Origin of the sequence: Pseudomonas sp. GXM4 (assembly GCF_008923895.1) — a bacterium.
In the GTDB taxonomy this organism is placed as follows: Bacteria; Pseudomonadota; Gammaproteobacteria; order Pseudomonadales; family Pseudomonadaceae; genus Aquipseudomonas; species Aquipseudomonas atacamensis.
Genome location: NZ_WBRZ01000009.1, coordinates 1 through 56,172, shown reverse-complemented (window position 1 = coordinate 56,172; position 56,172 = coordinate 1). Strand labels below are relative to the sequence as shown.

Sequence of the window (56,172 nt, the reverse complement as noted above, 5' to 3'; positions counted from 1 at the left end):
CAGCAATCCTTGTCGCAACCCAAATCCCCTGTGGGAGCGGGCTTGCCCGCGAAGGCGTCGGCACGTTCAACCTCATCACCGCCTGACCCACCGCTTTCGCGAGCAGGCTCGCTCCCACAATAGTCCGGGGCAAGGCCACAATCTTCAGCCCAACCCAAATCCCTGTGGGAGCGGGCTTGCCCGCGAAGGCGCCAGATCAGATACATCCACATTGAATGACACACCGCTTTCGCGAGCAGGCTCGCTCCCACAATGGTCCGGTGCAAGGCCACAATCTTCAGCGCAACCAAAATCCCTGTGGAAGCGGGCTTGCCCGCGAAGGCGCCGGCACATTCAACATCATCATCGCCTGTCACACCGCTTTCGCGAGCAGGCTCACTCCTACAAAGATCCGGGGGCAGATCAGCAATCTTTTTCGCAACCCAAATCCCTGTGGGAGCGAGCCTGCTCGCGAAGGCGCCAGATCGGATACATTCGCGTTGAATGACACAACGTTTTTACACGCTGGCTCACCACAGCGGCACACCGAATGACCGCCGCACATCGACAAGGGAGGCCCATTGCAGGCCTCCCTTGTTTTTCACCATCAAGAAGTACCCAACCCCTGTGACAAATCGGAAGACGAAGGCCGCGCCGTTTCCGGCTTGGTCTCCACTTCGGTTTGTTCAGTGGTCCGAGTCACCGTGTCACGCACGGCCTCGTAACCTTCCTGAGCTTTCTGCTTGGCCTTGTCGACCATGCCAGCGCTGGTACGGCCCATGTAGCGCTGTTCAGTGGACGTAGTTGGCAACGCCGCGCCGAGCAATGCACCGAGCGCAACCCCAGCGGCAGCCACCATCAGCGGTTGCTCCTTGAGCAGGTGACTGAACTGCTGGCCGAGCACTTGCGAATTGCGTGACAAGCGATCACTGGCGTCATGCATCGCATGAGTCAGATTTTCCTTCGCCGCGCCGACGTTTTCCCCGAGGTGGCTGGCCTTGCCTTTCAGCGACTGGTAGCCGTCCTTCAGCGAGTCAGTGGTCGAATGCAAATGCGCGCGGGCGCTGTCGATGCCGTCGGCCAAACCGTCGGCCCACTCGCCGGCCTTGTCCTGATCCGGCCCGCTGCGATAGGTCGGTTGCTGCACGGGCGGGCGATTCTGGCTGATTATCAGCCAGAGCAGCCCCACCGAAGTCAGCACCGCTGGCACCGGGTTATTGCGCACGCTGGTGCCGAGATTGGTGAAGAACGTCGAGCCGTTGCTCTGCATCATTCCCCAGGCCTGATCGATCATCTGTCCGGGGGTGAATTTGCTCTCGAGTTGATCGACGATGTTGCCGATGCTCGCGCGTTGCGCATCGATTTCGCGCTCGATCTGCTCCGGGCTTTTTTCCGCTTCGATATCCAGTTCGCTTTTCATGAGACTTTCCTCCGCAGCGCTTCCTGATCCTTGTTCAAGGCGTCGAGGGTGCGATCAGGTTTGAAGTGAGACGGCTCGAATTGTTTTTTCCCGGATTGCAGCATGGCGAAGCCGATGATCATCACCACCACGCCAACGATCAGCGCGGCCAACCATGGCGCCATGAACATGCTCAGGCCGTACACCGCCGACATCAGCAGAATGATGAAGCCAGCAAGAAACACAATCGCACCACCGGCCACCGCACCGATGCCAGCCTTCAGCGTGCTGAGGCTGTTGTGCAGTTCGGCTTTGGCCAGTGCCAGTTCCTTGGTGAACAACGCTGGAACTTCACGGGACAGTTGCCGCAACAGGCCGACCACCGAAGCGTCATCCGTTTGACCGAGGGGCCTTGCTCCGCTCAGATCAGATTCATCTCTGTTCATCACAGTTCTCCTTTGGCGTCGGGTGCGTGCGGTACGGAAGCCGCGGCAAAATCAGCGGGGTGATCGCTGTCACTGGGCGAGGTCGGGGTGATGCCGGTGGCCAGTCCCGGATTGGCGTGGGCCGATGACGGCACTGACGATTCATAGGGTCGCTGCGCACCGTAATCGGCTGGCGGTGGCGTCGATGTCGTGCCCGCCGCCGGATCGTGCTCGGCGCTGACCGTCGCTGCTGCGGCCGTGCCGGCTTTGAGAAACCGCGACAGGCCGAAACCGATGGCAATGCTGCCGGCGATGAATAGCCCCGGATTGCTGCGCGCCAGATCCGCCGCATCGTGCAGCAATTGCTCGGCACTCTTGCCGCGCAAGTTGCCCGCCAGCCCGGTCATGGAGTCCGCCATATCCGTCAGGTAGTCGGACATGCCCAGCGTGTCCTTGTCCTGCAACCCCGAGACGAAGCTCTTTGCCCCTTGGGCCAGTGCTTCTATCTGTTCGGCTGCGGTGTCGCGGTACTGTCCGAATTGCGCGTCGGCCTGTTGCCGCGCACCGCCAATTGCTTCGTTGACGTCGTCCTTCAAATGTTCAAAAGCCTGTCCAGGCTTGCTGTTCGGATCAGCTGATTCAAAGCCTGCCCTGCTGTCTTGAGTATTCATGTGGCCCCTCGCGTTCTGACTTGAAAACGGAAAAACGGGACTACACGGCAACATTGCCTCGAGCCCCCACATAGAAGATGACGGAGCAGCTTGCGCGAGAGTTCAAAGAGGTTGATGAGCGTGCCGTGTCAGGTCTGGATCAGCGACGAAAGGTTGCGCTTGGCACGATTGCGTTGAGCTTCTGCGCCTGGCTGCGGTCAAGACAAGGCACAAGCATTTATCTGCAACACGACGCTGAAACCCGCAACAACGCCGATAGATGGCAGAATCCCCACACCCTGATCACTTCGGAGACCGCAATGCTTCGCCTGTTTGAAGAAAGGCTCGACCCCTTCCCGCCCGACGAGGCGCCGCCACCGCCAGTCGGCCTGATGCGCTTCTTGTGGGCCTGCACCCGGGGGGCGCGCGGTTACATCCTGGCCTTCGCTCTGCTCAGCGCCAGCGTGTCGATCTACGAGGCGTGGCTGTTTTCTTTCCTTGGGCAAGTGGTGGATCTGCTCTCGACCTGGCAATCCGGCGGCGCCGCCGGTGATGAGGAAAGCCGCGTGTTGTGGGGCATCGGCATCGTGCTGGTGGTCAGCATCGGCCTGGTGGCGCTGCGCACGATGGTCCAGCACCAGATCCTCGCGATCAATCTGCCGCTGCGCCTGCGCTGGGACTTTCACCGGTTGATGCTGCGGCAAAGTCTGTCGTTCTTCTCCGATGAGTTTTCCGGCCGGGTCACGACCAAGGTCATGCAGACTGCGTTGTCGGTGCGCGAGGTGCTGTTCACCCTGATCGAAATTCTCCCCGGCATCGGCGTGTACTTCATTGCGATCATTGCGCTGGCCGGTGGCTTTGCGCTGAAGCTGATGCTGCCGTTTCTGGCGTGGATCGTTCTGTTCGGGCTGGCGATGGTGTATTTCGTGCCGCGTCTGGGCAAAGTCGGCCAGGAACAGGCCGATGCACGCTCGTCGATGACCGGGCGGATTGCCGACGCCTACACCAACATCACCACGGTCAAACTGTTCTCGCACTCCAAGCGTGAAGCGCACTTTGCCCGCGCGGCGATGGAAGATTTCAAGCTCACCGGATTCCGCCAGATGCGGCTGGTCAGCCAGTTCGAAATCGTCAATCAGGCGCTGGTGGTGGCTTTGATTCTCGGCGCCGGCGGTTATGCATTGTGGCTGTGGCATCAGGGCGAAGTCGGCACCGGCGCCGTCGCGGCGATCACCGCCATGGCGTTGCGCATCAATGGCATGTCGCACTGGATCATGTGGCAGATGACGTCGCTGTTCGAAAACATCGGCACCGTCCAGGACGGGATGGCCACCCTGACCAGCGGCCCGAAAGTCCAGGACGCGCCGGATGCCAAAGTGCTGGAGCCGGCCGGCGGCGAAGTGGTTTTCGACAATGTCAGCTTCAACTACAACGGCGAACGCCAGGTGCTCGACGGCTTGACCCTGCATATTCGCCCCGGCGAAAAAATCGGCCTGGTCGGCCGCTCCGGTGCAGGCAAGTCGACGCTGATCAACCTGCTGCTGCGCTTCTATGACGTTGATCGCGGCGAGATCCGCATCGATGGGCAGAACATCGCCGAGGTCACCCAGGACAGCCTGCGCAGCGTGATCGGCATGGTCACCCAGGACACGTCGCTGTTGCACCGTTCGATCCGCGACAACATCGCCTACGGACGCCCGGACGCCACCGACGAAGACATCCATCGCGCGGCAGTGAACGCCCAGGCCGATGGTTTTATCAGCCAGTTGAGCGACAAGCAGGGCCACAGCGGCTACGACACGCTGGTCGGCGAACGCGGTATCAAGCTTTCGGGCGGGCAGCGCCAACGCATCGCCATCGCCCGGGTGATGCTGAAGAACGCACCGATCCTGCTGCTCGACGAAGCCACCAGCGCGCTGGATTCCGAGGTTGAAGTCGCGATTCAGGAAAGCCTCGATGAAATGATGCAGGGCAAAACCGTGATCGCCATCGCCCACCGCTTGTCGACCATTGCAGCGATGGACCGGCTGATCGTCATGGACGAAGGCCGCATCATCGAACAAGGCACCCACGCGCAATTGCTCGAGAAGAACGGTACCTACGCGCGGCTGTGGCAGCACCAGAGCGGCGGGTTCCTCGGTGAGGACCGGGGTTTGGTTGAGGTGATGGAGGAGTGATCAGGCTGGAGGGCCGGGGCCGGCCCTCCATCGATTGGCCTAGATGGAGACGGGGCTTTCGGCATCCACCGGAAGCTTTACGCGAAACACGGTTCCGCCCTTCAGGTCAGAGCTGACCTCGATCGACCCGGCATGCGAGGCGACGATTTCCGAAGCGATAAACAGGCCCAGACCGAGCCCGGCAACCGGCCCGTGATCAACCACGGAGCGCTGTGAGAACCGCCCCATCGGGTTGAAGATGAACGGCAACACGTCTTCTGGAATCGGCTCGCCGCCGTTGTGCACTGTGAACACCGCGCAATCCTCGCGGACCTGCAACTCGACCGTTACCGGAAAATTATTGTCGCCGTGGGTCACCGCATTGCTGATGATGTTGGAAAAGACCTGTTCCATCCTCGCGCCATCGAACGCTCCCATTACCGCTTCCGTCGCATCGAACCGCACGTTGGCCTGCGGATGAAAGGCGCGGATTTCCTCGATCACCCGTTCGCACACAGGGCTGAGATCGATCAGGGATTTTTTCACCGGAATCCCCGGCCCCATCTGGCAGCGCGTCAGATCCAGCAGGTCGCCCACGATCTGGCTGGCGCGCTGCACGCTGGCGTAGATCTGCCTGGCCACTTTGCTGGTGCGCGGGTCGGTAGCTTCGGTACGACGCAACATATCCGCACCGAGCAGAATCGCCCCCAGCGGCGTGCGCAAGTCATGGCCGAGAATCCCCAGAAACACATTGCGCGACGCCTCGACGGCGCGCGAGTAGCTGGCAATCGACTCGGCCAGCGCCTGATCGATGGCTTCGTGGAAGCGCGTCATGTCGTCGACATTCACTGATTTGCCATCCTTGACCTGACGCAGCCATTGGGTCAGCACACTGGTGCGCAGCGCGCGGTATTCCGACACCATCTGATCGATGGTAAAACCGGCCATCAGCCGCGTCACCGCGTGGGTTTCCGCAGCTGTTTCTTCATCGTCGCGCGGCGCCTGGCCCTGGGCTTTGGCGATTTGTTCGCTCATGGTCTGCTTGGTCCGCAGATCGATGACGATGGCGCGCAACATCTGCTCGGCGTGATCGCGCAGCGCGACGTTATCCAGCTCCACCCCCGGCGTCTCGATGGTGCGGGCGAAATCTTCCCAGGCCTGCAGGATCGGCTCTAGGTTTTCGAGAATGAAATCTGGCAGGCGCATGGCTGTAGTCCATAGAGGAAATCCATCTGCGCCGACAGGCGCGCCGGCGCAGACAGTAAAAGAACAAACTCAGGAGTACAGAAGGTACGGCTGACCTCGTGCAGCCTACCATCATTGCAGTGGTTCAACGCGGGAGGAAAATCGGCAGCAGCCGCTTGTGACGAAAGCCATCAGAACACTCAACTCCCTGTGCTTGAGCTGCTGCCCGCAATGCTCAAGTCGCCACCCGGAAAAGCACCACCCTCAATGTGATACACGCTCGGCTCTGCGGAAAAATAATCCTCCAGCCCCAGCATGAAGCGCTGGTGGTCTTCGCTTTCTTCAAACCCCGGCGAGTGATCCTCAAGCGATTGCCAGCGCACGATCAAATTGAATTGCTCGGGGGTTTCGATACCTTGCGCCAGCAAGTGGCCGCCATATCCCTTGGCGCGGGTGAGCAACGGTTCGACTTCGGCAAATGCCCGTCGAAAGGCTTCAGTCTGATGCGGGTGAACGGGCAGCACAGCGATTTCGTAAACCATGATGTATCTCCAAAATCAGTGAGCGGATTCAGACGATGAGTGAAGGCTCGACGGCGATGGCGATTTTTCCCAGCAGACCGTTGTTGGCACTCTCCAGTCGGGCATGGGCGAGCGAGATGTCGGCGAGGGAATAGACCGCGCCAACATGGGGCCGCAACTGGCCGCGCTCGACCAACGCGCTCAGTTCATCGAGCTTGCCGCGATTCTGCCGGGTGAAGACGAAGTGGTAGCTGGCGTTCTTGCCCCAGGCCTGAACGAGGTTTTGTGGCTGCGCGATGTCGACGATCGAGACCACGCGGCCAAGCTGGGCGAGCGCGTCGGCACTGCGAGACAGGGTATCGCCACCGATGGTGTCGAACACCACATCAACGCCATGCCCGGCGGTTTCGCGCATGATTGCTTCGACGTAATCCTCTTGGGTGTAATCGATCACCACGTCAGCGCCCAGACTGCGGACGAACTCGGCGTTGGCCTCGCGCACGGTGGTGAACACTCTGGCGCCCATGGCTTTGGCCACCTGAATCGCCACATGACCGACACCGCCCGCGCCGCCGTGAATCAGAATGCTTTCGCCTACGCGGAGCACGGCGCGAACGGTCAGCGCTTCCCAAACCGTACCGCCGACCAGACTCAGACTGGCCGCCTCAAGGTGGCTCAGCGAGGCAGGCTTTCTGGCGATGATGCTTTCGGCTGCGACGTGGTACTCGGCATAACTGCCCTGCCCGTCGAATATCTGCGGGGTGTACCAGACTTCGTCGCCCGGCGCGAAAGCGCTGACGCCCGGCCCGATGGCTTCAACCACGCCCGACACGTCGTGACCGGTAATGGCTGGCAGCGGCACCAGATCGGGATAGTCACCGCGCCGAACCTGATAATCCAGCGGATTGATGGAAGTGGCGTGCACTCGGACCAGCACTTGGCCCGCTTGCGGAACCGGTTTTGGAACGTCGCTGAGTTCGAACGAATCAGGACCGCCGAAGGATTTCAAAATCATCGCTTTCATGGCAAAACCTCGTATCGATAAAGAGGGATATCGAGAATTCTCGATATCCTAAAGTAAAAAAATTTACAGCTCTTTCCCTATGATCTCTGCAAGCGCGCTGATAGCAGCCTCATTGCGTTTGTAGTAGGTCCATTGACCGATGCGTCGCACTTCAACCAGCCCCACCCGCTGCAACGTGGCCAGGTAACTCGACACCGTCGACTGCGACAAGCCGATACCTTCCTGGATGCTGCTGACGCAGACACCCTCGACGAGAACGTCACCCTCATCCTGCGGGGGGAAGTTCTTGACGGGATCCTTCAGGCCTTCAAGGATCTTGAGGCGCGTCGGGTTCGAGAGGGCTTTGAAGATTTCGATCAGTTCCATGCGCCGAGGATATCGAGATTTTTCGATATGTCAATGCGCGATATTAATCTGATCGGCAGTCGGCGACAGGCGGCAACGGGATCCGATTTGCCACCCTGCCGTGCGGCTCAGCCTTGGGGCGCATCCAGCAACACCCACAACCGCACGATTTTCCCCGCTTTGATTTCCGCCACGTCAACACCGCGGACAACAGTTGGCCCAGCGCTCGGGCCCGCATGCCAGCGCAGGTAACCCAAGCCATGGTGCCCAACCGCCGGCCCCTCCGGAACAAAAGCGAAGTCCGCCCCGAACTGATCCAGCAACGCACCGGCCACCTCTGAAATCGCCGCCCGCCCGGTGACGATACCAGTCGGTTCGTACATCGTCGGTGTGTCTGCAAAAAGCTCCTGCACCGCCGCAATGCGCTTCTGTGCATCGCGCTCGTTGAACACGCGCTGCAGGTTGGCCCGCAGCAAGGCGTCGTAGTTTTCCACCTCATTGATATTTCGCGAATCTGAGCCAGACATTTTTGAATCCTCGATTGGTATGTGAAGCCCGGTTGCCCGGGCTCAGCGGTCAACCATGTTTGACCAGGTTCAAGGCTGGCAGCGGTCCGCCCGGAAACTGCGCAAGCATTCCCTGCTGCACACCGCCCAGGTCGATGCCGTAAAAACCCAGTTGAGTAATCAGCTCTGCAACTTTGGTTTTGCTCGCGGCATCTTCACCGGAATAAAACAGCACCCGCTTGCCGCCCTCGGCGGAGGGATCGCTCAGCAGAGCCGCGAGCAAATGGTTGAAGGCCTTGACCACGTGCGCACCGGGCAGCATCTGCGCCACCACTTGCGAAGACGGCTGGCCGCCCAGATCGAACGGTTTGAACAGTGGCGCCTCGATCGGGTTGTTGGCGTCGATCACGATACGTCCATCCCAAGGCCCGAGATCGCGTACCGCGTCGGGGATCTTCGACCAGTTCACCGCCAGAAAAACAATGTCCGCCTGACTGGCTTGCTGAGCCGTCACCGCTTGTGCGAGTGGACCCAATTCGTCGACCAAACCGGCAAGGCTCTGCGGCCCACGGCTGTTGGCCAGACTGACCGGCAGGCCTGCGTTGACGAGCAACCGAGCGATGGCGGTGCCGATGGAGCCTGTACCAATGATGCTGATAGTCATGATGCTCTCCTTACGCTGTGAAGCCGCCGTCGACGATTAATTCTGCACCGGTGACAAACCCGGCGTCCGCACTGGCCAGGTACGCCACCGCACTGGCGACATCCTTGCCCTCTCCGTACCGCCCCATGGCGATGTTCGGGCGTAGGAAGTCCGCAATAGGCCCGTCGGCCGGGTTCATGTCGCTGTCGGTCGGGCCGGGATGGACGGTGTTCACAGTGATGCCGCGCGGCCCCAGATCGCGCACCAGTCCACGACTGAAACCGGTCAGCGCACCTTTGCTCAGGGTGTAGACGGAGGCGGTAGCGAACGCCGCGTATTGCACCATTGAGCTGCCGATGTGAATGATGCGGCCGCCCTGCCCCATGTGTTTGAGCGCTTGCTGAGTGGCGACGAAGACGCCGGTCACGTTCACCGCAAGGATGCGTTGAAAGTCCTCGAAGGCGATGTCCTCCGGGGCGCCAAGCAGGCTGATACCAGCGTTGTTGACCAGAATGTCGATCTTGCCAAAACGCTGTGCAACCTCGGCAATCGCTGCACGTACAGCCTCGGGATTGCCCGCATCGGCCGCCAGCGCCACAGCCAGGCCGCCCGCCGCAACGATTTCCTGCACGACCGCTTCGGCGCGATCTGGCGATGCGTTGTAGGTGATAGCGACGGTGGCGCCATCTGCCGCGAGCCGCTTGGCGATTGCTGCGCCGATGCTGCGTGAGCCTCCGGTCACGATGGCGATTTTGCCGGTCAGTGGAAGCGTAGAAGTGTTCATGGTCGAGCCTCTGGGTGGTTGGAGTTGATGAGGCTATGAGACGCCTTTTGATCTTCCACCAGTAGTCGAAGCCTACTAGAATCACTTTCAATCATTCGTTGAAGGTGCGCAGATGGAAACCTTAGGCAATTTGCTCTCATTCGTGCGCAGCGCCGAGGCGGGAAGCTTCTCTGCCGCCGCGCGGCGCCTGGGCCTGACACCCGCGGCGGTCAGCCGCAATGTCGCGCAGCTGGAGGCAAACCTCGGCGTACGCTTGTTTCAGCGCAGCACGCGCAAACTCACGCTGACCGAAGCGGGAGAGCGCTTTCTGGCCAACGTCGGTTCGGGATTGGAAAGTGTTCAAGCGGCGATTGCCGACGTGGCCGGCAATGCCGGAGAGCCTTCAGGGCTTTTGCGTCTGAGCGCAGCACCCGGTTTCGCCAGGGATTTTCTGTTGCCGCTGATGCCCGAGTTTCTCAAGCAATACCCCGCCGTGACCCCTGAATGGCACGTCGACAATCGCCAGGTCGATCTCATCGCGGACGGGTTTGATGCGGCTATCGGCGGCGGCATCGAACTCGCGCAAGGTGTGGTCGCCAGAGCCATCGCCCCGGCGCATCTGATTCTGGTGGCATCGAAGGAATACCTCTCGGCACACAAGCGCATCCGGCACATCGAAGAGCTGGCGACGCTGGATCATCTGGCCATGCGCTCGGTACAGACCGGCAAGGTGCGTAGCTGGATGCTGCAAGGCCCCGACGGGCAACGGGCACCGCTGGAGTTGGCGCCGCGCCTTTTGGTCAACGACCCGCAAGCGCTGTGTCAGTGCGCGCGCTTGGGATTGGGGGTTGCGCTGTTGGCGGTTCCGGATGTGCTGCCTTATCTGCGGGACGGCACGCTGGAAAGGGTTTTGCCGGGCTGGCATGTCGATGCGGGACAGATCTATTTGTACTTTTCCAGCCAGAAACTGCTGCCAGCCAAAACCCGGGCGTTTGTGGATTTCCTGGTCGGTCAGGCTCGGGAGGATGGTTGGGCCGCTCTCCTCGATGCTCGGGCTTAAAAGCAAGTTATACGACCTCTGAAACTCAACCAGCATCACGCCTACGCGGTCTTTCAAGCCTTTCTAGCTTGCCGCGTCTGCTCGATTACGGTACAAATCGGGCAGTTGTACGACAACATAATTAAAACCTGAGCCACCCCGAGTGGCTATCATTTTTGAGATCTGCCATGTCCCGTCCTGAGTTTGCGCCAACCGTCCCCCCGCCCTTCCCTCGATATCTCGCCGTGATCATTCTGTTGTGCATGGGCTGTGCGTTCGCCGGCAACCACGTCGCGGCACGGGTCGCTTTTGATGATGGCGCGGGCGTGTTGCTGGCGATTCTGATGCGCTCGGGCGGGACCTTGCTGGTGCTGGCCATTCTCGTCCTGTGGCAGCGGCAAAGTCTGCGCCTGCCGACAGGCGCATGGCGTTGGCAACTGTTGTTGGGCCTGCTGATTACTGCGCAGAGCCTGTGTCTGTACTCCGCTGTCGCGCGGGTCCCGGTCGCTTTGGCGCTGCTGGTGGCCAACGTGTTTCCGATCCTGCTCGCCTTGCTGACCTGGGCGCTGGGCGGCCCACGCCCAAGCGCGCGCACCGCGATGTTGATGGGCTTGATTCTCGTCGGGCTGGTGTTCGTACTGGACGTCCCCGGACGTCTGTCAGACAGCGCCAGCGTCGGTCCGGAATGGCTACTGGGCGTTGCACTCGCCTTCTGCGCCGCCAGCGTATTCGCCTGCGCGCTGTGGATCACTGATCACAAGCTGTCGCAAGTGCGCGGCTCGGTGCGCAGCCTGCTGACTATCTTCATCGTGTTCAGCAGCGTCAACCTGGCCGGCCTGACCGGCGCCCTCCCCGGCGGACTCAACCTCCCCGCCACTTCAACCGGCTGGCTGGCCCTTGCCACGCTTGTCGTGCTCTATGGGACCGGCTTCATTGTGTTGTTCATTTCCGTGCCCCGACTGGACATGCCACGCAACGCCCCGGTGATGAATATCGAACCACTGGCGACATTGTTGATGGGCTGGATTGTGCTGGATCAAATGCTCAGCAGAGGGCAGATCGTGGGGGGAGTGATTGTGGTGAGCGGGATTGTTTTGCTGACGTATCGGAAGGCTGCGGTGAAGGTTGGGGTGAAGGCTGAGGTTTGAGGGGGTGTGGTGGCGGGACTCCTGGTTGGCGAGTCCTGCTTATCGCCCCCGGCTCGATACCGAATCAGCAGAATTGCAGGCTCTCGAGGTCTACCTGGGCATAGCTTCCTATTTCACCCCTGTAGAGATAAATCGCAGTTACCTCCAGCTCCGTTCGTAAGAATTTCGCCAGCGTTCTGAGTCTGGTGCTTGTGGTCATGGCAGGGCGTACATAGATTGCCAGCGTACGAAATTCGCTTGAGCAGATCTGCGCCAATAACCGGTTTCCCCGTACCTCCCAACCGCGCGCGGATTCTTTGTCGTCATTTGGTTCAGCGCCGCTGGCGCTCCCTCCCCCGGCTCGCAGAAACGTTCGACCTTGTTCGTAGCGGTAGTTTTTCGGCGGGTTTGGAACGTAACCACTCAATCCTTGATTCCTTGTTCTGATCCTTGAAGAACGGCCCGAAGGGTGACAGTCGAGCCCGGGTGGTGCAAGCCGTGGCCGTGTGCCAGCCATCGTGCGCCCGGGGATTGCGACGAGGTTTTGCGCTCGTCGCATTGCGGGTCATTTGGCTATTTCGACTTTATCCAACGCCTGATTTACCGCGATTTCGCCGAGCATGACGACCTGGGCAATGCCCAGCAGCGTCTTGCGGCGCGGGTTGTCGAGCAGCGCGGCGAAGTCGTAGAGCATGGTGGTGGCCGAGCCGAGGGATTCGCTGGCGTTGGCCAGCAGGGATTCGGTGTCGTATTTCGGATTGGCGAGGAACATCTGTTCCGGAGTGTTGGTGCTGGCCAGGATTTCGGCGGGGCCGAGGTAGTGATCGAGGGCGCGTTCGGCGGCTTCGTGAAGCTTTTTCGAGCCGCAGGATTCGTAGGGCGATGCGGGGTCGGTGGTTGGGGGATTGGGTGTGACTTTGAACATGGTGAAACTCCTGATTATTCGTCTGGAGCTACCAACATCACTTGCAGATGATGGGTGGCAGCTGTGTGCGGGTCTGCAAGACCGGGAAATCAGGAACCCGGCAGACCCGAAGGTCTCCCGCACAAAGCCGCCATTGAGCGGACACGAACGAGTGTCCTTGGCAGGGCTATGCGACTGATTTCCGACGGGCTTGCAGACCCGATCACTGATGAGCAGTGACAGGAATCAAGTTACGGAGGGAACGGCAGACGCACAAGCCGGCGGATTCTGGCGTAGTCGTAGGGAATGGCGCAAGGCGTTGTAGCCGTTTGCTTAAGGCTGGAGTAACTGTTTAAACGGGCTGAGGGTTTTCTGTTTATGTGGCGGTGAATGGGCGGACGTCATCGCGAGGAGGCTCGCTCCTTGGTATTGGGACGTTGATTAACCAACACGAGCCTCACACCATCCGCCGCGAATCCCGCCGCACCGCCTGCGGCGGCACGCCAAAGCCGCGCATGAACACCTCGCGCATGTGCCGACGGTCACGAAACCCGGTTTCCCTGGCGACTACATCCAGACTGTGACTGCTCTGCTCGATCAGCAAACGCGCCGCTTCCAGGCGCAGGCTCTCTATCGCCTTGGCTGGTGACTGGCCGGTTTCGGCGGTGAAAACGCGGGTGAATTGCCGCGGACTCAAGTGCACCACTTCGGCCAGTTCTTCGACGCTCAGCGGGCGATTGAGGTGCTTGCGCGCGTAATCCAGCGCACTCTGAATGCGGTCGGATTTGGGCGACAGCGACAGCAATTCCGAATGTTGCGACTGCCCTCCGGACCTACGCTGATGCATCACCAGTCGATGGGCGACCGAGCGGGCGATTTCGCTGCCCAGATCCTTCTCGACCATACCCAGCGCCATGTCGACACCAGCGGTCATGCCCGCCGATGTCCACACCGGGCCGTCGATGATGAAGATGCGGTCGTCCTCGACATTCACCGACGGATGCATCCTGCGCAGCGCCGGGGCGAACGCCCAGTGCGTGGTCACGCGGCGGTTATCCAGCACTCCGGCCTGCGCCAGTACGAACGAGCCGGTGCAGATGCCGGCCACGCGGCGTGCGCCGTCGGCGAGCCCGCGCACGCTTTGCAGCACGTCAGCATCGGGCGGCGTCAGCGGAGTCAGCGTGCCAGCCACCAGCCAACTGTCGGCCAGCCCCGCCTGCGTCAGTGGCAACGTATCGACGTGCAAGCCCAGCGAGGAGCTGACGATGCCGCCGGCCTGGGAAAAGTTCTGCACCTTGTACACGGCTTTGCCGGTGACGATGTTGGCGAACTCGAACACCGACTGGGTCGCCAGCGCCATGACCTGAAAACCTTCCGTGAGCAGATAGCCGACTCGATGCATGGTCGCGCTCCGTTGTTGAATGTCCTGAAACACTACCACATACGTCATTCAGGTCGGAGCAGGTTTTCTCCATCATGGCTTGCATACCAATCAATCCACTCGCGGGACGCAGCTCATGAAACTTGAAGCCAACACGATCTTCATCACCGGCGGCACTTCCGGCATCGGCCGCGCACTGGCCGAGGCCCTGCATCAGCGCGGCAACAAGGTCATCATCGCTGGTCGTCGCCAGACCCTGCTGGCAGAGATTGCCCAAGCGAATCCGGGCATCGACACCGTGCAGCTGGACATCAACGATGCGCAGCAGATCAAGGACGTCGCCGCCGAAGTCATCCGCCGCCATCCGTCGTTGAACGTAATCATCAACAACGCCGGGATCATGCCCTTCGACAACGCGGGTTCCGGCGACTTCAACGATGAACAGGCCGTCGGTCTGTTGCAGACCAACCTGCTCGGCCCAGTGCGCGTCAGCGCGGCGTTCGTCGAACACCTCAAGCGCCAGCCCGAGGCCTACATCATCAACAACAGCTCGGTGCTGGCCTACCTGCCGCTGGCGACCACGGCGCTATATTCGGCGACCAAAGCGGCGATCCATTCCTACTCGCTGTCGCAGCGTTTCATGCTGCGCGACACCAGCGTCAAGGTCCTGGAAATCGCGCCGCCTTGGGTTGATACCGACCTGATTCACAAGAGCGGCGACGAGCGCGCCATGCCGCTGGGCGAGTTTATCGAGGAAACCCTGATCAAGCTGGAAACCGCCACTACCGAAGTGCTGGTTGACCGAGTCTTGCCGCTGCGAGCCAACCAGGGCGCGAACGAGCATGGGTTGATCGAGCAGTTCAACCTGTCGCTGCTGGAAAATCCTATTCCGGTGGCCTGAACTCACCGACAGAAACACCCGGGCTCAATGCCCGGGTAGCCTGGCTGTTGATCATGTTCATTCACAACGCGGCAAGCCAAACACCACCCGCGCCCCGCTCGGCTCATTGCGCTCGGCCCACAATTTGCCGCCGTGTCCTTCAATGATCGTGCGGCAAATCGACAGGCCCATGCCCAGCCCGGTGGATTTGGTCGTGTAGAACGCCGTGAACACTTGCTCCGCCCGCTCGCAGGCAAAGCCCGGCCCTGAATCGCTGACACTGATGTGCACGTTATCACCCAGCGCCTCACTGCGAATCAGCAGACGTCGCTGCCCCTCTGCCATGATCGTCATGGCTTCGAGGCTGTTGATGATCAGGTTAAGCAGCACCTGTTGCAGTTCGACCCGGTCCGCCACTACGAAAGGCAAATCTGCCGCCAGCTCAACGCTGACTTCGGCGCCGTGCTTGAGCGCTTCGCCACGGCTGAAACCGACCATTTCTTCAATCAGCAGATTGAGGCTGACAGGCTGACGCTGCGGTGGCGTTTTGTGAATCAGCGCGCGGATGCGCCCGAGTACGTCGGCGGCGCGGTTGCCGTCGAGAATGATATGCCGCAGGCCCTGCTCGACTTCGTTGATATTTGGTGGCTTTGCACCGAGCCAGCGCAACGCGGCATTGGCATGGGTCACCGTGGCGGCGATCGGCTGATTGACTTCGTGGGCAATCGATGCGGCCAACTGGCCCATGGTTGCCACACGATTGGCGTGGGCCAGTTCCGTTTGCACCTGACGATAACGACGCTCGCCTTCGCGCACTTGCTCTTCAGCCAGCTTGCGTTCGCTGATATCCAGCACAAAGGCCAGGCCCTGTTGCTGACTCGCTTCGAAGGCGGCCAGACCGACAATCACCGGCAGCCGACTGCCGTCCTTGCGGATGTACTCCTTTTCGAATGGCTGGGCCCGGCCGGTGTGGATCGCCGTTGCCAGTGCAATATCGCTGTTAGCGCGCATCGCCGGCGGGGTCATGTCACGCCAATGGACATTGCCCGAAAGCAACTCATCACGGGTGTAACCGACCATGCGCAGGAACGCGTCGTTGGCCTCGATGATTTCCCCTTCCACGCCCCAGACGATGATGCCGATGATGTTGGCGTCGACCAGCCGACGGATCTTCGCTTCTCGCTCGGCGAGGTCGCGGTACAGGCGCGCGTTGTCCAGCGAGATCGCTGCCTGCGACGCCACCAGGCGCAACACGGCGAGACGCGTCGGGCTGAACACCCCGGCGGACAGGTTGTTTTCCAGATACAGCGCCCCGGCGACCCGCGCCTGATTCATCAATGCCAGGCAAAGGATCGAGCGCGCGCCTCGTTGCTGAACGTATGGATCAGCGGCGAACAGCGGATCGGCAACCGCGTCGTCCAGGCACAGGTTTTCGCCGGTGCGCAGCGTCTGGTAGAGCACCGACTCTGCCAGCGCCACCGTGTGCAGCGGCGCGTTGCACAACTGCGTGGCACCGTCGCCGATACGGGTTCGCGCAGCGACATAGGGAACGTCGGCGTTCAACAAAATAAGCAGGCCATGCTCGGCCCCGGCCTGTTCGATCGCGGTGCGCATCACCGTTTCGATCAAACGGTCCAGGACGATCTCGCCGGAGACTGCTTGAGAGACCTTGAGCACCGTTGCCAAGTCGAGATGTTCAACTGGCGTAATGAGCGTGGTGACCGGATTCGGTTGCGCCTCTTCGGCACGCAGAAAACGATGACGTCGCTCCAGCTCCCGCACCTTGCCAGCAGCCCCCCAACGCAGATAGGCATAACGTGCGTCGCGCAGGTAGACGCGGGATATCCTGGCCAGACCGCGAGCGCTGTAGAACCGTGCGGCCAGTTCGTTGGCCAGCGCTTGGATATGGAGCAAACCATTGTCCTGAGCCAATTGAATGGCTTGCTCGTACTGCAATTCGGCTTCGAGCAACTGCCCGGTGACGCGCGCCATTTCCGCGCCGACCAGCGCCACCTGACTGGCGAAGGTCTCTGCACACAAGCGCGCCCACGTCTGCAACTGTTCATGATGTTGACCCAGACGCTGCAAAGCACCGGCGTCAGTTTCGCCGTGGGCCGCCAAGGTCAAAGCCGCGTAGAAATGGTATTCGGCCTCCTCGAAAAACGCCGAAACCACCCACAAAAGTCCCTGCGCCTGGGCCGCGCACTCAGCGGCCGCCGCGTAATCCCCGGCCAGATAGCGCGCCTGCAACTTGCGTACCCAGTACTTGCCGCGCGCCAGCGCCAGATCCGCCGAACCGGCCAGATGCGCTTCGACAGCTGTTTCATCGAACCCCTCATCGTCGAAACAGCCGAACGTCGGCGTCTGCCCGCGCAGCATGCGGATCAGCGTCAACTGGCAGCGCATGAAATCCGCCACCAGACCGAAACCGACCTTTTGTGCATAGACCAGCCCTGATTCCGCTTGCGCCTGCACCTCGGCCAGCGGCTCGCCGATAAACAACAGATCGGAAATCAGGCTGTTTCCAGCGAACGCTGCATACGGCAGATCGCCGCTGCGATGGGCCGCGTTGAGCGCACGGCGCAACAGTTCGCGGCACTCGCGCACTGGCCGCATCCAGCGCACCACGAAGATCGAGAAGCACAACCAAGTGCTCGCTTCATAACGCGTGAGCCCGCGCCGATCAACCAGATCGCAGCCCAGACGGCCAAATCGATAACCAGCGGCATAGTCGCCAAAACGCGGCCCCGACACGCGCCCGAAGTTGGCATAGAGCAGGCAGGAGGCGTCGCAGTTGCCATATTGCAGGCTCAGGCTGATCGCTTTGCAAATGGTCAGGCTGGCGAGGTTCAGATCCGACTGCACCGCCGGCGCGAAGAGTTTGCCCAGCGCATCGAGGGTGGCCCGCGCGGCAGGATCCTCCATCAGCGGCAAGTCGATCATCTGCTCGATACTGCGCCCGCGCAGCCTGGTCCAGACCTGCTGATATTCGTCGCGCACCTGAATATCGTCCGGACGCGCTGGCCAATCGATGCCGACCTGACGCAGAAAGGCCAGACACACCGTCACCGCCCGGTCACTGCGATCGAGCAGTAAGTAGACATCCATCTGCATGCACGCCACCGCCGCGCGCTCGACGGTGGTCACGGCGCGCTCGGCCAATGTCGCCAGGCGCGAGTCGGCAAGCTGCAGTTGGCCGGTGAGAAATTCGCACTCGGCACGGTTCAGCTCCAGAGCGAAACCCAGTTCATGCCGACTGTCATAACCCTGCTCGCCCAACAGTTCTGCGCCGGCGCCCAGATAGGTCAGTGCTGAGGTATAAGCGGTCGAGGCCTTCGCTCGCTGGCCGGCGAGCAGGTTGAACTCGGCCAGCTGCTCGCGCTCGGCACGCAGGCTGATCAGATGCGCACCGCGATTGAGCTGGCCGACAATCTCGAAGATCGCCTCCTCGCGCCGCTCACCCTGGGTTTGCAGTGCCAGCAGCCGGCCGATGCGCAGGTGCATTTGCGCCCGTTCGGTTTCCGCGATCAGCGAATACGCCGCCTCATGGATGCGATCATGCACAAACCTGTAGGCACCGTCCTGACGCTCGACCAACTCCAGCCGCACCGCCGGCGACAATGCGGAGTGAACGTGAGGCACCGGCACATCAAGGACTGTGGCCAGCGTGTCGAGACGCGCGACGTTGCCCAGGCAGGCCAGTTGTTGCAGCGCCTGGCGGGTTTCCTGGGGCAGCCGCGCCAGTTTGCCGACCATCAAATCGACGACATTGTCGGTGTAGCCCTTACCGTTGATCAGGTGCACATCCCACCGCCAGCGCTGGCGCGCAGGCTCGTATGTCAGCAGCTTCTCCTCGGCCAGGGCGTGCAGAAACTGGATGACGAAGAACGGATTGCCAGCGGTCTTGTCCAGTACCAGCCGCGCCAGCGCGACAATGCTCGCCGGCGGGCAGCGCAGTGACTCGCTGATCAGTTGTTCGATGTGCGCGCCAGCCAGTGGCGCCAGACGAATTTCGTCAATGTGTACGTCGGCGTGATGCAGGGTCTTGAGTGTGCGGCTGAGTGGGTGATCGCCATCTACCTCGTTGTCGCGATAAGCACCGACCAGCAGCAGATGAGGGGTCTCTGCGCGACTGAGCATATCTTCGAGCAGATCAAGGGTGGCCGCGTCGAGCCATTGCAGGTCGTCAAGGAACAGCGCCAACGGATGCTCGGCCTGAGCGAACACGCCGATAAAACGCTGCAAGACCTGAAGGAACCGCTGCTGCGCCTGTTGCGGCTCCAACTCAGGCACGGGCGGCGGCTCGCCGATGATCAGCTTGAGTTCGGGGATCAGATCGGTGATCAACCGCGCATTCGCTTCCAGTGCCCGCAACAGTGCTTCGCGCCAGCCCGCCAGTACGTCGGTGCGCTTACCCAATAGCGTCCGCACCAGCCCCTGAAAGGCCTGAACCAGGGTCTTATAAGGCACGTCGCGCTGGTACTGGTCGAACTTGCCGGCGGCGAACAAGCCACGCGACGGCACCAGCACCTTGTGCAGTTCACTGACCACCGACGATTTGCCGATGCCGGAATAGCCGGATACCAGCACCAGTGTCGGCGCGCCTGTCTGCACCACATTGGCGAAGGCATCGATCAACGTTTGCACTTCGTGTTCGCGGCCGTAGAGTTTTTCCGGAATCAGCAAGCGCTCCCAGGCGCCCTGCTCGTTCAACGTGAACGTCTCGATCTGCCGCATACGGCGCCAGTCATCGAGGCAACGGCGCAAGTCATGCTCGACACCGGCTGCGCTCTGATAGCGTTCCTCGGCCGTTTTCGCCAGCAGTTTCATGACCAGTCGCGAGAACATCGGCGGCACCGTCGCCACCCGTTCACACACGGGCATTGGCAGCCGCGCGATATGGCAATGCACCCACTCCGTCGGGTCATTTGCACTGAACGGCAGCGAGCCGGTGAGCATCTGGTAAAGCGTCACGCCAAAGGCATACAGATCACTACGCGAATCGATCGAACGATTCATCCGCCCGGTTTGTTCCGGCGCCATGTAGGCCAGCGTCCCGGCGATAGATTCCGGTGGCGTGGGCGCTTGCCGCTCCCGTGGCAAGCGCGTGGCCAGGCCGAAGCCGGTCAGCCGCGCCTGCCCATCATGACAATGGACAAAAACATGCTGCGGTTTCAGGTCTTTGTGCACCAGACCACGCTGATGCATATGGCCCAGTGCCTTGGCGATGTTCGTGGCCAATTCCAGACAGGTTTCGATATCCAGCGGGGCGACCAGCAACCGCGACAACGGCTCGCCGCCCGGATCGTCGAACAGCAGACGAACTCGGGTGCCCGTACGCTCGAAAGCTGTCGGCTGCAACGCCCAGGCAGGATTGAGGTCGTCCCTGAGGCTGTATTCATGCGCCAGACGCTCCAGGGTGCTCGGCAATGGCTGGCCCATCGCCGGACGCACCGCCAGTAGGCTGCCATCATTCGAACCGCGCTCACGGGACAGCACCCGCTCGCCGTCGTCCCACAAAATCTGTTTTCTGCTGGCCATCTGCGTCAACACTGCTCAGGTTTTTTGCCGCACGGTGAGTTGCACGTCGCCAGCGCTCAGGGGTTGCGCTGGACAGGCTCGATGCCCAGCGCTTCTGCGATACGCACCAGATCGGCCACTGAACGTGCGGCCATTTTGCGCATGACCTGGCCACGGTGGACCTTGACCGTGACCTCGCTGAGGTTGAGCTGTCCGGCAATCTGTTTGTTCATCAGCCCGGCAATGACGAAGCCGAGCACTTCGCGCTCACGTGCGGTCAGGGTTTGGTAAGCCCGACACAAAACGGCGCCGGAGTGTTCGGCTGCCAGCCGCGCACGGTCGCGAGCCAACGCACTGGCCACGGCGTCGAGCATGTCCTGATCACGGAACGGCTTGGCCAGAAAATCCACCGCGCCGGCCTTCATCGCCTTGACGCTCATGGCGATGTCGCCGTGGCCGGTCATGAACACCACGGGGATGCGCAAGCCGTTTTTTTCCATCTGTTCCTGAAACGTCAGGCCACTTTCGCCGCGCAGGCGCACGTCGAGCACCAGGCAACCGGGTACCTCACGTTGCGCTTGCGCGAGAAAATCTCCGGCGCTGTCGAAGGTTTGCACCTGGAGGCCGATCGAGCGCAGCAAGCTGTCGAGCGCCTGGCGCATCGAGGCATCGTCATCGACCACGTACACCACTGGCTCGCCGAGCACGCCGGGACTTTGCGCAGGGCTGGAATGCGACCACAAGGTCATTGTGTCTCCTCGGCGAGATCGCAGCACGCGTTGGGCTGGTCAATAAATCTAGTTCAGGATGGCCACCGCATCCAGACACCTGCCGGACGGTCAGCAATCAGGCTAACAGTCAGCGCCATTGCCGGCCGGCCAGAAACCCCTGAAAATCGGCCAGGCTGAGGCAGTCCGCCGCCAGCGCTGCAAACAGGCAGGCCCGCGATGTCCACTCATCCCGCTTTTACAACGGCTCCGCGCGACGTGGTGTTCATCGCCTACCCACGCCTGAGCCTGCTCGATCTCAGCGGTGCGCAAACCGTGTTCTGGGCCGCGAGCAAAGCCATGGCCGAGCGCGGGCAGTCTGGATATCAACTGCACACCGCCAGCCTCAACGGTGGCTTGATCCAGACCGTCGAAGGGCTGTCCATCGACACCCAAGCGTTAACCACGCTCGACACCGCCGCGCTGGACACGCTGGTCGTGCCCGGCGCCCCTGACATCTGCCAGACCCTTGAGAAGCACCGCGAACTGAGCGACTGGCTGCAGGACCATGCTCACCTCGCCCGCCGCGTGGTCTCGGTGTGCAGTGGTGCGTTTCTGCTGGCTCAGGCCGGATTGCTCGACGCCCGCCGCGCTGCCACTCACTGGGCGATGTGCGACGCTTTGCGCGATCGCTTTCCAGCGGTCGAGGTAGATGCCGACGCGATCTTCATTCAGCAAGGCAAGGTCTGGACCTCGGCCGGAGTCACCGCCGGGATCGATCTGGCGCTGGCGCTGGTCGAGGCCGATTGCGGCCGTGAAGTGACGTTGCAAGTCGCGCGGGAATTGGTGGTGTACATCAAACGCCCCGGCGGCCAGGCGCAATACAGCACGCTGCTGCAATCGCAGGCGCAGGACGCTGCAATGTTCGATGATCTGCACCTTTGGCTCATGGAGCGCCTCGGCGATCCGAATCTGACGGTGGAGCGCCTCGCCGAGCAAGCCGCAATGAGCCTGCGCAACTTCACGCGGGTCTATAAAGCGCGCACCGGGCGCACACCGTCGAAAGCGCTCGAGCTGTTCCGACTCGAAGCGGCCAAACGCCTACTGGAAAACTCCCCGCACAAAATCGAACGAATCGCCCGCATCTGCGGCTTCAACGATGAAGAACGCCTGCGCGCCTGCTTCCAGCGCCACCTGTCGATCTCCCCGCGCGACTACCGCAGTCGCTTCAGCCGCGATGGCTGAACCGCTATACCTACGTATAGTTTTGCCCGCTGGCCATCAGCGTATGGTGCAAGAACGACAGGAGTCACCAGCTCGGCCGCCCGGCCCGGGAGCGTTATGCACAAGACGCATGTCATTGCGGTAGTGGACGACGACGAGGCAATGCGCACATCGCTGAGCAGCCTGCTGCGGGCGTCGGGGTATCAGGTGTTCTGCTATGCGGCGCCGGCGGACTACCTTGACTCGGACGGGCCGGTGCAGACTGATTGTTTGATCTCCGATATTCAGATGCCGGGCATGGGTGGTTTGCAGATGCTGGATGCACTGCGGGCGCAAGGCTGGCGGATGCCGGTGATTTTTGTGTCGGCGCATGCGGGCAAAATGCCCAACAGCGTACCCGGGGTCATCGCGTGTCTGGCCAAGCCATTTCAGGCTGAACGTTTGCTCGCCTGCCTGGAAAAAGCGCTGGGTTGATCCTTTTTCCCCATACCTTCGTATACCCCCCTTCCACCCATGCGTACCCCACGCACACCGATGGACAACTGCGCTCGCAGCCTCCCCGCCCTAGCATGGCTCTACACAGCGGGCGATTGAGCGCCAGGCAGTACGGCAAGCAGTTACGGCGGCCAGTGATCGTCACGCCAGAGTCCGCATCAGACTCGGGTGTCATCCATCCATCAGCGTCAGGGAGCACATTATGAAACAGCAATTATTGGTGATCGGTGCAGGGTTCGGCGGGCTGTGGAGTGCGCTGAGCGCTGCGCGTTTGCTGGATATGCATGCCCGTCAGGATGTCGAGATCACGCTGCTCGCCCCGCAAGCCGAATTGCGTATTCGCCCGCGCTTCTACGAGCCGGACGTGCACAGCATGTACGCGCCGCTCGACGCGCTGTTCGATGCGGTGGGTGTGCGCTTCGTCAAAGGCACCGCTGAAAGCATCGACGCCCGGGCGCGCCGAGTCGGCTACCGCGACGAGGCCGGGCGTCCGGGTGAACTGGCCTACGATCGGCTGGTTCTCGCCAGCGGCAGCCAGCTCGCTCGGCCTCCGGTGCCTGGCCTCAAGGAGCATGCGTTCGATGTCGATCAGATCGAATCCTCGGCGCGTCTGGAACGTCATCTCATCGCCCTCGGCAACCAACCGCCCAGCGTTGCGCGCAACACCGTGGTGGTCGCGGGTGGCGGTTTCACCGGGATTGAAACTGCGACGGGAATGCCGGCGCGCCTGCGTGCGATCCTCGGTGAGGATCAAGACCTGCGCGTGATCATTGTCGATCGCAGCAAGGACATCGCCGCGACCATGGGTGATGGCATTCGCCCGTCGATCATCGAGGCGTCCAATGACCTGGGTATCGAATGGATCGTCGATGCCAGCGTTGCCGCTGTGGATGCCAATGGCGTCACCCTCGCCGATGGCCGCCACATCGAAAGCCAGACCGTGATCTGGACCGTAGGTTTCCGCGCCAGCCCGCTCACCGAACAACTCGACGCCGAACGCGATGGCCAGGGCCGCCTGCACGTCGATGGCAACCTCAAGGTGCACGGCATCGATCACGTCTTTGCCGCTGGTGATGTCGCTCGCGCCGCCACAGACGACTTCGGCAACTATGCTGCGATGTCTTGCCAGCACGCGATCAGCCTGGGTCGCTACGCCGGCAACAACGCCGCCGCCGATCTACTCGGCGTCGCTCCGACAATGTATCGCCAGCCCAAGTACGTGACTTGCCTGGATCTGGGCGCCTGGGGCGCGGTATACACCGAAGGCTGGGATCGTCAGCTGAAGCTGGTGAAGGCCGAAGCCAAAGAGCTGAAGACGCAGATCAACACGGTGTGGATCTACCCGCCCGCCGCAGATCGTCGCGCTGCCCTCGCGGCCGCCGATCCGCTGATCCCTGTAGCCTGATTTCACCTCCGCTTTAGCCCTGAAAACAAGGAGAACACCATGACCCTGCATCTGGATTCCTTCACCGCCAACCGCGCGGTGGCCCTGCAAACGCAAAGCGAAGAACTGGTGCCGTCGCGCTACGCCCTGCGCCTGGGCGACATTGACGTGATGGTGATCAGCGACGGCGTGTTGCCGTTGCCGACCCAGACCATGTCAACCAATGCCGACCCCGCCGACCGTGCCGCCTGGTTCAAGGAAATGTATCTGGGCCCTGACGCCTTCGACTGGGCGCTCAACGTGCTGGTGGTGCGTAGCGGCGAACAAGTCATCCTCGTCGACGCCGGCCTCGGTGGCCAATTCCCCGGTTTCCCGCGTGCCGGGCAGTTCCCCAAGCGCCTGGCCGCTGCCGGGGTGGATCTCGCCGACATCACTGATATCGTCATCACGCACATGCACATGGACCATATCGGCGGCCTGCTGGTCGACTCGGTGAAGAGCCGTCTGCGTCACGACGTGCGCATCCACGTCACCGCGGCCGAAGTGAATTTCTGGTCCACGCCAGACTTCACCAGCACCGACATGCCCGCACCAGTACCAGACGTCCTGCGCAGCACCGCCAACGCGTTCATCGACCACTATGAAAGCAAGTTGCACATCTTCGAAGACGAATGTCAGGTTGCACCTGGCGTAGTTGCAAAACTCACCGGTGGTCATACGCCAGGGCACTGCGTGGTCTACGTCAACTCCGGTGGCGAGCGCCTGACCTTTGCCGGTGACGCATTGTTCCCGGTGGCGTTCGATCACCCCGACTGGCACAACGGTTTCGAACACGATCCGGCCAAATCGGTGGAAGTGCGCGTGCGCATGCTCAAGGAAGCCGCCGCCAGCGGCGAGCTGTTCGTCGCCACGCATCTGGCCTTCCCTTCGGTGGGTAGGGTCGCGATCAATGGTGCTGCTTTCCGTTGGATACCTGCGATTTGGGATTACTGATTGCGCGCCTGAAATCTTCGCCCGGCTTCTGCCGGGCGAAACCTTTTTCACCGCCATTGCTACGCAGAGCCGTGCGGGCGGTGACCATCCTTCGGTTGCTGTGTACCCTTTCTGCATCAAACAAATCTGTGCAGAGGACAGAGCGTTGGCATGTCTGGATTGGGTGCAATGGCCGGCGATGCTGGTCACCGTTCTGGCCGCGTGGCTGATCGGTTCGCAACGACCGCAACGGCGCATGAGCGGCTTCGTTTGTTTCAGTCTGAGCAATTTGCTGTGGGTGATCTGGGGCGTCCATGCCGGGGCTTACGCGCTGATCGTTCTGCAGCTTTGCCTGTTCCTGATGAACCTGCGCGGCTTCATGAAGAACCGCGTTTTAGAGCGCTGAGTGACGCTGATCATCCGGCCAGAAAATCCTTTGAATTTTTCTTGTCGGACAAAATCATTTACGTATGAGCGTAAGGAGGAACTCATGCGTAGCACCGATATTTTCGTCATCGAATACAAACATCACGACCAGCCAAAATCATTCGTCATCCGCGCCAAGAGTATGCGCAACGCCGACGCTTGGCATTGGGCGAGCTGTGACGCCGGTATTGCGCCGATTCCGAAACCGGGTAAACCACCGTTGAAAGTGGTTTCCAAACCCCAGGCCGAGCGTTATGGGATCACCGACGTGAAATGGCGCGAGACGGCAGCGCTGGACTGGACGGAGGCTTAGGCAAGTCGGGTCGCCTGGCTGAGCTTGCACGTCAGCCAGGCGCCCCAGAACAGACTGCTGAAAAACCGTGTTGCATCGCCGAATCCGGCACCATGTAACAAAGCCTGCACCGCCGCCTCGGAGTGCGGCGGATCAGCGCCCTGCAAAATCTTACCGAGTTTCGCCTGCACCTCGTCAGCGGTTGCGCCCTGCTGTCGCCAGCGCTGGCTCCAGGCTTGCAGCAGCAACGGCTGACTGGCGTAAGCGTAATGATTGCCGGCCACGATCAATGGCGCGCCGGGTTTGAGGCGGGCCTGAATGGAGCGCAGTATTTGTTGCTTGGCCTCATCACCGCCCAGGTGATGGAGTACACCGATCAGGGTGGCGGCGTCGAAAGATGCGTCGGCCGGCAAGTCTTCGACATGACCGAGATGTATCTGGACCCTGTGCAATAGATCATTGGCGCGCAGATGTTCGGTCGCAGCATCGAGCATTGGCCCTGAAGGATCGACCGCAGTGAAGTGCCAATCCGGCTCCAGCGCGGCCATGGCGATGATTTCCTGCGCGGTGCCCCCCGCGCCCACCACCAGCACGTTTGCCGGACGCGACTGCCCAAGGCTGGCGGCGAGCATGCAGGCCGACAGGTCGTGACAGGCATCGTAGCCAGCCAGGGCAATGCGGCATTGCCGGGCATATTCATTGGCGCGGGAGGTGTCGAATTTGCCGGCGGCGTCAGTGGCGGGTTGGGTCATGGCGATTCTCCTTGTCTTTGCGACACGCTACGCGGTGAGCGTGGAGAAGAAAAATCCAATGATTTCATGGGGGGCATTCCGCTGGGGAATGTGTGGATGTCATCCCGGCGAAGTAAAAGTGACGCAGAGCGTCAGGGGATGCGTCCCCACGCAGGAGCGTGGGAACGATCCATAACAACTAAGACCAGAACCCTTTATGCGGCTCAGCTGCCTCTGCCTCCAGCATTGGCCCGAAAACGCTCACCGTGCGCTGCCCTCTGGCAAACACTTCGCGACACGGCAACGAGAACGTCGGGTTCTCCGGATGATCGCCGGTCAGCCCGAGCAAAGCATGTTCCGACAACGCATACACCACTCGCCCGACTCCGGTCCAATACACCGCGCCCGCGCACATGCAGCAAGGTTCGGCGCTGGTGTACAGCGTGCACGCCTCCAGCTCCGTGGGTGACAACCGCTTCGCCGCCGCAGCGACCGCGACCAGTTCGGCATGCTGGGTGGGATCACCTTCCGGCGGCATCGAATTGTTGCCCGCTTCGGCAATGACCTTGCCGTCGCGGTCCGCCACCAGCGCCGCAAACGGGTGCCGGCCACGTTGTTTCGACGCCTGTGACAGGGCGATGGTCTGGCGCAGCAATGCCAGGTCCAGATCGCTGACGCCGGCCGGGACAAGCTGAGTGAATTGATTCATGGGTAACTCCTGGGCAGTGGGAAAAGACTAAGGTCAGTCAGCCAGTTCGGCCGCGGATGCGCCGACGGCTTCGGTCGATGGTTTTTGTTTGTTGAGCAGTACATTGAGCAGAATGGCGGTGATCGCACCGAGAAAAATGCCGCTGTCGAGCACCAGTTTCAGCGTCGGGCCGACATGTTCGAACAGGGCAGGAAACGACATTGGCAGGACGCCGACGCTGACCGACACCGCAACGATGATGGCGTTGCGTGTGCCCTCGAACTGCACCCGTGACAATTCCTGAATGCCCGCCACCGTGGTCATGCCGAACATGACGATCGCGCAGCCGCCCAGCACCGGCGTCGGCACCGCTGCAATCAGCGCGCCGAGCTTGGGGAACAAGCCCATCAACACCATGATTGCGCCAGCGGCCGCGACGACGAAGCGGCTCTTGATGCTCGAAAGCGCAATCAGGCCGGTGTTTTGCGTGAAGGCGTTGTAGGGAAAACTGTTGAACAGACCACCGAGCATGGTCGACAAGCCGTCGGCGCGGAACGCGTTGCCGAGGGTCTGCTGCGTAGTCGGTTTGCCGACCAGTTTGCCGATGGCCAGGCAGTTGCCAGTGGTCTCGGCCATGATCACCAGCATCGCCAGGGTCATGATCAGAATCGGTACCAGAGAAAATTCGGGCGGACCGAACGCCATTGGCGCGCTCAACTCGAACCACGCCGCCTCGCTGACCTGATTGAAGTGCGTCATGCCGCAGGCGGCAGCGATCAGGCTGCCGACAAACAAGCCGATGAGCACGCTGAGGTTGCCGATGAAACCGCTGAATTTCGCATAAATCATCAGCGTCACACTGACCGTGGCCAGGCCCAGCAGCAGATTGGCCGGGCGACCGAAGTCAGGCGAATCGGGATTGCCGCCACCCAGCCAGATTGCCGCCGCCGGCATCAGTGAAATACCGATGATGGTGATCAGGCTGCCAATCACCACGGGTGGAAAGAATCGCAGCAAGCGGCTGAACACCGGCGCCAGTGCGATGGTCAGGAAGCCGGCGGCGATCACCGCCCCAAAGATCTGGCTGAGGCCGAACTCCTTGCCGATCATGATCATCGGCGCCAGCGCAATGAACGAGCAGCCCTGAATCAACGGTAACCGCGCGCCGAACTTCCAGAAGCCGAGGGTCTGAATCAACGTCGCCACACCGGACGTCAGCAGGTTGGCGTTGATCAGTAAAACCACCTGAGCCGACGTCAGCCCCATCGCACTGCCGAGAATCAGCGGCACCGCCACCGCTCCCGCATACATCACCAGAACATGCTGCAGACCGAAGGTGACCAGCTGCCGCAGGGGCAACACCTCATCGACCGGGTGAACGCGTTGTGTAGTCATGGCACAAGCTCCTGAAGGGGCAGCGTTGGTTGTAATCGCGGGCGCTCAGGGACAGATGCACAGAAAGAATCGGCCCCGGCGTTCGAAGACGCGGGGTCATCCTTGAATGTTTTTGACGATGAAACAAATTGGCAACCATCGCTTTTTTCGATGGCAAAGACGCGGCACAATCGCCGTCTCGCTCAACCTCGGAGTACACCGCGTGCGCTTCTCACTCGATCAGTTGCTGATGTTCGTCCAAGTGGTGAAAAGCGGCTCGTTCTCCGCCGCCGGGCGCAAGCTGGGCAAGACGCAGTCGACCATCAGCGCGGCTATTGCCAATCTGGAAACCGACCTTGGCGTCGAGTTGTTCGACCGCCGCAATCGCAGCCCTGCCCTCACCGCCAGCGGGCATAAATTACTGGTCCAGGCAGAAGCGGTACTGGAGCGCTGCATGACCTTCGAGGCCCACGCTGATTGCCTCTCGGATAGCGTCGAACCGAGCCTGACCCTGGCGATTGAAACGCCGTACGGCCCGATCATGCCGGTGCTGCAAGCGTTCGAGCAGGCCTTCCCGTTTGTCGATCTGATCATTCGCCACCCGGTCTACGGCGATGTCAGCGAACTGGTCAGCAGTGGCGAGGCGGTGCTGGGCGTGGCGTTTTCGCAGCCGGGCTATCCCCGGGAACTGGCGTTCCAGCAACTGGGCAAACTGATCATGCTGCACGTCTGCCATCCCGATCATCCGCTGGCGCAACTGGACAACGTCACGTTCGACGATTTGCACGTGCACCGGCGCCTGGCGTTCAGTGCGCACGCCAGCAAACTGCCGAGCAGTGAATACCTGCGTTCGACGCAACTGTGGCAAGCGGAAAGCTATCTGGCCCTGCTCGAAATGGTCCGCGCCGGCCTCGGCTGGGCGACCCTGCCGCGCCAGCTGATCCAGCGTGAACTGGGCAATGGCGAACTGGTCGAGTTGCAGCTGTCGGCGTACCCGCATACCGACTGGCAAATCGGCGTCGATCTATTGTGGGCGCGCCAACGGCCCTTGGGCACGGCCGAGCGCTGGCTGAAGGAGAAGCTGCAGGCCAACAAGGTTTATGAACGCGATCGCAACGGCCAGACCACTACGCTGTGATCATTTGGCAAACACCTGACTCATGTCTTTGAACGCCTTGAATTCCAGCGCATTGCCGCAGGGATCGAGTAGAAACATGGTCGCCTGCTCGCCGACCTGACCCTTGAATCGAATGTAGGGCTCGATCACGAATTGCGTGCCGAATGACTTCAGTCGCTCGGCCAGTGCTTCCCATTGCTCCCACTGCAAAATGATGCCGAAGTGCGGGACCGGTACGTCGTGACCGTCTACCGGGTTGCTATTAACGCTTTGCTGGGCAGCCGTTTTCGGCTGTTCGTGGATCACCAATTGGTGGCCGTAGAAGTTGAAGTCGACCCATTGCGCGCTGGACCGCCCCTCCTCCAGGCCGAACACTTCACCGTAAAAACGCCGGCAAGCGGCAAGATCGTAGACCGGGATGGCGAGGTGGAAAGGTGAAAGGCTCATCAGGCACTCCGGTAATCGCGTTGCTGGAAATATGGCAACGGCGCACCGCTGCTGATCGAGGATCGAAAACAGCCTAGATCAAAAACCCGCCAGACGCCGACCCGACATGTCACGAGAAGGCGCGGCTATCGATACGCGCCACGGCTATCCGCCCGGTTTCACTGCCCGCGCCTGACAACCTGTCGGTGACAATCCTCCGGGCTCAGCACGGCACCGGCTCTGGAGCGTACGACAATGGTTTCAACGGGCTCGGCCCGTTCGTTGTCGAGCAGAATCGAGTGCTCCTCGCCTTCCGCAAACAGAAAGCGCTCGCCCCACTGCCGCAGGCTGACCACGATGGGGAACACCGCGCGGCCCATGTCGGTGAGCACGTATTCCTTGTAGGCACTGCCGTCCGACGCGGGCTGAATCTGCAACACGCCGAGCTCGACGAGCATTTTCAGTTTGACCGTGAGGATGTTCTTGGCCAGGCCCAGACGTTTCTGGAATTCGCTGAACCGGCGCACGTCATCGAACGCATCGCGAATGATCATCAAGGCCCAGCGATCGCCAATGGCTTCGAGGGTTCGGGCCACCGGGCATTCGCTCTGCGCCAATGTTTGTTGTCGGGCCATGTGATTCCTGATGGATCGGCTATTGAATGTGGTTGCATTTAACAACCCGAATGAATAAAGATCAACGCCTCGGTTTCAATTCAAAACCACACTAAGAGGAAGCAAGGATGCCGTGTCAGACGCAAACCCTGATCAATGCGCAAGCCGCAGCTGACAGCGCAACGACCGGGCTGAGTCGTTTGCAGACTTTTCTCTTTGCAATCACCTGCGCCATGGCGGTGGCCAATGTTTACTTCGCACAGCCATTGCTGGAATCGATGGCCGCCAGCCTCGGGGTTTCATCCGGTGCAATCGGCGTAGTGGTCACGGCCACACAAGCCGGGTATGCGGTCGGGCTGCTGTTCATTGTGCCGCTGGGTGATCTGCTCGATCGGAAGAAACTCATCGTCAGCCAACTGCTGTTGTCTGCAACGGCGCTGTGTGCCGTGGGCCTGTCCGAGAGCTGGGGAGTGCTGCTCGGCGCCATGATGCTGGTGGGTCTGCTGGCGGTGGTGGTGCAAGTGGTGGTCGCCTGCACCGCCAGCCTTGCTCGTCCGGAACAGCGCGGCGCCGCCGTAGGCACCGTCACCAGTGGCGTGGTGCTGGGCATTTTGCTGGCGCGCTTCGTTTCCGGCGTAGTGGCTGATCTGGCCGGCTGGCGCGGCGTGTATTTTGTCTCGGCAGTCATGATGATCGGCTTGGCCCTGCTGTTATGGCGCACCCTGCCCGCCTCCCTAAAACCGCCCGCACAGGGCAGTTACTGGCGACTGCTGCGCTCGGTATTGGAATTGTTTTTGACTGAGCGGGTACTGCGCGTCCGCGGCATCTTCGCCCTGCTGATCTTCGCCGCCTTCAGTGTGTTGTGGACCTCGATGGTGCTGCCGCTCAGCGCCCCGCCCCTGTCGTTGTCCCACACACAGATCGGCCTGTTTGGTCTGGCCGGAGTGGCGGGCGCGCTCGCCGCCGCACGGGCTGGGCGCCTGGCCGATCGCGGCTTGGGCAATCGCACCACCGGCATCGCCCTGGCGCTGCTGACGCTGTCCTGGCTGCCCATCGCATTTGTCGACAGTTCGCTGCTGGCGATGGCCGTCGGGGTGATCCTGCTCGACTTCGCCGTGCAAGCAGTGCACGTGACCAATCAAAGCCTGATCTTCGCCGCACGGCCCGATGCGCAGAGCCGACTGGTCGGTGCGTATATGTGCTTTTACTCGATGGGCAGTGGTTTGGGCGCTATCGCGGCGACGTATACCTATGCGCACTCTGGCTGGGTGGCGGTGTGTTTTCTCGGAGGCGGGATCAGTGCTGTGGCTTTACTGTATTGGGCATGGCTGGAATACCGCTACTCGAACTGAACCAGTGTGGGAGCGAGCCTGCTCCCTAAGACGGAGCATTAGTCAGCAGAGAATGTCTGACCTGACGCCTTCGCGAGCAGGCTCGCTCCCACAGGGATTATTGGCCAGCAGTTACTTGCCCTCCTCAGGCTTCTCGGTCTGCATCTGCACCGACGGCTTGCTCTTGTCACCGTCCTTGTTGGGTGCATCGTTGGAATCGAAGCAGCCGCTCAACAGAAACATCGAGCAGACCCCCAGACATACACAGATTTTTTTCATGACGATCTCCTGTCAGCAGTGGTATCGCTACCCGGTTCCAGCTTGACCTTGATCCAGCCGGATTGATGTTGATCAAACGCCTTGAACGCCGAAATCGCGTCAGTCAAAGGCTCGTCCTGCGTCAGCACTTTCGCTGGGTCGACGCGCCCGGCGAGGGTCATTTCGATCAGCTTGGGAATGTATTTGCGGTGATGACAGTTGCCCATGTTGATGCGTACGTTCTTGTTCATCGCCTCGCCGATCGGGAAGCTGTCGAACCCGGCGGGATAGACTCCGATGATGGAAATCGTGCCGGCCTTGGCCACAGCCTTGACCGCCCATTCCAGCGCTTGCGAAGGCGCATCACCCGGTTGCCACTGCGCAGGATGGTGATGGCCGTGATGGGAATGGTTGGCGTCGATGCCCACGGCCTCGATCACCCGATCCACGCCAATTTCCGCAGTCAGGCGCGCAATGGTTTCAACTGGATCTTCTTTCTCGAAGTTGATGCACTCGGCACCCAATGCCTGCGCGCGAGCGAGGCGATCTTCCAGGCCATCAATGGCGAACACCCGGCCGGCGCCCATCAGCTTCGCGCTGATAATCGCAAACAGTCCGACCGGCCCGCAGCCGAACACCGCCACCGTGTCGCCGTCCTTGATCCGTGCCATGTCGGCGCCGAACCAGGCAGTGGGAAAGATATCCGACATGGCGATCGCCTGATCGTCGGTGATGGCGTCCGGCAGCTTGATCAGGCCGATGTTGGCGAAAGGGATGCGCGCTTTCTCGGCTTGCAGGCCATCGAACGGCCCGGTGGTTTTCGGCCCGCCAAAAAATGACGTGCCAGCGGTTTTACCGTTGGGGTTTGCCACGTCGCACTGGGCGAAATAGCCGGCGCGGCAGTACGAGCAGTTGCCGCAGGCAATGGTCGAGGGAATGAGCACGCGATCGCCAACCTTGAGGTTGCGCACATCTTCGCCGAGCGCTTCGACAATCCCCACGCCCTCGTGCCCAAGGATCGTGCCGGGCTGCATGTCCGGCGCACTGCCGCGAATGAAATGCAGATCGGTGCCGCAAATGGCCGACGCGGTCAGCCTGACAATGGCATCGGTCGGCGCTTGAATGGTTGGCTCGGGCACATCGTCCAGGCGGATGTCCCCGACGCCATGAAATACAACAGCTTTCATCGTTCACCTCCCATTTTCCGGATGTGCGCAAATCAGGGTTCTCAACCCTTACTGTGCTCCGGAGACGAGGGCCCTACCTTGACGCCGCGCGGGCCGGCGATGCCCCACACGATCAGGCCGAGCACCGGGAATACGATCAGACCGATTGCCCAGGCGGCTTTGACGCCGACGCTTTTGTTGCTGCGAAACACACTGACAATCGCCCACAGGTCGACCAGCAGAATGATCACCGCCACGGCGATGGAGAAGTAACTCGCTGCCTCGTTCATTTCGCAATCCTCCGATGACTTGTAAGCATTGGGCTGTGAGGCTTTTTCAGCGTTCAAAAAAATTGCGGCCGTGCGGCGTCAAAGGTTCAGCCGCCTTCCGGATCCTGGCGGATCACGGAAATCTTGCCGTTGCGCTCGATGATTGCGAATTTGATCTGGTCGATGGTTTCTATGCCCTGACTGGAGCGTGCCGCCTCCATGACATCCGCCTCGACCAGCCGCGCATGACGCAGGCGTCGGTGCAACAGCTTGCCATTCTCGACAATGATCGTCGGCTCGCCATCGATCAGCCGAGACACCCAACTGGAACGCTGTTTGAGCAGGGAAAAACCGACATCCACAGCGATCAGCGTAATGATCACCAGAAACGCATTGGTCAGGGAAAAATCATCGCCGAGCAGCGCTTGCTGGGTGGCTTCACCGATGATCATCAGCAGGACGAAATCAAACGTCGTCAACTCGGCCAGCGAACGCCGGCCGGCAATTTTGAACAGCACCATCAGTGCCAGATACATCGCGAGTGCGCGCAACACCGAGTCCATGGGTCACCTATGGATAAATGAATTGAGTAAGCTTCACTTCGCTCGAGCCCGGCACGCGGATATGGCTGCGAAACAGGCCCAATCCGTCACCGCGCAGCGTCACATAGAGCGTCGCCTGGCCTTGGGCATCCGCCTGCAACCACAAGCGCATGCCCTGTTTTGAGCTGCGCATACGCACCGGGGCCGGTTGCATGGTTTCGACGCTGAAGCCATCGAGCATCTCGCCACCGATGTCGAGTTCGACAGTGGCTTCAGGCGCCGTGTGCACGCTGAGTTTCAGCGGGTTGGTCGAGCCGTTGCGGTGGAACATCTCGTACTCGACCTGGACTTTGCCATCGGCGCTGCGGGCGTCCTGCGAACTGAGCACGCCACGGGAAAACAGCCCCAACAGACCCAGCAGCATGCACAGCACCAGCAGATACCAACCGATGTGCTCGAAGCGCCAGACCTTCAACTGATAGGCCATGTCCTCCTGCACCGGGAACTGTCGGCTCTGCAGATCGGGATGGTCGGCGTCAGGCTTCATCGGCGCCACCCTCCTTCGCCGTGCAAGGCGCGACGGTGATAATCGGGCAACTGCTGCAGGGCGAATTCAGAAGCGAGGGTCTGCACTTCACTGCGCGATCCGGCAAACCATTGCTGGGTGCTGAACAGAAAATGTTTGTCATCGAACTGGAATGCCCAGGCGAAACACACCGTACCGGCCTTGATGCCATCCATATCGTCGGGTCCGAGAATGCCAGTGGTGGCGACGGCGACGTTGGCGGTGCTGTCGCGCAACGCACCGACGGCCATTTCACTGGCCACTTCCACGCTGGTCAGATTGAAGGTATCCATGGTCGCCGGGCTGACGTGCAGCAGGCGCTGTTTGGCTTGCGGCGAATAGACCACATAGCCGCACTCGATCAGCTCGCCGCTGCCGGGTACTTCCGACAGCAACATGACGATTTCCCCGGCCGTGCAGGATTCGGCGGTGGTGATGATCAGTGAATGTTGGCGCAGGTATTCAATCGTTTCCTTGGCGATGGACATGGCACGCTCTCGAAGCTGTTATTGCCGGTTGACCGCTCGCTGCGCGGATCATTCCGCCGGATTGGATGAGCGTGTAAGCGCCTCTTGCAGAGAAAGTTTTCCGCCCCGTTCGGCGCGATCACCTACCCTCATAGACTGTGTGATCCACTCGAGCCCGCCGCCCCCATGCGCTGTTCATTCAAGTCGTTGTTTTTGATTCTGTTCCTACTGCTGATGCCGGGCAGCGCTGCGCTGTGGGCGGCGGATGTTGCCGCGCCGGCAAACTCCGGCGCAGCACCACTGCCGGTAATTTCGCAAAGCGATCTGCAAGCCCTGCAACAACGCCTCGACGGGCTCAAGCAGCAGATTTCGGCGGCAAACAATTACAACCAGCTCGAAGGCCCGCAGGATCGGGTGCAGGCGTTCATTCTCGATGTCGATCGGTTGTCGGCAGCGCTGTTGCCGCAACAGGCGCAACTGGCGGTGCAACTGGGCGTGCTCGGCACGGCGCCCGACGCCGAGGTGGCCGCCGAGCAAGCCGATATCGTCGCGCAGCGGGCGACGCTGGCAGAGCAGAAAAGCAAGGTCGATGGCACCCTGAAAAGCCTCGCCGCACTGAAACAGAACGCCGCCGACCTGATCACGCAAATCGCCGGCATCCGCCGCACCCTGCTGGAAAGCGAACTGACCCTGAGCACCCGCAGCGTATTGAGCCCGTATTTCTGGGCACCGCTGGTCAATCCAAGCGAAGACGACCACCAGCGCCTGCGACTGTTCGTCGAGCAGGTGGCTGACGTATGGGCGACGGTCTGGGCGCCGGGCGAGCGCTTCTACACCTGCGTGCTGGTGTTGTTGGCGCTGCTGATCTGGACCTTCGGCCGACGTCTGGCTGAGCGCGGGCTGACCTGGTTCTGCATTCATCGCGTGGCGGAGGGCCGACTGCGCAGAAGCGCCTTGGCCTTCGCCTCAGCTATCGCGACGTTCGTCACCACCGCCATCGCCCTGAAGCTGTTGTTCTACGCCTGCACCCGCCACGACGCACTGCCGCCGGTGCTGGAAACCTTCTCCGAAGAGTTCGAGAAAGTCGTCTATGCCTGCGTGCTGATCACCGGGCTCAGCCGCGCATTGCTCTCCACCGCGCACCCGTCCTGGCGCCTGCCGTCGATTGCCGATCCAGTGGCGCTGGCCCTCAAGCCTTATCCGCGAATCCTCGCCTGCTCGTTGCTGGTGTTGGTAACGCTGGTGCAAGTCGCCAATGCCACAGGCATGAGCAGCCACATCGTGATGGCCGGGCGCGGCGTGATTTCCATTGTGGTGCTGGCGATCATCGGCACGATGCTGTTGCGCGTCGGCAAAGTGCGCAAGGCTTTGGTCGCAGCCAATGACGCGTCGGCTACGAATAGCGTGTTCGCCGGGCTGATCTACAGCGTCGCCAGTCTCTCGATGTTGGTGACGGCCATCGCCCTGCTTGCCGGCTATGTTTCGCTGGCACGGTTCATCAGTTATGAGCTGGTGTGGGGCTATGTCGTACTGTCGGGCTTCTACTTGCTGATTCAGCTGGTCAAGGACGCCTGTGAGCACCTGTTTTCGCCGAAACACGCGAGCGGCCAGGCGCTCAAGCAATTGCTCGGCGTCAGCGATCGGCGCCTTGAGCAGACGTCGATCCTGTTGTCCGGCGTCAGCCGCGCCGGCCTGATGCTGATGGCGCTGATTTCGTTGTTTGTCGGCGGAATCGGCACCACCCTCGGCCAACTGGTCACCAACATCATGTCGATCCTCGGCGGCGCCGGTTTGCGCAAGCTGAATATCGTCCCGGCGCATCTGCTCAACGCGCTGCTGGCACTGCTGATCGGTATCTGGCTGATCCGCGCATTGAGCCGCTGGCTCGACAACGAATTCCTGCCCAAGACCGACATGGATCCGGGCATGTGCGCATCGCTGAGCACGCTGTTTTCCAACATCGGCTACGCCTTTGTGATTCTGCTGACGCTGTCGTCGCTGGGCGTGCAGTGGACCAACCTGGCGTGGATCGTCAGTGCGTTGTCGGTGGGCATCGGCTTTGGCTTGCAGGAGATCGTCAAGAACTTCGTCTCCGGCCTGATCCTGCTCACCGAGCGCCCGGTGAAAGTCGGCGACCTGATCAGCATCAGCGGCGTCGAGGGCGACATCCGCCGGATCAACGTGCGTGCCACGGAAATCCAGCTCAGCGACCGCTCGATCGTGATCGTGCCCAACTCGCAACTGATCTCGCAGAACCTGCGCAACGTTACCCTCGGCGGCAGTGCTCAAGGCGTGGCATCGCTGGAGCTGGTGTTTCCGCTGGATATCGATCCTGAGCAGGTCAAACAACTGCTGCTGGATGCGTATCACGAGAACGAAACCATCCTCGATAAACCGGCGCCATTCGTGCGTTTCAGCAAATTGTCGCCGGACGGCATAACCCTCACGGTCACCGGCTATGTGGGCAGCCCGAGGATTGTCGGGCTGACCAAGAGCGATTTGTTGTTCGAAGTGTTGAAGCGGTTGGGCGCAGCGGGGATTGCGCTGGCGAAACCGCCAGCGGCGTGATTCGGTTAGCGCTTGCCCGTGTTGTCGATGCGAGCCGTGCTGCTGCGTGGCGTCAGCTCGAATGGCAAGACGACATGCCGCTCTGTCATTGGCTGTTTTTCGATCAGCGCAATCAGCATCTCGACCGCTTTAGTCCCGAACGCCTCGGCCGGTTGCGAGATGGTGGTCAGCGGCGGATCGCAGAACGCAGCCATGGGAATGTCATCGAAACCCACCACTGAAATATCCTCGGGCACACGCAGCCCGGCCTGCCGGATGCGCTTGAGCGCACCAATGGCCATTTCATCGTTTTCGCAGAACAGCGCGCTCGGCCGCTCGGCCAATGCGAGCATGTTTTGCGCGCCGGCAAAACCGGCCTCGAGGCTGAAATTGCCATGGCAGATCAGTGCTTCATCGAAGGCAATCCCGGCCTCGCGCAGCGCCGCTTCGTAGCCTGCCAATCGATCCAAAGTCAGCGGACTGTTTTTTGAGCCTTTGATCAGGCCGATGCGTCGGTGTCCCAAGGCGATCAGGTGGTCGGTCATGGCTTTGGCGGCGGCGACGTTGTCCAGGCTGATGGTTGGATATCGTCCGGCCTTGAGCACTTCGCAGGCGTTAACGATCGGCGGCACATCGGCGTCGGCCGGGGCGTTTTCGAAAGGATCGTAAGCGCGCAACTGGATCACCCCGTCGGCCTGATAGGCGTAAACCAGCTCGGCGAATTGTCGCTCCAGTTCTTCCCGGCCCTGGGTATCGCACAGCAGCAGGCGATAACCGGCCGCCTGCGCCGCTTGCTGCGCGCCGCTGATGACCCGGGCAAAAAAGGTGTTGGCGATGGTCGGCACCAGAATCACCAGATTGCCGGTGCGCCGCGAGCGAAACTGCACGGCCATCAGGTTCGGCCGATAGCCGGCCTGCTCCACGGCGGCCATGACGCGCTCACGGGTTGGCGCGAGCACGCGCTCGGGCGATTTCAAAGTCCTCGAAACCGTCGCCACGGAAACCCCGGCCAGCCGAGCCACTTCGCGAATATTGGACAAAAACACCTCGTTGTTTCATGCCGATCAGGCGCGGAGCTTACCGCAGGCGACGAGCGATCGAAACGCTGTCGATCATCCGCTGCCATTTGACACCCGGCTATTTCACGCCTAGATTTCGCCCACGATGTAACCGGTTACATCACTCATCAACATTGCATCCAGCTACCGAGACGACTGCCATGTACGCTGCCGCAAAAATAAGAATGGGTTTTGTAGGAGGCGGTGAAGGTTCATTCATTGCCCGTGCCCACCGGCAAGCCGCCGGCCTCGACGGACGCTTCGAACTGGTCTGCGGCGCATTCAGCCGCGACCCGGAGAATAATCAGCGCACCGCTGCGTCCTTGGGTGTCGCGGCCGAGCGTTGTTACGACGACTGGCAAACCCTGCTCGCCCGCGAGGCCGCCCTGCCCGCCGAGCAGCGCATGCAACTGGTGGTCATCGTCACTCCCAATCATCTGCACGCACCGATTGCCCGTGAGGCATTGAGCGCTGGTTTTCACGTGTTCAGCGAGAAACCCGCGGCGCTGAACCTCGCCGAGGTGCAGGCGCTGCACTCGGTGGTCATCAACAGCCAGCGAATTTACGGCCTGGCGCATACCTACCTCGGTTACGCGATGGTCTGGCAGGCCCGCGAAATGGTCGCCAGCGGCGTGCTCGGGCGCGTGCGCAAAGTCCTCGTCGAGTACCCGCAAGGCTGGCTCAGCACCGATGTCGCCGGGCAAGGCAACAAGCAGGCCGGCTGGCGCGACGACCCGACGCAATCCGGGATCGGCGGCTGCATCGGCGACATCGGCACCCATGCGTTTTCCCTCGCCGAGTTCGTTGCCGGCCAGTCGATCCAGTTCATCAGCGCAATGCTCGGCTCGCATGTCGAGGGTCGGCAACTGGATGACGATGTGGCGATGCTGTTCAAAATGCGCGACGGCGCCAGTGGTGTATTGCTCGCCAGCCAGGTCTGCGCCGGTGAGGAAAACCCGCTGAAGATCCGCGTCTACGGGGACAAGGGCGGCCTGGAATGGCGCCAAGAGGATCCGGCCAGCCTGATTCATCGACCGTTGAACGAGCCGATGCGCGTTCTGCGCTCCGGGGTCGATCAGCCGTGGCTGTGTGCCGCCGCAACTCAACGCATGCGCCTGCCTGCGGGGCATCCCGAAGGTTATCTGGAAGCCATGGCCAACCTGTACGGCGATCTCGCCGAAGCGATTGTGCATGGCGCCGAGGGCCATCAGGCACCGGGCATCGAGACCGGCTTGCGCGGCATGGCCTTCATTGAAACCGCCATCGCCAATCACCTTGGCAATGAAAAGTGGAGCGAGATCCCCGGCCCACTGACAGGAGCCCAGCACAATGAACAGTGATCAGCAAAATTCGACTGGCCTGAAAGGTCCGGGGATTTTCCTCGCGCAATTCATCGCCGACGAAGCGCCTTTCGACTCCCTCGCCAACATTGCCGAGTGGGCGGCCTCGCAAGGCTACAAAGCCATCCAGGTACCGACCCTCGGCACACGGTTCATCGATTTGCAGCGCGCCGCTGAGAGCCAGGATTACTGCGACGAACTCATCGCCGTCTGCGCCCGCGCGGGTGTGGTGATCAGTGAGCTGTCGACGCACCTGCAAGGGCAATTGGTCGCGGTGCATCCGGCGTTCGACAGCCTGTTCGACGACTTCGCCCCGCCCGCGCTGCGCGGCAAACCGCAGGAGCGCACCGAGTGGGCCATTGAGCAGTTGAAACTGGCCGCCCGTGCCAGCCAGCGTCTGGGACTCACGGTCCATGCAACCTTTTCCGGTGCCCTGCTCTGGCCCTACGTCTATCCATGGCCGCAACGTCCGGCCGGTTTAGTCGAGCAAGGTTTCGCCGAACTGGGCAAGCGCTGGCTGCCGATCCTCGACTGCTTCGAAGAGGCTGGCGTTGATCTGTGCTACGAAATCCATCCCGGCGAAGACTTGCATGACGGCGCGTCGTTCGAACAGTTTCTCGAAGCGGTGAATCATCACCCCCGCGCCGCAATTCTGTATGACCCGAGCCACCTGCTGCTGCAGCAAATGGATTACCTCGGCTTCATCGATCGCTATCACCAACGCATCCGCATGTTTCACGTCAAGGATGCCGAGTTCCGCCCTGATGCGCGCTCCGGCGTCTACGGCGGGTATCAGGGTTGGGTCGAGCGTCCCGGGCGCTTTCGCTCGCTGGGCGACGGCCAGATCGATTTCAAATCGATCTTCAGCAAATTGTGCCAATACGACTTCAACGGCTGGGCCGTGCTGGAGTGGGAGTGCTGCCTGAAAGACTCCGCACAGGGCGCTGCGCAAGGCGCGGCGTTCATCGAGCGACACATGATCCGCAAGACCGCCAAGGCCTTCGACGATTTCGCCGGGGTCAGCGCCGATGCCGCTTCCAACCGGCGCCTGCTCGGCCTGACTGACGATTGATTCATCCGCGTTACCGACATAAAAACAATACGGTGATCTGAAATGAACGTAATGAATGCGCGACTCAGCGTGATGATGTTTTTGCAGTTCTTTATCTGGGGCGGCTGGTTCGTCACCCTCGGCACTTTTCTGGCGACAACGCTGGCTGCCAGCGGCGGCCAGGTCGGCATGGCCTTCGCCACGCAATCCTGGGGCGCGATTCTGGCGCCGTTTGTCATTGGCTTGATTGCCGACCGTTTCTTCAACGCCGAACGCATTCTGGCAGTGCTGCATCTGCTTGGCGCAGTGTTGCTCTATCAGCTCTATCGCGCGGCAGACTTCAGCGCGTTTTATCCCTATGTGCTCGCCTACATGATGGTCTACATGCCGACATTGGCACTGGTGAACGCCGTGGCGTTCCGCCAGATCAAAGACCCGGCGCTGGAGTTCTCGCGCATACGCGTGTGGGGCACGGTGGGCTGGATCGTCGCCGGCGTGGTGATCAGCTTCGTGTTCGCCTGGGACTCGCAGCAAAGCATCGCGGCCGGAGGCTTGCGCAATACGTTCCTGATGTCCGCCGTCGCATCGCTGCTGTTGGGGCTTTACAGCTTCAGTCTGCCGAGTACTGCGCCGATGAAAAGTGCAGCGGGCTCATCAAGCCTCAAGCAGATGCTCGGGGTCGATGCCTTGGGTTTGCTCAAGGATCGCAGCTATCTGGTGTTCTTCCTCGCCTCGATCCTGATCTGCATTCCGCTGGCCTTCTATTACCAGAATGCCAATCCGTTTCTGGCCGAGATAGGCGTGACCAACCCGACAGCGAAGATGGCCATCGGTCAGGTGTCGGAAGTGCTGTTCATGTTGCTGTTGCCGCTGTTCATCCATCGCTTCGGCATCAAGATCGCCCTGCTGGTCGGCATGGCTGCCTGGGCGTTGCGCTACGTGCTGTTTGCGTTCGGCAATAACGACGATCAGGCATTCATGCTGCTGATCGGCATTGCCCTGCACGGTGTGTGCTATGACTTCTTCTTCGTGTCCGGGCAAATCTACACCGATGCCAAGGCACCGGAACGCTTCCGCAGCTCGGCGCAAGGTTTGATCACCTTGGCTACGTACGGATTGGGCATGTTGATTGGTTTCTGGATCGCGGGACGGATTACCGACCACTTCACATCAAGCGCAGGGCATGACTGGAGAAGCATCTGGCTGTTCCCCGCCGGTTTTTCCGTGGCGGTATTGCTGTGTTTCTGGGCGACATTCAAGAGCCGCGATCGCGACAAGGCCGTGCTGCCGAGTGCGGTTTAGAGCAGAGTTGTAAAGCGTGGATAGAGCGAATGCCGCCTGTGGTTGAGGCGGCATTCGTTATCGATGCTCATGGTTGCGCTCAAGCGGTGCGACGTTCGAGCAGACGGTCAGCGCCGCCTTCGGCGACCCGATTGCCTTGCAGATGATCGGAGCCATCAGAGGCTACTGCATCGCTGAACAGCGGGTCGGTTTCGGTCGCAGCGACTGCATCGCTGAACAGTGGATCGGTTTCGGTTGCGGCTACTGCATCGCTGAACAAGCGGTCCGTTTGAGTGGAGGCGACCGCGTCGCTGAACAGTGGGTCGGTTTCGGTGGCGGCGAAGGCATTCAGTGCAAAAACCGAGAAAGCGATACCGAGAATAGTCTGGCGTTTCATGATGATTTGCTCCGAGTTGCAGTGGTTGGGTATGGAGCCGATCTTACGCCGCACCGTGGATATGAGAACTTCATTGACTTAATGGTTATTATTGACGCAATCAATGGCTGATCGAGCATGAGCCGCTATTGGATCGATCTTCATGCTGTGGCTTACGTCATTAAGCGAAACGCCCTACAAAGTCGAAAGCATAAAACCGAAAATCCCGTTTTTGACAGTTTTTTGCGCACAAAAAAAGACCCGCATCAGTCGAAACCGAAACGGGTCTTTCCCCACTTAGACGACCTTATTTCAAGGCGTCAAAGTGATCTCGCAGGAACTCGTAAAAGCGTAAGGCTTTCAACAATCTCCATACAAGGCTCAGCGTACGCAGCAAAAGCTTCATACGTTTTGGCCTCCAGGGCTGGCGGCCAAACCTCCAGCAAACTTACCGGACCATGCGTGCCTTCAGCCTACATGTTGGTGTAGCTAGTGAGGCGGCCGGTTGAAATCCCTCCGAGACATCATTCCGGCGCGGGTGCGAATCCGCGTCAGAGGGCGTGAAACCTTTTGCGCCCCCAGCCAAACCTCACAGCTCTACCAACAAGATGAGCGCAGGCATCTTAACGCAGAAATCAGAAGAGAAAACCCGAGTAGCCAAGGTTATTCTGCGGCTACGCCTGAACCTTTGTAAAACCGTATTTCTGACAATGTTTATTGACAGACCTGAATTCAGTTACATGCGTTGGACGTTCCGAAAAAACCTCGCACATCACGCTAAACCTTCGTTGCACTGACGGGATAAACTCAATACCATGCGCGGACATGTTGGTGTGGCTAGTGAAGCACATGGCCTCGGCTCCAAACCGAGGATTGAAAAACCGCCCCGCGAAGGCGGTTTTTTTTCGTCTGCGTTTTGTGGTCCCACCCCATCCAGGACACATTGCCTGACTCGATCCCCCTGCGCACCTGCACAAATCTTCTAAACACTCTTCTCCCCCACGCGGTATTTTAAAAACGCCCAAGCTCAACCGCCCTATGGAGTCCTCCCATGGACAAACGCAACTGGATCTCTCTCTCCCAGGATGTCGATACCGGGATCGAGTCGATTCGTGCGCATTTCCGAGGGCATGCCTACGATCCGCACTGGCATGACAGCTTTCTCGTCGGCGTTACCGAGCAAGGCGTCCAGCAATTCAACTGTCGCCGGGTGCGTCATCGCAGTACGCCGGGGCATGTGTTTCTGCTTGAGCCGGGTGAAATCCACGATGGCCACGCGCCGACCGAGGATGGCTTTACCTATTCGATGCTGTATCTGGATCCGCACTGGCTGGAGCGTGAACTGCACGCGCTGTTCGAAGAGGCACCGGCCGACAGTCAGCCAGGCTTTGCCGACACCCTGAGCCACGATCCGCGCCTGTCGACTGCGATCGTGCAAGCCTTCCACGCGTTACATGACGGCGATCTGCGCATCGTCCGGCAGACTGCGCTGGATGGCCTGCTGGCGTCCCTCACCCGCCACCTCGACTGGCGCAAGCGTCAGGACTTCGATCCGCGCCTGCCACTGGTTGCGCAGGTTGCGCGCGACTATCTGCATGCCCACACCTACGAAGACATCGGCCTCGACGACCTAGCGCAAGCCTGTGGCGTTGATCGTTTTCGCCTGACCCGCGCGTTCAAGGCCGCTTTCGGTCTGGCACCCCACGCCTACCTGATCCAACTGCGACTGGCCAAGGCGCGGCAATTGCTCGCGCGCGGCGAGACGCCAGCGCAGGTGGCCAGCGTGCTTGGTTTTGCCGATCAGAGTCATCTGGGGCGCTGGTTCCGCCGCGCCTATCAATTGACCCCGGCGGACTACCGCAGACGCTGCTCAAATCTTCCAGACTGAGGCCCGCCCGCTGACGATCATGGTGTCCTGTTTCGACTTTCAGGAATTTGCACCATGGCTTCTTTACTGCCCTTTCTGCTGTTTGCTTTCGTCGCCTCGATCACGCCGGGGCCGACCAATATTCTGGTGCTGAGCCACAGTTCGCGGCGCGGATTGATTGCCACGTTGCCGATCATTTTCGGCGCCTGTGCGGCGGCGGCGCTGATTGTGCTGGTGGTCGGGCTCGGCGCTGGCGAAACCCTGTTGCGCTTTCCGCGCGTGCAGCAAGCCATGGCTTGGGCTGGTGTGCTCTGGTTGAGCTGGCTGGCGTGGCAGATCTTTCGCAGCCCGCCGCCATCGCTGGACCCGAATGCCGCCCAGGAACAAGGCTTGAGCGTATTCGGCGCGGCGCTGCTGCAACTGGTCAATCCGAAGGTGTGGATGATGGCTGTGGCGGTGGTCAGCGTATTCGTTGGCGGCGGCGACAAGACCCTGCGCCTGCTGGTGTTGTCGCTGGCATTTCTGCTGGTGTCGCTGCCGTGCATGACGCTCTGGGCGCTGCTTGGCGTCGGCAGCACGCGGTTGCTCAGCTCACCGCAAGCGTTCAAGCGCATGAACGCGGCACTGGCCCTTCTTCTGCTGCTCTCGGCCTGGCTGGCCGTGTTGATCTAATGCCCGGTGGCTTGCCGGTATTCGCGTGGTGTAAACCCGGTCGAGGCCTTGAACTGACGGGTGAAAGCGCTGTGATCGGTGTAGCCGCATTGCAGCGCAACCTCGGTAATCGGCAAGTCGCTGTGCAGCAATCGATGCGCGTGTTCCAGGCGGACTTTCTGAATCATCTGCCGTGGTGTCAGGTGGAAAACGCGTTTGCAGTAGCGTTCCAGTTGCGCCACGGAAATCCCGGCGATCCGCGTCAGTTCACCCAGCGTCACCCGCCGGTTGAAGTTGCCGCGGATGTATTCATCGACCGCCGCCAGGCGCTCGAACGCCGGGTGGGTTTCGCTGGCTGACTGCAGATCCACCGAGATCCCCACCAGGCCGATGATCGTCCCGTCACGGTTGTAGATCGGCCGCTTGTGGGTCAGGCACCAGCCCGGTTCGCGACTGCCATACAGGTGCAGTTCGAGCTGATCCTCCAACACGAAACCTTCCTCCAGCACCTTGCGATCCTGCTCGGTGTAACCCGGGCCCAACTGCGCCGGGAAAACCTGCGCACTGGTTTTGCCGAGCAATGGGCGCAGGTCTTTCAAGCCACAACGCTGCACCAGCGTGCGGTTGGCCAGCACATAGCGCGCTTGCAGATCCTTGATGAAGATCGCCGCATTCGGGATCACATCGAGTATCGGCAACAGCTGCGCGGCACCCGCGACCATCGCTTCGAGGGTCTGCGGACGCAGGCCGTCAGTGCCTTGGCACAGGATCGAAAACCCAGGCTGCATGAAAAATCTCCTTTGCGATGAAGCGCCAGAAACGCCGTCCGCGAGCAGAGTGCAGCAACGTCGCGGCCCTGTCGAGGCCGCGCATTCATCGGCGCCATTGTGCTGAATTCGTCATCGATCCCGGCATAAAACATCAATCGCCGCCACTGCCGAGCGGTGCAAAGTCTGCTCGTCCCCGTGACACAACTGCCTATCCAATAACTCACAAGAAGGCGATGCCATGTCAGGCCAAGGCAAGTTCAAAAAACAGCTTTCATTGATCGACCTCACCTTTATCGGACTCGGCGCGATCTTCGGCTCCGGCTGGTTGTTCGCCGCCAGCCATGTCTCGGCGATTGCCGGTCCGGCGGGGATTTTTTCCTGGTTGCTGGGCGGTTTCGCCGTGTTGCTGCTGGGCATCGTCTACTGCGAACTGGGCGCGGCATTGCCCCGTGCCGGCGGTGTGGTGCGCTACCCGGTTTATTCCCACGGCCCGCTGCTCGGCTACCTGATGGGCTTCATTACGCTGATTGCGTTTTCCAGTCTGGTAGCGATCGAAGTGGTCGCCTCGCGCCAATACGCGGCGGCGTGGTTTCCCGGCCTGACCAAGGCTGGCAGTGGCGATCCGACGATCCTCGGCTGGTTGGTGCAGTTCGGCCTGCTCTGCGTGTTTTTCCTGCTCAACTACCGCAGCGTGAAGACCTTCGCCAAGGCCAACAATCTGGTCAGCGTGTTCAAATTCATCGTGCCGTTGCTGGTGATCGGCGTGCTGTTCACCTTTTTCAAACCGGAGAACTTTCAGGTTCAGGGATTCGCCCCGTTCGGCTTGTCGGGCGTCGAGATGGCGGTCTCTGCCGGGGGGATCATCTTTGCCTACCTGGGCCTGACGCCGATCATTTCCGTGGCCAGCGAAGTGAAAAATCCACAGCGCACCATTCCCATCGCGCTGATTCTCTCGGTGCTGCTGTCGACTCTGATCTACGTGCTGCTGCAAATGGCCTTTCTCGGCAGCATCCCGACTGAGATGCTCGCCAACGGCTGGGCCGGTATCAGCAAGGAATTCGCCCTGCCCTATCGCGACATCGCCCTGGCGCTCGGTGTCGGCTGGCTGGCGTATCTGGTGGTCGCCGATGCGGTGATCTCGCCGAGCGGCTGCGGCAACATCTACATGAACGCCACCCCGCGAGTGATCTACGGCTGGGCGCAGACCGGCACTTTCTTCAAGGTCTTCACCCACATCGATGAAAAGTCCGGCATCCCGCGTCCGGCGCTGTGGCTGACTTTCGCCCTGTCGGTGTTCTGGACCCTGCCATTCCCGTCGTGGGAAGCGCTGATCAACGTGGTCTCCGCCGCGCTGGTGTTGAGCTATGCGGTGGCGCCTGTATCGGTTGCGGCGCTGCGGCGCAATGCGCCGGACATGCCGCGCCCGTTCCGGGTCAAGAGCATGGGCCTGCTCGGGCCGGTATCGTTCATCATCGCCGCGCTGATCGTCTACTGGTCGGGCTGGAACACCGTGTCGTGGCTGCTCGGCCTGCAAATCCTGATGTTTGTCATCTATCTGTTCTGCGGTCGCTTTGTGCCCACCGCCCATCTGAGTCTGGCGCGTCAGGTGCGCTCATCCGCGTGGCTGATCGCCTTCTACGCGGTGACTATCGTGCTGTCGAAACTCGGCACCTTCGGTGGCCTGGGCATCCTCGCTCATCCGTTCGACACCCTTGTCGTCGCCGCTTGCGCCACCGGTATTTACTACTGGGGCGCAGCGACCGGCGTGCCTGCCCATCTGCTGCGCCTGGACGACGAGGACGAAGAAAGCGACAGCCCTGCGCCCTCGTCCACCGTCACCGCCCGCCCTGCCGGCGCCTACTGAAATCATCCAACGGGATCTCTTCATGAAACGAGTACACGTCATTGATTCCCACACCGGCGGCGAGCCGACGCGACTGGTGATGAGCGGCTTCCCCGAGCTGTCCGGCAACAGCATGGTCGAGAAACGCGACGCCCTGCGCAGCCAGCACGATCAGTGGCGCCGCGCCTGTCTGCTCGAGCCACGCGGCAACAATGTGCTGGTCGGCGCGCTCTATTGCCAACCGGTGTCGCCTGATGCCACCTGCGGGGTGATCTTCTTCAACAACGCCGGATACCTGGGCATGTGCGGCCACGGCACCATCGGCCTGATCAATTCGTTGCAGCATCTGGGAAAGATCCAGCCGGGCGTGCACAAGATCGACACACCGGTGGGGCAAGTCAGCGCGACTTTGCATGACGATGGCTCGGTCACCCTGGGCAACGTGCCCGCTTACCGCTATCGCAAACAGGTACCGGTGGAGGTGCCGGGTTATGGCCGCGTGGTCGGCGATATCGCCTATGGCGGCAACTGGTTTTATCTGGTCTCCGAGCATGGCCAGAGGTTAACGATGGACAACGTCGAACACCTGACTGCGTACACCTGGGCGATGCTCAAGGCGCTGGAAGACCAAGGCATTTGTGGCGAAGACGGCGCGGTCATCGACCACATCGAACTGTTCGCCGATGACGATCAGGCTGACAGCCGCAACTTCGTCATGTGCCCCGGCAAAGCCTATGACCGCTCACCATGCGGCACCGGCACCAGTGCCAAACTTGCCTGCCTGGCCGCTGACGACAAGCTGCAAGCGGGCGCGCCGTGGATCCAGGCGAGCATTACCGGCAGCCAGTTCGAAGGGCGCTTCGAATGGGAAGGTGAACGCATTCGCCCGTTCATCACCGGCCGCGCCTACATGACCGCCGACAGCACCTTGCTGATCGACGAAACCGACCCGTTCGCGTGGGGCATCTGAGCCGCCACGCCGATTTTTCACTTCGAATCAAACGAAATGCCAAGGAGTTGAACCATGAGCGACAACATCTTCACTGGTTGCATGCCGGCCCTGATGACCCCATGCACCGCCCAGCGCAAACCGGACTTCGATGCGCTGGTGACCAAGGGACGCGAGCTGATCGATGTCGGCATGAGCGCCGTGGTCTACTGCGGCTCGATGGGCGACTGGCCGCTGCTGACTGAAGCCGAGCGTCAGGAAGGCGTGGCGCGGCTGGTCGCTGCCGGGGTGCCGACCATCGTCGGCACTGGCGCGGTGAACACCCGAGAAGCGGTTTCCCACGCAGCGCATGCGGCGAAAGTCGGCGCGCAAGGCTTGATGGTCATTCCGCGCGTGCTGTCCCGTGGCGCTTCGGCGACGGCGCAAAAGGCCCACTTCGCCGCGATCCTGCAAGCCGCACCGAACTTGCCGGCGGTGATTTACAACAGCCCTTACTACGGCTTCGCCACCCGCGCCGATCTGTTTTTCGAACTGCGTCGCGAATACCCGAACCTGATCGGCTTCAAGGAATTTGGTGGGGGCGCAGACCTGCGCTACGCGGCCGAGAACATCACCTCCAAGGACGAGGACGTGACGCTGATGGTCGGCGTCGACACGCAAGTGGTGCACGGCTTCGTCAACTGCAACGCCACCGGCGCCATTACCGGCATCGGCAACGCCCTGCCCCGCGAAGTGCTGCAACTGGTGGCGCTGAGCAAGCAGGCCGCGCAAGGCGATGCCAAGGCCCGGCGCCAGGCGCGGGAACTGGAGTCGGCGCTGGCCGTGCTGTCATCGTTCGACGAAGGTTGCGATCTGGTGCTGTATTACAAGCATCTGATGGTGCTCAACGGCGACAAGGAATACACCCTGCACTTCAACGAAAGCGACGTGCTGAGCGACTCGCAACGGCGCTATGCCGAGAAGCAGTATTCGCTGTTCCGTCACTGGTACGAAAACTGGTCCGCCGAGCAGAACTTCGCCTGACCGCCACCTGCCGCGAGTCATCACGATTCGCGGCAGGCCTCGCTCATTTCACAGGAAGACACCATGACTCTGACGGGCAACATGCTGATCGGCCAACAATCCGTGGCGGGCCATCGTCCGGCCTTTCGCGGGATTGATCCGACGACCAACCAGGCACTTGAACCGCAGTACGCCGGAGCGTCAGCCGAACAGGTGGAACAGGCCTGCGCCCTGGCCTGGGCGGCGCAAGATGCGTATCGCGAAACCAGCCTGAGCGCCCGTGCGGCATTTCTCGAAAGCATTGCCGAACACATCGAAAACCTTGGCGATGAACTGATCGAACGCGCCCACGCCGAAACCGGTCTGCCGCCTGCACGCCTCCAGGGCGAGCGTGGCCGCACCTGCTCGCAATTGCGCCTGTTCGCCCGTACGGTGCGCGCGGGTGAATGGCTGGATGTGCGCGTCGACAGTGCGCAACCGCAACGCCAGCCACTGCCGCGCTCCGACCTGCGCCAGCGGCAGATTGCCCTGGGGCCGGTCGCGGTGTTTGGTGCGAGCAACTTTCCCCTGGCATTTTCCGTGGCCGGTGGCGACACCGCTGCGGCATTGGCGGCTGGTTGCCCGGTGATCGTCAAGGCGCACAGCGCGCATCCCGGCACCAGCGAACTGGTCGGCCGCGCAGTCGCGCAAGCGGTCAAGGCCTGCGCTCTGCCCGAGGGCGTGTTTTCCTTGTTGTTCGATTCTGGCTACGAAGTCGGCATCGCATTGGTCAGCGACTGGCGCATCAAAGCCGCTGGTTTCACCGGCTCGCGCACTGGCGGTCTGGCCTTGATGAAAGTTGCGCAAGCGCGACCCGAGCCGATCCCGGTGTATGCGGAAATGAGCTCGATCAACCCGGTTTTGCTGTTTCCCGCCGCGCTGGAAAATCGCGCGCAGGCGTTGGCCGAAGGGTTTGTCGCGTCGCTGACACTGGGCGCCGGGCAGTTCTGCACCAACCCGGGATTGCTGATTGCCCGCAAAGGCCCGGCGCTCGACGGGTTCCTCAGCGCGGTGGCTGAACTGATCCCGCGCAGTGCGGCGCAAACCATGCTCACGCCCGGCATCTTCGGCGCCTGTCAAACAGGCGTGACGGCTCTGCAAGACAATCCCCGTGCGAGTGCGGTAGCGGTTGGCCAAGACGGCGGCGGCCCGAATCAGTGTCAGACGCATGTCTTCAGCACCGATGCAGCGAATTTTCTCGCCGATCAGCGTTTGCAGGCTGAGGTCTTCGGCGCGACAGCGCTGATCGTGCAATGCAGCAGTGACGAAGAAATCCGTCAGGTCTGCGCACATCTGGAAGGCCAACTGACCGCGACCCTGCACATGGATGACGCCGACCTTGCACTGGCGCGCACGTTGTTGCCAACCCTCGAGCGCAAGGCCGGGCGCTTGCTGGTCAACGGCTGGCCGACCGGCGTGGAAGTCTGCGATGCGATGGTCCATGGCGGGCCTTACCCGGCGTCCTCGGATGCGCGCAGCACCTCGGTGGGCACTGCGGCGATCCTGCGTTTCCTGCGGCCGGTGTGCTATCAGGATTTCCCCGACAGTCTGCTGCCAACGGCGCTGCAACAGACCAATCCGCTAAACCTTCGGCGCTTGCTCGATGGCCAACGGGAAGCGACACACCATGGCGAATAACCCTTCGCACGACATCGCGGTGGTCGGCGCGGGGATCATCGGCGTCGCTTGCGCACTGCGCCTGGCGCGTCAGGGTTTGCGCGTGGTGGTCATCGATCAGCAGGAACAGGGGCACGGCGCTTCGTTCGGCAATGCCGGGCATCTGGCCACCGAGCAGGTGTTTCCGATTGCTGATGTTTCGATCCTCAAGCGTTTGCCGGCCATGCTGATGGACCCGATGGGGCCGCTGCGTCTGGACTGGAAATACCTGCCGCGCGCCCTGCCGTGGTTCACCCGCTTGTTGCTGAATCTGCGGCCTGAGCCTTTTCAGAAAACCGTCGCCGGCTTGCGCGCGCTCAATGAAAGCAGCCTGGATGCGTGGCAGCGCTTGCTCAGCGATATCCAGCGCCCGGATCTGCTCAAGGTTGACGGCTCGTTACTGGTCTTCGAAAAACCTGAATCGCGGCAATTGCTCGAAGCCTTGCAGGCACGCCTGCATCAGCAGCAGGTGCCGGTGGATTACTGGCAGGCCGGGGCGATCCGCGAAACGGCGCCACAGCTCAGCGAACAGATTCAGGGCGGACTGTTTTTCCCGCGAACCGGGCATTTCCTTGATCCCTATCGGGTGGTCTGCGCACTGGTCGAAGCGGCTCGCAGCAGCGGCGTGAGTTTTCTCCAGCAGCAGGTTCAGGGCGGCTACGTGCAGGAGAACGGTGTTTTATTAGTGACCGGTAATGGCGGGGTAACGGCCAGACGCGTGTTACTGGCCTGCGGTGCGCATTCGGCGAAACTGACTGCCGCGCTGACTGGCAAGCAGGTACCGTTGGACACCGAACGTGGCTATCACCTGATGCTGCCGCACGAGCATGGTCGCCTGCCCTTCCCCGTCACCTCGCTGGAACGCAAGTTCATCATGACGCCGATGCGCGAAGGCCTGCGCCTGGCCGGCACGGTCGAATTCGCCGGGCTGGAGCGGCCGGCGAACATGGCGCGCGCCTGGCAGTTGCAGCGTCTGAGCCAAGGCCTGTTTCGCAAGGATCTGAACGCTAATGGCGCGACACCGTGGATGGGCTTTCGCCCGTCGCTGCCGGATTCCCTGCCGGTGATCGATCAGGTTTGCGACGGCAAGGTCTTGCTTGCCTTCGGTCATCAGCATCTAGGCCTGACTCAAGCGGCGCTGACGGCGGAATTGATCGGGCAGATGGTCTCAGGCGCGGCTCTCGCGCTGCCGAGTGTCGACGCCTACCGACTGGCACGTTTCTAAGCGTGCTTCAGCGCGTCGCCGTGATGCATGGCCAGGTGGCCGGTCTTGTCGCTCTTGACCTCGTATTGCGGCGCGTCTTTCGAGGCTGGCCGGTGGCGGCCCATGAACTCGGTGTCGCGGGTGTGCACCTTGACCACTTTGCCGTGAATCTCGCCGGCCTCGGAATTCCAGCGCACCGCATCGCCGACTTTGAATGAACTGCTCATCATTGCCTCCTCGCCTCTGGCTGTTGGTTTATGGAGCCGCGCGCGTCGGAGAAATTCCGCTTTTTTGCGAGGCGACCGAAGGCAGGCAAAAAAATCGAACGGCGAAAATCGCCTGCACCTCCAACCTGCACAAGCCGTAGAAAACGGCCATGACGAGGTGTGAGATGAATAACGATCAAGGCAAGCAAGGTGACGATCCGCTCCCAACCACGCCCGACCCGCTGAGTCCGGGGCGTACCGAGGTCGATCCGATGAAGGAACGCGGCATCGACGAACTGCCCGACAACGAAGGCGAAATCCCGCTGGACGATGACAGTACCGGCCTGGATCAGGAGCGTGTACGTCAGGAAACCGATAACGCCGAGATGGACGACCAGCCCAATCCGCGTTGAGCCTGAAACGGCAGCCATACGGCTGCCTTTCGGTTGCGCAATCAACAGCAGAATCAGGCAAGCATTTCACAGAAATGCACTACCTCGCGCTCCGACCCAGGCGCAACAATGGGCGTCCGACAACCCCATGGAGGATGCTCACATGCTCGTACAAGCCTACGGCGCCCACGCTGGCGACAAACCTCTTGAGCCGATGCAGATCAACCGCCGTGCCCCGGCGGCGCACGACGTGCAGATCGATATCGCTTTCTGCGGCATCTGCCATTCCGACTTGCATCAGGTGCGCGCCGAATGGGCTGGCACGCAATTCCCCTGCGTGCCCGGCCATGAAATCGTCGGCCGCGTCTCGGCGGTTGGCGATCACGTCAAAAACTACAAGGTCGGCGATCTGGTCGGTGTCGGCTGCATCGTCGACAGCTGCCAGCACTGCGATGACTGCGAATCCGGTCTGGAAAATTACTGCGACGGCATGATCGGCACCTACAATTTCCCGACCCCGGACGCACCGGGCTGGACCCTCGGCGGCTATTCGCAAAACATCGTCGTGCACGAGCGCTATGTGTTGCGCATCCGTCATCCCGAGGCGCAACTGGCAGCCGTCGCGCCGCTGCTCTGCGCCGGCATTACCACCTACTCGCCGCTGCGCCACTGGAACGCTGGCCCCGGCAAGAAAGTCGGCGTGGTCGGCATCGGTGGCCTGGGCCACATGGGCATCAAACTGGCCCACGCCATGGGCGCCCATGTCGTCGCCTTCACCACCTCCGAATCCAAGCGTGAAGCGGCCAAGGCTCTGGGGGCGGATGAAGTGGTGGTGTCGCGCAATGCCGAGGAAATGGCAGCACACACCAAGAGCTTCGACTTCATCCTCAATACCGTCGCAGCGCCGCACGATCTCGACGCCTTCCTCGTGCTGCTCAAGCGCGATGGCGCGTTGACCCTGGTCGGAGCGCCCGCATCGCCGCATCCGTCGCCGAACGTATTCAACCTGATCACCAAGCGGCGCACCATTGCCGGTTCAATGATCGGCGGCATTCCCGAGACCCAGGAGATGCTGGATTTCTGCGCCGAGCACGGCATCGTTTCCGACATCGAGTTGATCCGCGCCGACCAGATCAACGAGTCCTATGAGCGCATGCTCAAGGGCGACGTGAAATACCGCTTCGTCATCGACAACGCAACGCTCGCCGGCTAAGCGCAAGCGCCCATCGGCAGCGCAATGCTGCCGATGGTTCGAGTAATTCCATCGCGTAATTGACAGCGCCAGCGTTGCTCGCCAGAGTCGCACCCCTTTTTCCAACGCTGGGTGAACGGGGTCGCCATTGAACCAACAGACATTGTCCATGCGCCTGGAGCGCGTCGCTGCCCACGTGCCGGTCGGCGCGCGGCTGGCGGATATCGGCTCGGATCACGCCTATTTGCCGGTTGCCCTGATGCGCCGAGGCCTGATTACAGCGGCGGTGGCTGGCGAGGTCGCGCGCACGCCGTTCCACGCGGTGCAACGCACCGTCAATGACAACGATCTGCAAGGCCAGATCAGCGTGCGTCTGGCCGATGGTCTGGCGGCGATCAGGCCTGACGACGGCATCAGCGCCATCACCCTGTGCGGCATGGGCGGCGAAACTATTCGCGATATTTTCCAGAACGGCAAAGCTCACCTCAATGGCCACGAACGGCTGATCCTGCAACCCAACGGCGGCGAGCAAGCGCTGCGCCAGTGGTTGATGGATAACAGTTACCGGATCGTTTGCGAAGAAGTGCTGCACGAGAACCGCTTCGAATATGAAATCATCGTTGCCGAGCGGGCCTCTGATCCGGTGACTTACGATGCCAGGGAACTGTTTTTCGGACCGCTGCATCTGCAGGCGCGCTGCCCGGCATTTCTGCACAAATGGCAACGCAGGCTGAGTCAGCGGCAGAAGACGTTGGGGCAGTTTACGCGAGCGCAACAGGCGTTGCCGGAGGACAAAATTCTTGCGCTGAAGCAAGAGATGCAGTGGATCAGCGAATTGCTCGGGTGACTGCGCCGCCGTCTTCGCGAGCAGGCTCCCACACAGTTGACGGTGTTTCGTCAGGAGAAATGCAATTTCCTGTAGGAGCGAGCCTGCTCGCGAAAGCGGTGTGGCAAGCTACACAGCAACCAAGTTGGCCGCAGCCGTCGGAAAAACAAAAAGCCTGCTGTTAAAAGCAGGCTTTTTCGTGGGTCGTGAACTTACTTCTGCTGCGTCAGCGCCGAGTAGCTGTTCATCAGGTTGCGATAGTTGGGGATACGCTGCGACAGCAGGTTACCCAGGCCTTCAATGTCGTTGCGCCAGTCGCGGTGCAGCTCACAGGCCACCGAGAACCAGTTCATCATCTGCGCGCCAGCCTGAGTCATGCGGCTCCACGCGGCTTGCTGAACAGTGGTGTTGAAGGTGCCGGACGCAT

General features: G+C 61.1%; 56 protein-coding genes and 1 pseudogene. 26 read left to right on the top strand and 31 right to left on the bottom strand.

From position 1 onward, the window contains the following. The 4 genes and pseudogenes from F8N49_RS28005 to F8N49_RS03090 form a co-directional block, all read right to left on the bottom strand. Positions 1–356 (bottom strand): annotated as a pseudogene (locus F8N49_RS28005) (hypothetical protein); the annotation flags it as partial. A gap of 230 nt (positions 357–586) precedes the next feature. Then, positions 587–1,399 carry a DUF3618 domain-containing protein gene (locus tag F8N49_RS03100; protein WP_151550769.1) on the bottom strand — a complete coding sequence of 271 codons (813 nt, stop codon included), beginning with the start codon at positions 1,397–1,399 and terminating at the stop codon, positions 587–589. Next, entirely contained in the window at positions 1,396–1,824 is a 429-nt protein-coding gene (locus F8N49_RS03095; protein ID WP_065617081.1) for a phage holin family protein, read from the bottom strand. Before F8N49_RS03095 ends, F8N49_RS03100 begins: the two co-directional genes overlap by 4 nt. Then, the gene (locus F8N49_RS03090; protein WP_151550768.1) at positions 1,824–2,474 is read right to left on the bottom strand and encodes a hypothetical protein; all 651 of its coding nucleotides are present in this window, start codon (positions 2,472–2,474) and stop codon (positions 1,824–1,826) included. The genes F8N49_RS03095 and F8N49_RS03090 overlap by 1 nt, the downstream gene beginning before the upstream one ends. Before the next feature lie 299 nt (positions 2,475–2,773). Here F8N49_RS03090 and F8N49_RS03085 point away from each other — a divergent pair, with 299 nt between their 5' ends. Beyond that, positions 2,774–4,630, top strand: coding sequence for an ABC transporter ATP-binding protein (locus F8N49_RS03085; RefSeq protein ID WP_056784851.1), 1,857 nt, complete (start codon positions 2,774–2,776; stop codon positions 4,628–4,630). Between the two features lie 39 nt (positions 4,631–4,669). Here F8N49_RS03085 and F8N49_RS03080 read toward each other — a convergent pair whose 3' ends face one another. The 7 genes from F8N49_RS03080 to F8N49_RS03050 all read right to left on the bottom strand — a co-directional run bounded on the left by F8N49_RS03080 (position 4,670) and on the right by F8N49_RS03050 (position 9,617). Further along, complete coding sequence (locus tag F8N49_RS03080) at positions 4,670–5,815, bottom strand: sensor histidine kinase (protein WP_151550767.1); 1,146 nt, start codon at positions 5,813–5,815, stop codon at positions 4,670–4,672. 179 nt (positions 5,816–5,994) lie between these two features. After that, positions 5,995–6,336: an antibiotic biosynthesis monooxygenase gene (locus F8N49_RS03075; RefSeq protein WP_151550766.1), complete on the bottom strand. Its 342-nt coding sequence runs from the start codon at positions 6,334–6,336 to the stop codon at positions 5,995–5,997. Between the two features lie 28 nt (positions 6,337–6,364). Beyond that, complete coding sequence (locus F8N49_RS03070) at positions 6,365–7,339, bottom strand: zinc-dependent alcohol dehydrogenase family protein (RefSeq protein WP_151550765.1); 975 nt, start codon at positions 7,337–7,339, stop codon at positions 6,365–6,367. A gap of 63 nt (positions 7,340–7,402) precedes the next feature. Then, on the bottom strand, positions 7,403–7,705 hold the full coding sequence (locus tag F8N49_RS03065) for a helix-turn-helix transcriptional regulator (protein WP_024012559.1): 303 nt from the start codon (positions 7,703–7,705) through the stop codon (positions 7,403–7,405). A 107-nt stretch (positions 7,706–7,812) separates the two neighbouring features. Beyond that, positions 7,813–8,211, bottom strand: a complete 399-nt coding sequence (locus F8N49_RS03060; protein ID WP_151550764.1) for a nuclear transport factor 2 family protein — start codon at positions 8,209–8,211, stop codon at positions 7,813–7,815. 49 nt (positions 8,212–8,260) lie between these two features. Continuing rightward, positions 8,261–8,857 carry an NADPH-dependent F420 reductase gene (locus tag F8N49_RS03055; RefSeq protein ID WP_205884329.1) on the bottom strand — a complete coding sequence of 199 codons (597 nt, stop codon included), beginning with the start codon at positions 8,855–8,857 and terminating at the stop codon, positions 8,261–8,263. Positions 8,858–8,864: 7 nt separating this feature from the next. Beyond that, positions 8,865–9,617, bottom strand: coding sequence for a 3-oxoacyl-ACP reductase family protein (locus F8N49_RS03050; protein ID WP_073475182.1), 753 nt, complete (start codon positions 9,615–9,617; stop codon positions 8,865–8,867). Positions 9,618–9,729: 112 nt separating this feature from the next. Here F8N49_RS03050 and F8N49_RS03045 point away from each other — a divergent pair, with 112 nt between their 5' ends. Further along, on the top strand, positions 9,730–10,656 hold the full coding sequence (locus tag F8N49_RS03045) for a LysR family transcriptional regulator (protein WP_151550763.1): 927 nt from the start codon (positions 9,730–9,732) through the stop codon (positions 10,654–10,656). A gap of 167 nt (positions 10,657–10,823) precedes the next feature. Then, entirely contained in the window at positions 10,824–11,783 is a 960-nt protein-coding gene (locus F8N49_RS03040; protein WP_073475186.1) for a DMT family transporter, read from the top strand. Between the two features lie 544 nt (positions 11,784–12,327). Here F8N49_RS03040 and F8N49_RS03035 read toward each other — a convergent pair. Beyond that, positions 12,328–12,687, bottom strand: a complete 360-nt coding sequence (locus F8N49_RS03035; protein ID WP_151550762.1) for a DUF6124 family protein — start codon at positions 12,685–12,687, stop codon at positions 12,328–12,330. A 436-nt stretch (positions 12,688–13,123) separates the two neighbouring features. Further along, entirely contained in the window at positions 13,124–14,068 is a 945-nt protein-coding gene (locus tag F8N49_RS03030) for a GlxA family transcriptional regulator (protein ID WP_122699069.1), read from the bottom strand. A 115-nt stretch (positions 14,069–14,183) separates the two neighbouring features. Here F8N49_RS03030 and F8N49_RS03025 point away from each other — a divergent pair, with 115 nt between their 5' ends. Further along, positions 14,184–14,948, top strand: a complete 765-nt coding sequence (locus F8N49_RS03025; protein WP_071171898.1) for an SDR family oxidoreductase — start codon at positions 14,184–14,186, stop codon at positions 14,946–14,948. Between the two features lie 57 nt (positions 14,949–15,005). Here F8N49_RS03025 and F8N49_RS03020 read toward each other — a convergent pair whose 3' ends face one another. Beyond that, positions 15,006–20,468: an ATP-binding sensor histidine kinase gene (locus F8N49_RS03020; protein WP_151550761.1), complete on the bottom strand. Its 5,463-nt coding sequence runs from the start codon at positions 20,466–20,468 to the stop codon at positions 15,006–15,008. A 56-nt stretch (positions 20,469–20,524) separates the two neighbouring features. Then, positions 20,525–21,196 (bottom strand): response regulator transcription factor, encoded by a 672-nt coding sequence (locus F8N49_RS03015; protein WP_016774275.1) that lies wholly within the window; start codon positions 21,194–21,196, stop codon positions 20,525–20,527. Positions 21,197–21,394: 198 nt separating this feature from the next. Here F8N49_RS03015 and F8N49_RS03010 point away from each other — a divergent pair, with 198 nt between their 5' ends. The 6 genes from F8N49_RS03010 (at position 21,395) to F8N49_RS02985 (ending at position 25,968) form a co-directional block, all read left to right on the top strand. Next, positions 21,395–22,399, top strand: a complete 1,005-nt coding sequence (locus F8N49_RS03010; protein ID WP_110645792.1) for a GlxA family transcriptional regulator — start codon at positions 21,395–21,397, stop codon at positions 22,397–22,399. Positions 22,400–22,495: 96 nt separating this feature from the next. Further along, positions 22,496–22,852 carry a response regulator transcription factor gene (locus tag F8N49_RS03005; protein WP_151550760.1) on the top strand — a complete coding sequence of 119 codons (357 nt, stop codon included), beginning with the start codon at positions 22,496–22,498 and terminating at the stop codon, positions 22,850–22,852. A gap of 223 nt (positions 22,853–23,075) precedes the next feature. Continuing rightward, the gene (locus F8N49_RS03000; protein WP_073475203.1) at positions 23,076–24,278 is read left to right on the top strand and encodes an NAD(P)/FAD-dependent oxidoreductase; all 1,203 of its coding nucleotides are present in this window, start codon (positions 23,076–23,078) and stop codon (positions 24,276–24,278) included. Between the two features lie 39 nt (positions 24,279–24,317). Continuing rightward, entirely contained in the window at positions 24,318–25,250 is a 933-nt protein-coding gene (locus F8N49_RS02995) for an MBL fold metallo-hydrolase (RefSeq protein ID WP_016774269.1), read from the top strand. Between the two features lie 178 nt (positions 25,251–25,428). Beyond that, on the top strand, positions 25,429–25,635 hold the full coding sequence (locus F8N49_RS02990) for a hypothetical protein (RefSeq protein WP_050977883.1): 207 nt from the start codon (positions 25,429–25,431) through the stop codon (positions 25,633–25,635). An 84-nt stretch (positions 25,636–25,719) separates the two neighbouring features. Then, a complete protein-coding gene (locus tag F8N49_RS02985) occupies positions 25,720–25,968 on the top strand; it encodes a DUF6555 family protein (protein ID WP_016774267.1) in 249 nt (82 codons plus the stop codon). On the opposite strand, the gene F8N49_RS02980 is transcribed toward F8N49_RS02985, so the two are convergent. The 3 genes from F8N49_RS02980 to F8N49_RS02970 form a co-directional block, all read right to left on the bottom strand. After that, a complete protein-coding gene (locus tag F8N49_RS02980; RefSeq protein WP_151550759.1) occupies positions 25,965–26,699 on the bottom strand; it encodes a class I SAM-dependent methyltransferase in 735 nt (244 codons plus the stop codon). The genes F8N49_RS02985 and F8N49_RS02980 overlap by 4 nt on opposite strands. Before the next feature lie 178 nt (positions 26,700–26,877). Continuing rightward, the gene (locus F8N49_RS02975; RefSeq protein ID WP_016774265.1) at positions 26,878–27,387 is read right to left on the bottom strand and encodes a nucleoside deaminase; all 510 of its coding nucleotides are present in this window, start codon (positions 27,385–27,387) and stop codon (positions 26,878–26,880) included. A 33-nt stretch (positions 27,388–27,420) separates the two neighbouring features. After that, positions 27,421–28,761, bottom strand: a complete 1,341-nt coding sequence (locus F8N49_RS02970) for a nucleobase:cation symporter-2 family protein (RefSeq protein WP_151550758.1) — start codon at positions 28,759–28,761, stop codon at positions 27,421–27,423. Between the two features lie 202 nt (positions 28,762–28,963). On the opposite strand from F8N49_RS02970, the gene F8N49_RS02965 reads away from it, so the two are divergent. Continuing rightward, a complete protein-coding gene (locus tag F8N49_RS02965; RefSeq protein WP_151550757.1) occupies positions 28,964–29,878 on the top strand; it encodes a LysR family transcriptional regulator in 915 nt (304 codons plus the stop codon). Here the strand turns inward: F8N49_RS02965 and F8N49_RS02960 are convergent, their stop codons facing one another. Further along, the gene (locus F8N49_RS02960; RefSeq protein WP_073475213.1) at positions 29,879–30,304 is read right to left on the bottom strand and encodes a VOC family protein; all 426 of its coding nucleotides are present in this window, start codon (positions 30,302–30,304) and stop codon (positions 29,879–29,881) included. A gap of 158 nt (positions 30,305–30,462) precedes the next feature. After that, positions 30,463–30,918: a helix-turn-helix domain-containing protein gene (locus tag F8N49_RS02955; protein ID WP_130888629.1), complete on the bottom strand. Its 456-nt coding sequence runs from the start codon at positions 30,916–30,918 to the stop codon at positions 30,463–30,465. Between the two features lie 107 nt (positions 30,919–31,025). On the opposite strand from F8N49_RS02955, the gene F8N49_RS02950 reads away from it, so the two are divergent. Beyond that, a complete protein-coding gene (locus F8N49_RS02950) occupies positions 31,026–32,249 on the top strand; it encodes an MFS transporter (protein ID WP_151550756.1) in 1,224 nt (407 codons plus the stop codon). 111 nt (positions 32,250–32,360) lie between these two features. Here the strand turns inward: F8N49_RS02950 and F8N49_RS27840 are convergent, their stop codons facing one another. The 6 genes from F8N49_RS27840 to F8N49_RS02925 form a co-directional block, all read right to left on the bottom strand. Next, positions 32,361–32,507 (bottom strand): hypothetical protein, encoded by a 147-nt coding sequence (locus tag F8N49_RS27840; protein ID WP_178116876.1) that lies wholly within the window; start codon positions 32,505–32,507, stop codon positions 32,361–32,363. Continuing rightward, the gene (locus F8N49_RS02945; protein ID WP_073475215.1) at positions 32,504–33,673 is read right to left on the bottom strand and encodes a zinc-dependent alcohol dehydrogenase; all 1,170 of its coding nucleotides are present in this window, start codon (positions 33,671–33,673) and stop codon (positions 32,504–32,506) included. The genes F8N49_RS27840 and F8N49_RS02945 overlap by 4 nt, the downstream gene beginning before the upstream one ends. A 41-nt stretch (positions 33,674–33,714) precedes the next feature. Continuing rightward, positions 33,715–33,942, bottom strand: coding sequence for a PLD nuclease N-terminal domain-containing protein (locus F8N49_RS02940; protein WP_151550755.1), 228 nt, complete (start codon positions 33,940–33,942; stop codon positions 33,715–33,717). An 86-nt stretch (positions 33,943–34,028) separates the two neighbouring features. Further along, entirely contained in the window at positions 34,029–34,484 is a 456-nt protein-coding gene (locus F8N49_RS02935; protein WP_024012534.1) for a DUF421 domain-containing protein, read from the bottom strand. Positions 34,485–34,491: 7 nt separating this feature from the next. Further along, positions 34,492–35,010, bottom strand: coding sequence for a hypothetical protein (locus F8N49_RS02930; protein ID WP_151550754.1), 519 nt, complete (start codon positions 35,008–35,010; stop codon positions 34,492–34,494). Beyond that, positions 35,007–35,516, bottom strand: a complete 510-nt coding sequence (locus F8N49_RS02925) for a CinA family protein (protein ID WP_151550753.1) — start codon at positions 35,514–35,516, stop codon at positions 35,007–35,009. The genes F8N49_RS02930 and F8N49_RS02925 overlap by 4 nt, the downstream gene beginning before the upstream one ends. 165 nt (positions 35,517–35,681) lie before the next feature. On the opposite strand from F8N49_RS02925, the gene F8N49_RS02920 reads away from it, so the two are divergent. Then, positions 35,682–38,063 carry a DUF3772 domain-containing protein gene (locus F8N49_RS02920; RefSeq protein ID WP_151550752.1) on the top strand — a complete coding sequence of 794 codons (2,382 nt, stop codon included), beginning with the start codon at positions 35,682–35,684 and terminating at the stop codon, positions 38,061–38,063. Between the two features lie 5 nt (positions 38,064–38,068). Here F8N49_RS02920 and F8N49_RS02915 read toward each other — a convergent pair whose 3' ends face one another. After that, the gene (locus F8N49_RS02915) at positions 38,069–39,082 is read right to left on the bottom strand and encodes a LacI family DNA-binding transcriptional regulator (RefSeq protein WP_110645869.1); all 1,014 of its coding nucleotides are present in this window, start codon (positions 39,080–39,082) and stop codon (positions 38,069–38,071) included. 203 nt (positions 39,083–39,285) lie between these two features. Here F8N49_RS02915 and F8N49_RS02910 point away from each other — a divergent pair, with 203 nt between their 5' ends. The 3 genes from F8N49_RS02910 to F8N49_RS02900 are packed head-to-tail and all read left to right on the top strand — an operon-like array spanning position 39,286 to position 42,793. Beyond that, on the top strand, positions 39,286–40,440 hold the full coding sequence (locus F8N49_RS02910; protein ID WP_151550751.1) for a Gfo/Idh/MocA family protein: 1,155 nt from the start codon (positions 39,286–39,288) through the stop codon (positions 40,438–40,440). Continuing rightward, entirely contained in the window at positions 40,430–41,512 is a 1,083-nt protein-coding gene (locus F8N49_RS02905) for a sugar phosphate isomerase/epimerase (RefSeq protein ID WP_151550750.1), read from the top strand. The genes F8N49_RS02910 and F8N49_RS02905 overlap by 11 nt, the downstream gene beginning before the upstream one ends. A 42-nt stretch (positions 41,513–41,554) precedes the next feature. Next, complete coding sequence (locus F8N49_RS02900) at positions 41,555–42,793, top strand: nucleoside permease (protein WP_122708242.1); 1,239 nt, start codon at positions 41,555–41,557, stop codon at positions 42,791–42,793. 79 nt (positions 42,794–42,872) lie between these two features. Here the strand turns inward: F8N49_RS02900 and F8N49_RS02895 are convergent, their stop codons facing one another. Beyond that, complete coding sequence (locus F8N49_RS02895) at positions 42,873–43,169, bottom strand: hypothetical protein (RefSeq protein WP_024012526.1); 297 nt, start codon at positions 43,167–43,169, stop codon at positions 42,873–42,875. Between the two features lie 1,030 nt (positions 43,170–44,199). On the opposite strand from F8N49_RS02895, the gene F8N49_RS02890 reads away from it, so the two are divergent. Both F8N49_RS02890 and F8N49_RS02885 read left to right on the top strand, forming a co-directional pair. Next, entirely contained in the window at positions 44,200–45,036 is an 837-nt protein-coding gene (locus F8N49_RS02890; protein WP_016774246.1) for an AraC family transcriptional regulator, read from the top strand. A gap of 54 nt (positions 45,037–45,090) precedes the next feature. Beyond that, complete coding sequence (locus F8N49_RS02885; protein WP_151550749.1) at positions 45,091–45,687, top strand: LysE family translocator; 597 nt, start codon at positions 45,091–45,093, stop codon at positions 45,685–45,687. Here the strand turns inward: F8N49_RS02885 and F8N49_RS02880 are convergent. Continuing rightward, the gene (locus tag F8N49_RS02880; protein ID WP_071171877.1) at positions 45,684–46,454 is read right to left on the bottom strand and encodes an AraC family transcriptional regulator; all 771 of its coding nucleotides are present in this window, start codon (positions 46,452–46,454) and stop codon (positions 45,684–45,686) included. The genes F8N49_RS02885 and F8N49_RS02880 overlap by 4 nt on opposite strands. A gap of 220 nt (positions 46,455–46,674) precedes the next feature. On the opposite strand from F8N49_RS02880, the gene F8N49_RS02875 reads away from it, so the two are divergent. From F8N49_RS02875 to F8N49_RS02855, 5 genes are all read left to right on the top strand, one after another. Further along, positions 46,675–48,300, top strand: coding sequence for an APC family permease (locus F8N49_RS02875; RefSeq protein WP_151550748.1), 1,626 nt, complete (start codon positions 46,675–46,677; stop codon positions 48,298–48,300). 22 nt (positions 48,301–48,322) lie between these two features. Beyond that, positions 48,323–49,249, top strand: a complete 927-nt coding sequence (locus F8N49_RS02870) for a 4-hydroxyproline epimerase (RefSeq protein WP_151550747.1) — start codon at positions 48,323–48,325, stop codon at positions 49,247–49,249. 54 nt (positions 49,250–49,303) lie between these two features. After that, positions 49,304–50,251 (top strand): dihydrodipicolinate synthase family protein, encoded by a 948-nt coding sequence (locus tag F8N49_RS02865; protein WP_151550746.1) that lies wholly within the window; start codon positions 49,304–49,306, stop codon positions 50,249–50,251. A 63-nt stretch (positions 50,252–50,314) separates the two neighbouring features. Beyond that, positions 50,315–51,907, top strand: coding sequence for an aldehyde dehydrogenase (NADP(+)) (locus F8N49_RS02860; RefSeq protein WP_151550745.1), 1,593 nt, complete (start codon positions 50,315–50,317; stop codon positions 51,905–51,907). Then, a complete protein-coding gene (locus F8N49_RS02855) occupies positions 51,897–53,150 on the top strand; it encodes an FAD-binding oxidoreductase (protein ID WP_151550744.1) in 1,254 nt (417 codons plus the stop codon). Before F8N49_RS02860 ends, F8N49_RS02855 begins: the two co-directional genes overlap by 11 nt. Here the strand turns inward: F8N49_RS02855 and F8N49_RS02850 are convergent. Next, on the bottom strand, positions 53,147–53,356 hold the full coding sequence (locus F8N49_RS02850) for a DUF2945 domain-containing protein (RefSeq protein ID WP_051600414.1): 210 nt from the start codon (positions 53,354–53,356) through the stop codon (positions 53,147–53,149). The two genes, F8N49_RS02855 and F8N49_RS02850, sit on opposite strands and share 4 nt — an antisense overlap. Positions 53,357–53,520: 164 nt before the next feature. On the opposite strand from F8N49_RS02850, the gene F8N49_RS02845 reads away from it, so the two are divergent. The 3 genes from F8N49_RS02845 (at position 53,521) to F8N49_RS02835 (ending at position 55,766) form a co-directional block, all read left to right on the top strand. Beyond that, positions 53,521–53,748, top strand: coding sequence for a hypothetical protein (locus F8N49_RS02845; RefSeq protein ID WP_151550743.1), 228 nt, complete (start codon positions 53,521–53,523; stop codon positions 53,746–53,748). A 142-nt stretch (positions 53,749–53,890) separates the two neighbouring features. Then, positions 53,891–54,940, top strand: coding sequence for an NAD(P)-dependent alcohol dehydrogenase (locus F8N49_RS02840; RefSeq protein ID WP_071171871.1), 1,050 nt, complete (start codon positions 53,891–53,893; stop codon positions 54,938–54,940). Between the two features lie 127 nt (positions 54,941–55,067). After that, positions 55,068–55,766, top strand: a complete 699-nt coding sequence (locus F8N49_RS02835) for a tRNA (adenine(22)-N(1))-methyltransferase TrmK (RefSeq protein ID WP_306106527.1) — start codon at positions 55,068–55,070, stop codon at positions 55,764–55,766. Positions 55,767–55,957: 191 nt separating this feature from the next. On the opposite strand, the gene F8N49_RS02830 is transcribed toward F8N49_RS02835, so the two are convergent. Next, positions 55,958–56,172, bottom strand: a 215-nt coding sequence (locus F8N49_RS02830; protein ID WP_151550742.1) for a hypothetical protein, incomplete at its 5' end; no start/stop codon positions are given.

Coding starts and splice junctions, on each gene's coding strand:
- F8N49_RS03100 (WP_151550769.1), bottom strand. CDS start 1,399: ATGAAAAGCGAACTGGATATCGAAGCGGAAAAAAGCCCGGAGCAGATC.
- F8N49_RS03095 (WP_065617081.1), bottom strand. CDS start 1,824: ATGAACAGAGATGAATCTGATCTGAGCGGAGCAAGGCCCCTCGGTCAA.
- F8N49_RS03090 (WP_151550768.1), bottom strand. CDS start 2,474: ATGAATACTCAAGACAGCAGGGCAGGCTTTGAATCAGCTGATCCGAAC.
- F8N49_RS03085 (WP_056784851.1), top strand. CDS start 2,774: ATGCTTCGCCTGTTTGAAGAAAGGCTCGACCCCTTCCCGCCCGACGAG.
- F8N49_RS03080 (WP_151550767.1), bottom strand. CDS start 5,815: ATGCGCCTGCCAGATTTCATTCTCGAAAACCTAGAGCCGATCCTGCAG.
- F8N49_RS03075 (WP_151550766.1), bottom strand. CDS start 6,336: ATGGTTTACGAAATCGCTGTGCTGCCCGTTCACCCGCATCAGACTGAA.
- F8N49_RS03070 (WP_151550765.1), bottom strand. CDS start 7,339: ATGAAAGCGATGATTTTGAAATCCTTCGGCGGTCCTGATTCGTTCGAA.
- F8N49_RS03065 (WP_024012559.1), bottom strand. CDS start 7,705: ATGGAACTGATCGAAATCTTCAAAGCCCTCTCGAACCCGACGCGCCTC.
- F8N49_RS03060 (WP_151550764.1), bottom strand. CDS start 8,211: ATGTCTGGCTCAGATTCGCGAAATATCAATGAGGTGGAAAACTACGAC.
- F8N49_RS03050 (WP_073475182.1), bottom strand. CDS start 9,617: ATGAACACTTCTACGCTTCCACTGACCGGCAAAATCGCCATCGTGACC.
- F8N49_RS03045 (WP_151550763.1), top strand. CDS start 9,730: ATGGAAACCTTAGGCAATTTGCTCTCATTCGTGCGCAGCGCCGAGGCG.
- F8N49_RS03040 (WP_073475186.1), top strand. CDS start 10,824: ATGTCCCGTCCTGAGTTTGCGCCAACCGTCCCCCCGCCCTTCCCTCGA.
- F8N49_RS03035 (WP_151550762.1), bottom strand. CDS start 12,687: ATGTTCAAAGTCACACCCAATCCCCCAACCACCGACCCCGCATCGCCC.
- F8N49_RS03030 (WP_122699069.1), bottom strand. CDS start 14,068: ATGCATCGAGTCGGCTATCTGCTCACGGAAGGTTTTCAGGTCATGGCG.
- F8N49_RS03025 (WP_071171898.1), top strand. CDS start 14,184: ATGAAACTTGAAGCCAACACGATCTTCATCACCGGCGGCACTTCCGGC.
- F8N49_RS03020 (WP_151550761.1), bottom strand. CDS start 20,468: ATGGCCAGCAGAAAACAGATTTTGTGGGACGACGGCGAGCGGGTGCTG.
- F8N49_RS03015 (WP_016774275.1), bottom strand. CDS start 21,196: ATGACCTTGTGGTCGCATTCCAGCCCTGCGCAAAGTCCCGGCGTGCTC.
- F8N49_RS03010 (WP_110645792.1), top strand. CDS start 21,395: ATGTCCACTCATCCCGCTTTTACAACGGCTCCGCGCGACGTGGTGTTC.
- F8N49_RS03005 (WP_151550760.1), top strand. CDS start 22,496: ATGCACAAGACGCATGTCATTGCGGTAGTGGACGACGACGAGGCAATG.
- F8N49_RS03000 (WP_073475203.1), top strand. CDS start 23,076: ATGAAACAGCAATTATTGGTGATCGGTGCAGGGTTCGGCGGGCTGTGG.
- F8N49_RS02995 (WP_016774269.1), top strand. CDS start 24,318: ATGACCCTGCATCTGGATTCCTTCACCGCCAACCGCGCGGTGGCCCTG.
- F8N49_RS02990 (WP_050977883.1), top strand. CDS start 25,429: ATGCTGGTCACCGTTCTGGCCGCGTGGCTGATCGGTTCGCAACGACCG.
- F8N49_RS02985 (WP_016774267.1), top strand. CDS start 25,720: ATGCGTAGCACCGATATTTTCGTCATCGAATACAAACATCACGACCAG.
- F8N49_RS02980 (WP_151550759.1), bottom strand. CDS start 26,699: ATGACCCAACCCGCCACTGACGCCGCCGGCAAATTCGACACCTCCCGC.
- F8N49_RS02975 (WP_016774265.1), bottom strand. CDS start 27,387: ATGAATCAATTCACTCAGCTTGTCCCGGCCGGCGTCAGCGATCTGGAC.
- F8N49_RS02970 (WP_151550758.1), bottom strand. CDS start 28,761: ATGACTACACAACGCGTTCACCCGGTCGATGAGGTGTTGCCCCTGCGG.
- F8N49_RS02960 (WP_073475213.1), bottom strand. CDS start 30,304: ATGAGCCTTTCACCTTTCCACCTCGCCATCCCGGTCTACGATCTTGCC.
- F8N49_RS02955 (WP_130888629.1), bottom strand. CDS start 30,918: ATGGCCCGACAACAAACATTGGCGCAGAGCGAATGCCCGGTGGCCCGA.
- F8N49_RS02950 (WP_151550756.1), top strand. CDS start 31,026: ATGCCGTGTCAGACGCAAACCCTGATCAATGCGCAAGCCGCAGCTGAC.
- F8N49_RS27840 (WP_178116876.1), bottom strand. CDS start 32,507: ATGAAAAAAATCTGTGTATGTCTGGGGGTCTGCTCGATGTTTCTGTTG.
- F8N49_RS02945 (WP_073475215.1), bottom strand. CDS start 33,673: ATGAAAGCTGTTGTATTTCATGGCGTCGGGGACATCCGCCTGGACGAT.
- F8N49_RS02940 (WP_151550755.1), bottom strand. CDS start 33,942: ATGAACGAGGCAGCGAGTTACTTCTCCATCGCCGTGGCGGTGATCATT.
- F8N49_RS02935 (WP_024012534.1), bottom strand. CDS start 34,484: ATGGACTCGGTGTTGCGCGCACTCGCGATGTATCTGGCACTGATGGTG.
- F8N49_RS02930 (WP_151550754.1), bottom strand. CDS start 35,010: ATGAAGCCTGACGCCGACCATCCCGATCTGCAGAGCCGACAGTTCCCG.
- F8N49_RS02925 (WP_151550753.1), bottom strand. CDS start 35,516: ATGTCCATCGCCAAGGAAACGATTGAATACCTGCGCCAACATTCACTG.
- F8N49_RS02920 (WP_151550752.1), top strand. CDS start 35,682: ATGCGCTGTTCATTCAAGTCGTTGTTTTTGATTCTGTTCCTACTGCTG.
- F8N49_RS02910 (WP_151550751.1), top strand. CDS start 39,286: ATGGGTTTTGTAGGAGGCGGTGAAGGTTCATTCATTGCCCGTGCCCAC.
- F8N49_RS02905 (WP_151550750.1), top strand. CDS start 40,430: ATGAACAGTGATCAGCAAAATTCGACTGGCCTGAAAGGTCCGGGGATT.
- F8N49_RS02900 (WP_122708242.1), top strand. CDS start 41,555: ATGAACGTAATGAATGCGCGACTCAGCGTGATGATGTTTTTGCAGTTC.
- F8N49_RS02895 (WP_024012526.1), bottom strand. CDS start 43,169: ATGAAACGCCAGACTATTCTCGGTATCGCTTTCTCGGTTTTTGCACTG.
- F8N49_RS02890 (WP_016774246.1), top strand. CDS start 44,200: ATGGACAAACGCAACTGGATCTCTCTCTCCCAGGATGTCGATACCGGG.
- F8N49_RS02885 (WP_151550749.1), top strand. CDS start 45,091: ATGGCTTCTTTACTGCCCTTTCTGCTGTTTGCTTTCGTCGCCTCGATC.
- F8N49_RS02880 (WP_071171877.1), bottom strand. CDS start 46,454: ATGCAGCCTGGGTTTTCGATCCTGTGCCAAGGCACTGACGGCCTGCGT.
- F8N49_RS02875 (WP_151550748.1), top strand. CDS start 46,675: ATGTCAGGCCAAGGCAAGTTCAAAAAACAGCTTTCATTGATCGACCTC.
- F8N49_RS02870 (WP_151550747.1), top strand. CDS start 48,323: ATGAAACGAGTACACGTCATTGATTCCCACACCGGCGGCGAGCCGACG.
- F8N49_RS02865 (WP_151550746.1), top strand. CDS start 49,304: ATGAGCGACAACATCTTCACTGGTTGCATGCCGGCCCTGATGACCCCA.
- F8N49_RS02860 (WP_151550745.1), top strand. CDS start 50,315: ATGACTCTGACGGGCAACATGCTGATCGGCCAACAATCCGTGGCGGGC.
- F8N49_RS02855 (WP_151550744.1), top strand. CDS start 51,897: ATGGCGAATAACCCTTCGCACGACATCGCGGTGGTCGGCGCGGGGATC.
- F8N49_RS02850 (WP_051600414.1), bottom strand. CDS start 53,356: ATGAGCAGTTCATTCAAAGTCGGCGATGCGGTGCGCTGGAATTCCGAG.
- F8N49_RS02845 (WP_151550743.1), top strand. CDS start 53,521: ATGAATAACGATCAAGGCAAGCAAGGTGACGATCCGCTCCCAACCACG.
- F8N49_RS02840 (WP_071171871.1), top strand. CDS start 53,891: ATGCTCGTACAAGCCTACGGCGCCCACGCTGGCGACAAACCTCTTGAG.